Genomic DNA, 57,671 nt, shown 5'->3' on the forward strand with positions numbered 1-57,671 from the left:
ATGCGCGCTCCACCCAAGGCTTTGCGGTGGAAGAAGTGGACGAGATCGTGCGCCTGGAGTGGAGCCAGATCTTCCCGGCCGAGGCGAGCGTGGGCAGCAGCAATATCACCAGCCTGGCGCGCCTTGACGGCAACGCCGACAACTCGCGTCTGGCACAGGTGATCGACGTCGAACAGATCCTGGTGGATGTGTTCCCGACCCGCCGTACCGATCTGGCGCCCGACAATGACGAGCGTCCGATCAAGCTGCCGCCGGGTGCCAAGCTGCTGGTGGCGGATGACTCGGGCCTCGCGCGCTCGCTCATCGCCAACGGTCTGGAAGCGATGGGCACACCGTACGTGATGACCAAGAGCGGCCAGGAAGCGTGGGACACGCTGCAGAACATCGCACGCGATGCGGCCCGCGAAGGCAAAACTGTGCGCGACAAGATCGCGCTGGTGCTGACCGATCTGGAAATGCCCGAGATGGACGGATTCACGCTCACACGCAAGATCAAAACCGAGCCGGCATTCCAGTCGATTCCGGTGGTGATTCACTCGTCGCTGTCGGGCTCGGCCAACGAAGACCACGTGCGCCGCGTCGGCGCCAACGGCTACGTCGCCAAGTTTGAAGCGAACGAACTCGCGCAGGCCATTGCTTCTGCGCTCGGCTAGTCACTGAGCTAAGCGCTGAGGCCCGGCTGGCGTGCAATGCGCCGGCCGGGCTTTTTATCACTTGCGGCTATGGTGGTCGCCGCCAAGCGGGTCCACGACGATCATGGTGCGATCAAGCACGCCGTTGTCGTCGAAGAGGGCGTTGAAGTGCGCCTGCTGATACCCGAGGACGTACATCCGGTATGACCACGCCTCCCGCTTCATCAGCGGGTAGTACTGCGTTGGCTCGCGCGGCATGCCAAAGCGCTCCGCCACATCACGCTTGGTCCAGACGCCGGGCCGGGCTTCGTAGATTTCCTTTTCAGTCAGCATCTGCCGGAAGTTGGTGAGCTTGCCGCTCGCGTCAAAGTCTGCGGCATAGACTTCATGCCCCATCGGCTGCTTGGAATAGATCCAGCGGTGCGTGCCGCCTGCCAACTGGTACGTCTCGGTGGGGACGCCGAAGGTCTCGCGTACGGCACTTTCGGGCTGGCCGATCATCTTTTGCGCCGTCTGGATCGGCGAGAGCGACGCGCATGCGCTCAGCACGAGCGCGGCGGCGCCGATCCATCTGCCTGGTCGCATCTGCATGGTGGTTCTCCGGTGTGTGGCCTGTGCTGATGGTAAACACTTCGGGTGCGAGCAATATTCCATCGACCCGCGGTCCAGCAGTCTCTACAGCCCGTTTTCCACCATTTCCACTACACGCAACGCAATGGCGCCGGTCTGCTCGGGCGGGCGCCCGCGCAACGGCCCATCGATGATGAGCAGGGCCAGCCCATGCACCGCCGACCATGCGAGGTATTCGGCACCCGGGCGGCGTTCGGCCGGCAGTACGCCGGCAGCGGTCATCCGGTCCAGCGCCAGGCTCAGCAACTGGAACGGGTTCAGGCCGCTATTGCCCGCCTTGGCGGGGTCCGCATCGTTTTCCACTTCATCAGGCACCGCAAAGGCCGTGCGGAAGAGGCCGGTCTCCGTCTGCGCAAACCGCAGATAACCCACGCCGATGGCGCGTAGCGACGCACGTGCGCGCGCATCCTCGGGCCACGTCGGGTCGATGGCATCCAACTCCGCTTCCATGGCCCGCGCCAACGCGGCCAATGCCTCTGCCCGGACGGCCTGCAGTAAGTCCTGTCGCCCCGCGAAGTGCCGGTAGGCGGCATTCGGCACCACGCCCGCGCGGCGCGTGGCTTCGCGCAGCACGATGGCGTCAGGCCCGCCGGCGCGCGCCAGTTCAATGCCGGCGTCGAGCAGCGCGCGTCGCAAGTCGCCATGGCGATACGTGGTGCGCACGGGTGGTCGAGGCGGTTCCTGGGTCATGCAATGCAACTCCGCAAGTTCTATGTGGACACCGTCCATTATGTCTGCTATCGTTTGTGGACAGTGTTCACAATTCAACCCTAGGCGCTGTGACGCAAATTTCCAAGCCTTTAGTGCGACAGATTCTTGGGAGGTCAACATGACGATTGCCACCACCGCAGCGAATGACGAGGTCCAACTGCGCATGTTGATTGACACATGGGCTGCCGCCGTTCGCGCCAAGGATATCGACGCCGTTATGCGCCATTACGCACCCGATGTTGTGGTGTTCGATGTGATGCCGCCGCTGTTTGTAAAGGGCGTCGATGCATACCGTCGCAACTGGCAAAGCTGGTTCGATGCGCTTGAGGGCCAGGCTGATTTCCAATTCACCGAGCTGCACCTTGAGGTGAGCGGCGATCTGGCCTATTGCTTCAGCGTGAATCGCCTGCGTGCGCGCTATCGCGACGGAGCGAAGCACGATGCGCAGACGCGCGCCACCGTGTGTTTCCGCAAGCGCGATGGCCATTGGCAAGTCGTACACGAGCATGCCTCAGTGCCGATGCCGGTGCCTGAACCGGCGTGCGGCTGAGCGACGTTTTCCCCGACCGCGTGGCGCAATGCGCGGCTTTGCAGTCCCCCAAGTCCACCCCAAGGAGTTGTGATGCAAGTTCAACCGTATCTGTTCTTCGAAGGTCGTTGTGAAGAAGCGCTGGAGTTCTACAAGAAGACGCTCAGCGCCAAGGTCGATGTGGTGATGCACTACAAAGATGCGCCCAAGGACGCGCAGCCCACCGCCGAGCAATGCGGCGGCATGGCACCGCCGCTCGACAAGGTGATGCACGCCGCCTTCCGCGTGGGCGAAACCCAGATTCTTGCCTCTGATGGCATGGCCGGCGGCAAGACAGATTTCAAGGGTTTCGGGTTGTCAGTCAGCGTGCCCGACAACGCCGCGGCCGAGCGCACATTCAAGGCACTCGGCGACGGCGGCCAAGTCACGATGCCGATGTCCGAAACGTTTTTCGCCAACGCGTTCGGCATGGTGACCGACCGCTTTGGCATCACGTGGATGGTGATTGCGCCCAAGCCGATGTAATGGCTGCAATGCATGTGCAAACGGCCACCGGGCGGTGGCCGTTCTACGCAAAATCGTAGGACGCCCGCTTTGGTGCAGGGCGATGGTCCGGTGCTAGACTGCGCGATCACCGGGGCCTTACCAATATCAACGAAATCACCCCCTGGGTGGCGACCGGCTGTTCTGGCCGCGACCCTTTGCATGGCGTGCGCAAAGGCGTCCTTTCACCTGCTGCCCCCATCTGTTGGAGCGCTCTTCATGCTGAAGATCATTGCGATCGTCATAGCCGTCGCGATTGCTGCTGTGCTGGGTTTTGCCGCCACCCGCCCGAATACCTTCCGCGTGCAGCGCGAGATCGACATCAAGGCGGCGCCTGAAAAGGTGTTCGCCCTGATCAACGATTTCCACCGCTGGACGGCCTGGTCTCCGTGGGAAAAGCGTGACCCCGCGATGAAGCGCACCTATGGCGGTCCCGCCAATGGCAAGGGCGCGAACTATGCGTGGGATGGCTCGCGGGAAGTTGGGGCGGGGCGCATGGAGATCGTCGATGCAGCGTCGCCCAGCCGCATCCAGATTCAGCTGGATTTCCTGAAGCCGTTCGAAGCGCGCAACACTGCGGAATTCACGCTGAAGCCTGCTGGCGACGTCACCCACGTGACCTGGGCCATGTACGGCCCGAGCCCGTTCATCTCCAAGGTGATGGGCCTGTTTTTCAGTATGGACGCGATGATCGGCAAGGACTTTGAAGCCGGTCTCGCCAACCTCAAATCGGCTGCGCAATCCTGAGCAACATTCAGGCGCGGCGGCCAATCATAGGAGTGACTCCATGACGCATGGCATCGACGAACGCAAGCGCTGGCTTGCCCTCATCGTGCTCTGCCTGGGCGTGCTGATGATCGTGCTGGATACGACCATCGTGAACGTTGCGCTGCCGTCCATCCAGGCAGACCTGGGCTTTACTGAAACCTCGCTCGTGTGGGTCGTCAACGCCTACATGCTGACCTTTGGCGGCTGCCTGTTGCTGGGTGGCCGGCTGGGTGACCTGTTCGGACATCGCAAGCTGTTCCTGCTGGGGCTGACGCTGTTCACGCTGGCTTCGGCTGCGTGCGGGCTGGCGAATTCGCAAGGGCTGCTGATCACGGCGCGCGCCGTGCAGGGGCTGGGCGGTGCGGTGGTGTCGGCGGTGTCGCTGTCGCTGATCATGAACCTGTTCACCTCGCCGGCAGATCGCGCCAAGGCGATGGGCATCTACGGCTTTGTGTGTGCGGGCGGTGGCAGCATCGGCGTGTTGCTCGGTGGCTTGCTGACGAGCACGCTGAGCTGGCACTGGATCTTCCTGGTCAACCTGCCAATTGGCGTGGCCGTGTATGCCGCCTGCGTGGCGTTGTTGCCTGCGGGCAAGCCGTTGGCCGATCGCACGAAGCTGGACGTGGCAGGCGCGATTGCCGTGACCGCGTCGCTGATGCTGGCGGTGTACGCCGTCGTGCATGGCAATGAAGCCGGTTGGACCTCCACGCAAACGCTAACGCAGCTGGGCATGGCCATTGCGCTGATGATCGCGTTCCTGATCATTGAATCTCGCGTGTCGCATCCGTTGATGCCGCTGCACATGTTTGCTCTGCGCAACGTGGCTACGGCCAACGTGGTGGGCGTGTTGTGGGCGGCGGCGATGTTCGCGTGGTTCTTCATCTCGGCGCTGTACATGCAGCGCGTGCTCGACTACAGCGCCATGCAGGTGGGGCTGGCCTTCCTGCCGGCCAACATCATCATGGCGGTGTTCTCGCTGGGTTTGTCGGCCAAGCTGGTGATGCGCTTTGGCATTCGCGCGCCGCTCTCGGTGGGTTTGCTGGTGGCAGGCATTGGGCTGGTGCTGTTTGCGCGCGCGCCTGCGGGCGGCAGCTTTGTGCTGGACGTGCTGCCCGGCATGCTATTGCTGGGCTTGGGCGCCGGTGTGGCATTCAACCCGGTGCTGCTGGCCGCCATGAGCGATGTGGCGCCGGATGAATCGGGCTTGGCGTCGGGCGTGGTCAACACCTCGTTCATGATGGGTGGCGCATTGGGCCTCGCCATCCTGGCAAGTCTGGCTGCCGGGCGCACCGAAGGTCTGGCTGCGGCAGGGGCCGATGTCACGACCGCGCTGAATGGCGGCTATCACCTCGCGTTCCTGCTGGGGGCGGTTGCAGCATTGCTCGGCTCGGTGCTGGCGGGCGTGTTCGTGCGCACGCGCGCGCACGGAGCGGCGCAGGGCGACGCATCGTCGGCAGCGCCAATCTGAGCCACCGAGAAAGGACCCGAGGAAGGGAGCGCACCGCATGTCTCACACGAGGCATGCGGTGAAATCCTTTATTGACCGACCGGTCGGACGGTTTATAATCGATCCATCCAAAACACGGCGCGCATGATGCACCGTGCACATGCCCAGAAAGCGGCCGGAGGATCGCATGTACACCCAAAGCCTCGACCAGCCTGGCGGTCTGCCCACGGAGCAGGAGCTGGCGGCCGCCTCTCAAGGCGAAGCCGATTTGCAGGCGCGGTTTGACGCCCGAATTGGCGCAGACCAAAAAATCGAGCCGCAAGACTGGATGCCTGCGCCGTACCGCAAGACGCTGCTGCGGCAGATTTCCCAGCACGCGCATTCCGAGGTGGTGGGCATGCTGCCCGAGGGCAACTGGATCAGCCGGGCGCCGTCGCTCAAGCGCAAGGCCATCCTTCTGGCCAAGGTGCAGGACGAAGCGGGCCACGGCCTCTATCTCTATTCCGCCGCGGAAACGCTCGGCAGCTCGCGCGACGAGATGATCGACGCGCTGCACGAAGGTCGCGCGAAGTATTCGTCGATCTTCAATTACCCGACGCTCTCCTGGGCAGACGTGGGCGTGATCGGCTGGCTGGTCGACGGCGCGGCCATCATGAACCAGGTGCCGCTGTGCCGTTGCTCATACGGCCCGTATGCGCGCGCCATGATCCGCATCTGCAAGGAAGAATCGTTTCACCAGCGTCAGGGCTATGAATCGTTGCTGACGATGATGGGCGGCACGCAGGCGCAACGCGACATGGTGCAGGAATCCGTCAACCGCTGGTGGTTTCCGGTGCTGATGATGTTCGGGCCGCCCGATACTGCATCGCCCAACAGCGCGCAGACCATGGCCTGGGGCATCAAGCGCATCTCGAACGACGATCTGCGGCAACGCTTTGTCGATGCCACCGTTGAACAGGCGCGCGTGCTCGGCGTGACGCTGCCCGACCCGGGCCTTACATGGAACGAAGCGCGCGGCCGTTACGATTTCTCGCCGCTCGATTGGTCCGAGTTCAAGCGCGTGCTGGACGGCCACGGCCCGTGCAACCGCGAGCGCCTCGCCACGCGCAAGCGCGCACACGAGGAAGGCGAATGGGTGCGCGAAGCAGCGCTCGCCTATGCGCGCAAGCAGGCCGAACGCGCCGCCGCCAACCAACAAGCTGCCTGAACCGGAAGGAGCCCACCATGCATCAACACGAATGGCCGCTGTGGGAAGTGTTCATCCGCAGCAAGCAGGGCCTGGAGCACAAGCACTGCGGCAGCCTGCACGCAGTGGACGCCAAGCAGGCGCTGCAGATGGCGCGCGATGTCTACACGCGCCGGCAGGAAGGCGTCTCGATCTGGGTTGTGCCGTCGGCAGCCATCACCGCCAGCGAACCTGACGACAAGCCGATGCTCTTCGACCCGATGGCCGACAAGATCTATCGGCACCCGACGTTCTATCGGCTGCCCGATGAAGTCAACCACATGTGAGCCGCGGTCATGACTTCCGACGCGCATCTGCAATACATCCTTCGTCTGGCCGACAACGCGCTCATCCTCGGCCAGCGCAACGCCGAATGGACTGGCCATGGCCCCGTGCTGGAAGAAGACATCGCGCTGTCCAACCTGAGTCTTGACCTGATCGGCCAGGCGCGGCTGCTCTACACGCACGCAGGGCAGATCGAAGGCACGCTCACCGGTACGCCGCGCACCGAGGACGACTACGCCTACTGGCGTGCGGAGCCCGCTTTCCGCAACTACACGCTGCTGGAGTTGCCGCATGCGGGGCCGATGGTGGCGACCTCCGCAGTCGCGCGCGACTATGCCGTCACCGTCGTCCGCCATTTCCTGTACGCCGCATTGATGGTGCCGCTATGGGAAGCGTTGACGCGTTCGACCGATACCGAACTGGCTGCCATTGCCGCCAAATCGGTGAAGGAGATGCGTTACCACCTGGCCCATACGCGCGACTGGCTTGTGCGCTTCGGTGATGGCACCGAGGAATCGCATGCACGTGCGCAGGCCGCGCTCGATTGGCTGATGCCGTACACGAACGAATTTTTCGCCGCGGACGACGTTGAAACGGCCGCGGCCGAAGCCGGCATCGGCGTGCGTCCGGCTGACCTGCGCGACGCGTGGGAAGCCACCGTGCGTGACGCGCTGGACGAGGCCACGCTGCGCTGGCCTGAGCCCGGTCCCTACGTCAGCACCGGCAAGCACGGCGTGCATTCCGAGCATATGGGCTACCTGCTGGCCGAGATGCAGGGATTGGCGCGACAGTTCCCGGGGGCATCGTGGTAAGCGAGCGATTGCAGCGCGCGCGCATCGCGCTGGAGGCCGTCACCGACCCGGAAATTCCCGTGGTCACGCTCGCCGAGCTTGGCATCCTGCGCGATGTGCAGCTCGATGAGGCCGGCACACTGGTGGCAACGATCACGCCCACGTATTCCGGCTGCCCGGCCATGGAGCAGATTGCCGATGATGTGAGCCGCGCATTGCAGGCGGCAGACGTAGGTGCGTATCGCGTGCACTCGGTGCTGTCGCCGGCATGGACGACGGATTGGATCACTGCCGAAGGGCGCCGCAAGCTGCACGCCTTTGGTATCGCGCCGCCGGCACATGTGGCCGAAGTGGATGGTACACGCCCGATTCGTCTCACGCGCCCCACGCAGGCCGAGCACATTGCCTGCCCGCAATGCGGGTCGCACGATACGGCGCTCATTTCCGCCTTCGGCTCAACTGCCTGCAAAGCGCTGTACCGCTGCCGCGCGTGCCGCGAGCCGTTCGACTACTTCAAGCCTTACTGAGCCCACAGGGCACGACCGCCATGACCCCGCAATTCCACCCCTTGCGTGTTGCCGAAGTGCGCGGCGAGACGGCCGATACGATTTCCGTGCGCTTTGACGTGCCGAATGACTTGCGCGATGCGTACCGTTTTACGCAGGGCCAGTTCCTGACGCTGCGCGTGCCGCCGAGCCAATTGCCCGGACATGAAGAACTGCGGCGTTCGTATTCGATCTGCTGCGCAGTGCAGGACTACGACGCGCACGGCGAGTTGCGTGTGGCAGTCAAGCGTGTCGATGCGGGGGTCTTCTCCAACCACTTGCACGACCGAATCCGCGTGGGCCAGACGCTCGATGTGCTGCCACCGGATGGCCGCTTCTACGTGCCGCTCGCGGCCGAAAGCGCGCGCCACTACGTCGCCTTTGCGGCCGGCAGCGGCATCACGCCGATCCTGTCGCTCATCAAGACGACGCTGGCTGCGGAGCCGCAGAGCCGCTTCACCCTGGTCTACGGCAACCGCAGCGTCGACAGCATCATCTTTGGCGAGGCGCTCGAAGACCTGAAAGACCGCTACCTCGATCGCTTCGCGCTGTATCACGTGTTGTCGCGCCAGGCGCAGGAGATCGCGCTGTTCAATGGGCGGCTCGACGGCGCGAAGGTGCACGCTTTTCTGGACACGCTGATCCCGCCCGACGATATTGATGCCGCCTTTATCTGTGGCCCGTCGACGATGATCGATGCGGTGGAAGCGGCGCTGCTGGAGCGCGGGGTGCCGCGCGAGCGTGTGCATGCCGAGCGCTTTGGCGTGCCGGTGGGCGATGCGTCGTCGGCGCCCAAGCCGCGCAGGCATGCCGCAGTGGCGGGTGATGTCGCGCTCAAGGTTGTGCTCGATGGCAAATCGCACGAAGTGCCCATGGCGGGCGACGCCAAGGTGCTCGACAGCGCGTTGAACGCGGGGCTCGATCTGCCCTATGCGTGCAAGGGCGGTGTGTGCTGTACGTGCCGTGCCAAGGTGCTGGAAGGTCGTGTAGAGATGGACAAGAACTTCACGCTGGAAGACTGGGAAATCCAGCAGGGGTTTGTGCTGACCTGCCAGGCGCGGCCGATTACGCAGCGCGTGGTGGTCAGCTATGACGAGCGGTGAACGTCAACCTTTTCTGGCGCCTGAGCCGCTCAGCCCGTTTTCCAGCATGTCGATCACCATTTCCGCATAGCCCTCATACGAGAGTGGCCCGTCAGGTTTGAGCCAGGTGAATGTCCAGTTCATCATGCCGAACAGCATCATCGTGATGGGCGTGCGGTTGGCTTCATCCACCTTGTCCGGGTAAGCCGCGCCAAGTTGCCGGCCCACGGCCGCCACCACGTCCCGCTCGCGCGCGAGCACGATGTCGCGCTGCTCCGGCGCCAGGTATTTCACGTCATTGAGCAAAGCCACATGCCGGGTGCGCGACGTGGCGTATTCGGCCAGGAAGGTACGGACCAGCAGATGCAGCGTGGCACGCGCCGAAAGCTTGGCGTGCCGCGCGTCGCTCTCGGCGCGTTCAACCAGATCGGCCAGCCGGCGCGTGTAGCGGTCGAGCAGGTCGAACAGGATGGCTTCCTTGCCTTCGTAGTAGTGATACAGGCGCGATTTGGAGCCGCCGCATGCAGCGGCAAGCTGGTTCATCGACACGCTCGGGTAGCTGTCGGCCGCAAAAGCTTCGGCGGCGGTGTCGAGCACGCTTTCGCGGCGCAGCTCGAATTCGTCTTCGTTCTTGACGCGGGACATGGCTGGCGGCACATCGGTTGGATGGCCGCCATGTTAACCGGCTGGGTTGCCGCGTGTCGATGCCGCGTTGATGTATCAAGCCGTTTCGTGCACGGCCAGGAAGTCCAGCACAGCGTCCATAAATGCGTCAGGCAGCTCCACGTTGGCCAGGTGCACGGTGTCCAGCATGTGCAATTGCGCTCCTGGAATGGCGGCGGCAATTTCCTCGCCGTGACGGGCGGACGTCACGGTGTCGTGCTGGCCGGCAATGACGAGCGTCGGATGCGTGATCAGCGTGATCGTGCGACGCAGGTCGGAATCGCGCACCGCCGCCCAGCCGCCGATGATGCCCTCGCGCGGCGTTGCCAGCAGCGTGCGGCGGAACGGCTCAACGGCGGGGTCGCGTGCCTCCAGCATGCGTGCTGGAAACCAGTTGCGCAGGAATGTTTCGGTCGTTGTCTGCATGTCGGCCGCCTGCTGAAGCTCGGCGATGGCCTGATCGAAATACTGCGTCGGGCCGATATGCGCGGCAGTGTTGGACAGGATCAGCCGGTCAATGCGTTCCGGAACATGGATCGCCAGCCACTGCGCCACGATGCCGCCCAACGACAGCCCCAGCATATGCACCCGCTCGATGCCCAGCGCATCAAGCAGTTCCACCACGTCACGTCCGAGCCGATCGATCGAATATGCGCCGGCCGGTGCATCTGAAGCGCCATGGCCGCGCGCGTCGTAGCGCAGCACATGAAAGTGTTCGGCCAGGCGCGGCACGCTCACGTCCCACATGCGCAGGTCGGTGCCGATGGAGTTGGACAGCAGCAGGACGGGCTTGTCCGCCGCGCCGTCGAAGCGGTAGGCGATGCGCGTGCCGTCACCGGTGGTGATGAAGGAAAGGTCGTTGCGGTTGGTCATGATGGGCTCCTGAAAAAGACGGTTGAAACGGTTGGGATGTCGTCATCCTAGAAGCCGATGAGATTCGTGGATACTATGAAGTTCTGACGAACTTTGTAGGTTTTGCCGACAATGCAGAACTTCACGCTCCACGAGCTGCAGTGCTTCGATGCGGTGGTGACTGGCGGTAGTTTTCAAGCGGCCGCTGACCGGCTGCATCGCTCGCATCCCTCGGTGTTTGCGGCGGTCGCCAAGCTGGAGGGGCAAGTGGGTTTGAGTCTGCTGGACCGCAGCGGCTATCGTGTGCGCTTGACGGAAGCGGGGCGATCGTTTCATCGCAAGGTGCAGTCCGTGCTGCGCGAAAGCGATGAACTGCGAACCCACGCAAAGCAGCTGGCGATGGGCGAGGAAGCTGAGCTACGCGTGGTGCTGGGTGACCTGTGCCCGCTGCAGCCCGTGCTGGCATTGCTCAGCCAGTTCTTCAGCCAGTGCCCGCAGACGCGCCTGCAATTGCAGTTTGAAACCGTCACCGGACCGTGGGAGCGCTTACTGGAAGACGATACCGACCTGATTGTCCATCGCGTGCCAAAGGGCGACGTGCGCATGGAGTGGATCGATCTGGGCAAGATCGCCATGGTGCCGGTGGTGGCGCCGGGTTTTCTGCCGTTTCCCATAACGTCATCCATTACGCCGCAGCAGATGCAGCGCTTCATGCAATGCGTCATCAATGATTCCGCGCGGAACCCACCGGAGCAATCCCACTACGTTATCGAAGGGGCGCCGCAATGCGCCGTGCCGGATCAATTGATGAAGAAAGAGTTGATCCTCCACGGTATGGCGTGGGGGCATCTGCCGCGTTTCCTGGTCGATGCGGAATTGCGCGAAGGGACATTGCTGTCGATTGCGGGGCGGCATTTTCCTGGCATGGTGCAGGAGCTGGCGGTTGCGCGGCGGCGGGATCAGCCGCACGGGCCCGTCGCCAATCGGCTATGGGACTTCCTCGGCGACCACGCACCGGTGCTCAAGCCGGCGCTGGGGCGCATGCCGCGTCAGGCAGCCGCGGCCATCAGAAAGCGGGGATAATCCGGCGCCTTGCCGATCCCTTCATGCCCCGGCAGGCATGTCATCTAGTCGACTTGGCGGAGTGCCCGCCGCGCGGTTCCGCACTATAACCATTCATGCCCAACCCTCTATTCGGGCAAAGGTGGTGAACGATGGCTGCGCATGGCACCGATCAGGTCTTCTCCGGCTCCATTCCCGAGCTGTATGACACGCTGCTGGTCCCGTTGATCTTCGAGCCGTATGCGCTGGACATGGCCGCACGGGCGGCGTCATGTCAGCCGCAACGCGTGCTGGAAGTTGCCGCAGGTACCGGAGCCGTGACGCGCGCACTGGCGCGTGCGCTGCCTGCAACCACGGAGATTGTCGCGACCGACCTGAACCCGCCGATGCTCGATCGCGCGGCCGCCGTGGGCACAGACCGGCCCGTGACATGGCAGCAGGCCGACGCCCAACAACTGCCGTTTGCCGATGGCTCTTTCGATTTGGTGATCTGCCAGTTTGGTGCGATGTTCTTCCCCGACCGGCCCAGGGCCTTTGCTGAGGCACGGCGGGTGCTGACTCCGGGCGGCAAGCTGCTCCTGAGCGTGTGGGGCCGGATTGAAGACAACGACTTTGCAAATGTGGTGACGAAAGCGCTGGCGAAACGCTTTCACGAGAATCCGCCGATGTTTCTGGCGCGTACGCCGCATGGTCATTACGATCCGGTGCCGATTCAAGCCGACGCGCGCGCGGGCGGCTTTACCGCAGAGGTCATGTACGACGTTGTCCCAGCGCGCAGCCGGGCAGACACGGCGCGCGCGGTCGCTATTGCGTACTGCCAGGGCACGCCGGTGCGCGGCGAACTGGAGGCATTCGGCCCCGATGCTCTGGCCGACGCCACCGACGTATGTACCGATGCATTGACGGCGCAGTTCGGCGCGGGCCCAGTCGACGGCAAGATCCAGGCGTTGATGTTCAGCGTGACAGCTTGAGGAGAGCAGGTAGCGGCATCGGTATCGCGTTACGTGGTGCAGGTGGTGCAGAGGCGTCGCTGCTCAAGATTCTTGTTGACCCAGGTGAGTACGCGAGCTGTGTCGACGGTTGCGCATCCAGTCGACGGCGCGGCGGCCCAGAGCGATGGACGGCAATTCGACATAACGATGCAGGAGCATTGCCAATACCAGCGTCAACGCAAGGTTGACGGCAAACAGCATCAGTTGCGTGCCGATCCACTCTGGCGCCAGCCTGCCCACCAGGCGGTGCGTGGCTTCGATCACGCTGGGATGTACGAGGTAGAGCGCGTACGACAGCTCACCCAGCCAGACTGCGACGCGCGGCACGCGAAGCTCGCCGCATTGCTCCATGGCCACCATGCCGATCAACAACGCGCCGGCCGGGAGCCCGCGGGCCAGCAGATCGAACTTGGGAACGGGGCCAACGACCGACATCACGAACGTTGCCACGCCTACCGCCATCAGCATCCGCGCGAAGACCGGCGTTAGGCGATGCCGATGCGCCGCATACAGCCACGCCAGCCCCGCGCCCAGCAGGAACTCCAGCACGAGCGGATTGGCTGCCATGGCCTGCAGCGGTGTTGCCCAGTCGTACAGTGCTTCCGGGTTGCGCTGCACGACGCCGCTATGCCAGAACGGCACGATGATCGTCGTCGTGAACAGCGCCAGTGCCACCAGCCCAAGCGCCCGCCGCCCGAACAGCGCCAGCCCGATCGCACACAACGCATAGAAGAACACTTCGTAGTTGAGCGACCAGCCCACATATAGCGCCGGATATCCGAAGTACGGCGCATCCACATTGGCCTGCGGCGCAAACGCGAGCGAGGTGAGCAGCACGCCCGCAGACACCGGGTTGAGCCACGTGGAGTGCAGCACCGACATCAACCAATAAGGCGGCACAAGCCGGAACGCACGCTTGATGAGAAATTCGCCGGCCGGCTCAGGCCCCTTCGGGCCAAGAACGGCGACCCACGCAATGATGAAGCCGCTGATGACGAAGAACATATCCACACCCACATGCCCGCGCTTGATCACATGCGTGGTCAGCCACGCCAGGGCAGGGATGTCGGCATGGGCCAGGGCGAGCCCGGAGTGGTACACCACCACATACAGCGCGGCAAAGCCGCGCAGCGCCTGAATGCTGAGAAGGGAAGACGAAGATCGGTTCACGCAGGATGGACGACCGTGGCGCAATCAAGGTTCCGCCGCTGTCGCGTTATCGACAAGCTAATCTGAGTAGCAAGCGGCGTGCCGCGCGGGGACTACTCCGGTGCGGCGCAGTTGGCTGCGCGTTCCAGCAAAAGCGCGCGTTCTTGCCGATTGTGTGCAAGCGCTGCTGCGCGTTCGTACTCCGCGCGGGCCTCCTCCGGGCGGTTGAGGCGCGCGAGAAAATCGGCGCGCACGCTGGGCAACAGGTGATAGCTACGCAGCGCGGGTTCGGCCAGCAGCGTATCGACAATCTCAAGCCCTGCCTGCGGGCCATACGCCATGGCCACCGCCACGGCGCGGTTCAGTTCGACGATGGGCGACGGCGTGAGTTGCGCCAGTGCGTCGTACAGCGCGGCAATGCGCGTCCAGTCGGTTTGTTCGGCGGCGCGTGCGCTTGCATGGCATGCCGCAATGGCCGCCTGCAGCCCATAAGAGCCAAGCCCGCGCCCGCACGCTTCAGCTTGTGCCAGCGCCGCAAAGCCGCGCTGGATAAGCAGGTAGTCCCAACGGCTGCGGTCCTGCTCCATGAGCAGGATGGGCCGGCCGCCGGGGCCCACGCGTGCACGCAGGCGCGAGGCCTGCAACTCCATCAGCGCGAGCAGGCCAAGCACTTCCGGCTCGCCCGGCATGAGCCCGGCCAGGATGCGGCCTAGGCGCTGCGCTTCTTCACATAGCGTGGGGCGCGTCCAGTCGTCACCGGTGGTGGCGGCATAGCCTTCGTTGAAGACGAGATAGATCACCTGCAGCACGGCTGAAAGCCGCTCGGGCAACGCATCCGGCTCGGGAAGTTCGAACGGCACACGCGCGGCGGCGAGCGTCTTTTTCGCACGCACGATGCGCTGCGCCACCGTCGGTTCGGGCACCAGAAAGGCGCGGGCGATTTCGTCCGTGGTCAGCCCGCCAAGCAGTCGCAGCGTTAGCGCCACGCGACCTTCGTGCGGCAGCACTGGATGGCAGGAAATGAAGACCAGGCGCAGCAGATCGTCGCCGATGGCCTCTTCGCGCGCGGCTTCGGCATCGGCCTGGGCCAGCTCGTGTTCGATCTCCAGCTCGATGGCAAGCCGCGCATGTTTTTGCTCCGCCAGCGTGTGATGGCGCAGCCGGTCAATGGCCCGGTGTTTGGCGGTGGCCGTGAGCCACGCGGCCGGGTTGTCGGGGATACCCGATGCGGGCCATTGCTCCAGCGCCGCGACCAGCGCATCCTGCGCCAGCTCTTCGGCCAGTCCCACGTCGCGCAGCAGGCGGGCAAGCCCGGCAATGATCCTGGCCGATTCGATGCGCCACACCGCATCGATGGTGCGGTGGATGGCGAGCGCATCGGGCGTCGAACCGGCCATGACGGTGCCGTTTATTGCTGCTTGGCCGCCAGTTCTGCGCGCAGGCGTTCTTCACGTTCGCGGGCTTCGGGTGTGAACTCCGCACCAAAATCTTCCGCTTCAAACACGCGCCGGATTTCCAGGCGCACGTTGCCGCCGGCATCCAGTGCCGGCCAGCGCTTGACCCACTCCAGTGCTTCTTCTTCCGACTTGACCTGCAGCATGGTGTAGCCGGCGATCAGCTCCTTGGCTTCGGCAAACGGGCCGTCGATCACTGTTGGCTTGCCGCCCTTGAATTCCACGCGTGCGCCGCGCGAGCTGGGGTGCAGCCCTTCGCCGCCCAGCAGCACGCCCGCCTTGGCCAAGTCTTCCATGTACTTACCCATGGCGGTGAGCAGTTCTTCGCTCGGCATGACGGAGGCTTCGGTGTCTTTGTCGGCCAGTCGCAGAATCATGAATCGCATGGTGTTTCTCCTTGGGTGCGTTGGGTTGGAGGCGACGCATGATGTGCGCGCCTCTACTTGCACGTCGAATGAAGAGTGGGCGCAATCGACAGACCCGGCAACCAAAAATGTAACAACATGTAACGGAGTGACGCCTGAAGATACCTTTCAGCCAATCAACGGCATTTGACCTCGTAATCGACAACGTGCGGCGGGTCGTCCTCCCCGGCGGTGGTGACGGTCAGCTTGCCGGCGGGGCCAGTGTAGCTGAAGTCGCAGTAGGCGAGGCCCGTGCCTGCACAGTTCTCGGTTTCTACAAGGCCACGCTTGACGAGGGCGCTCTGGCGGGGCTCTCCGTTGGGGCCGCCTCGTACAGGCTTCCAGCCCTTGGCGGCGAGTGCCTTGCGGGCCTTGTCGATTGCCATGCCGTAGATGGTCGGTACTTTGGCGCGGCCGTGGCAGACGGCATCTTCCTCGGCAATTTTGCTCAGGCGCACCGTGCCATCAGCGTCGACACGCAAGTCACCGACCGGCGACACAACCATGTCGCCGTCCCACACGCGCACGGCGCCGCCTTCGAGCGCGGTGAGGGTGCCGATGGCGGTGTCTTCTGCGGATTTACCGTAGGCCAGCGCGACGAGCTTGTCGTTGTCGAACACGGCCACGTTGCCTTGCGTGATGCTGCAGGTCGCGCTGGTACCAGCCTCCAGACGGCCCGCAAAACTGATGGCGCGATACGTGCCGGAAGATGCCGAGCCAAGCGGCACATCGGCCATGACCGCCCAGCCTTGTGCCGCCACTTGCTTAGCGGCGGCCGACGCCGGCTTCATGACGGCCTGTGGGCAGTCAGCTCGGTCGCTCGTGCTGCCATTGGCCTTGGGCAGCACGTTCAGCGCCTTGATGCGGATGTCCTTCACATCGGAGGCCACGCGCAGGGCGTTCGTTTGCGCCAACGCTGGCAACGTAAGTGCGAGGCTTAGCACCAAGACGGCACCATGCACGGTGCTCGGCAAAGGTTTCACAGAGGTGGAATTTGGCATGGAGTGGCGTTGCACGGGAGAGAGCAAGTCGGCCCGACATGATCCACTGCGCATGTGAATGGAGGATTAACACCGGGATCAGAGGCGAACAAACGACGCATGCCGAAGTTGTTGCTTCAACACGGCTGAGATCAAGAGACCGCCCCGAGCGGAAGCCGTCCCTCGCCCGAATCTGCTTAGACGGTGAAGTATTCGGGGCGCAGTCGCCGCGTAATTTCCAGCACTGGCAGCACGTGATCCAGGTGCTCACGCATGGCGCGCACGGCGCGTTTCGGATTGTTGGACGCGAGGGCGTCGATCACCGCGCGGTGCTCGGCCAGGACCTCGGTCATGCGGCCTTCCAGCGGGAGGGTCAGCAGCCGGTAGCGGTCGATCTGCGTTTTGACTTCCAGGATGATCTGCCAGACGCCGGGGTAGCCCGACAGCTCGGCCAGCGTGGCGTGAAAGGCTTCGTCGGTGCGGAAGAAGCCGCGCCGGTTGCTCTCGCGCACGCATTGCGCCTGCCGCTCCAGCACGACGTTCAGCTTCTGGATGCCTTCGGGCGTCATGCGCTCGGCTGCCTTCTCGATGATGGCGACTTCCAGCGCGCCGCGCACGAGCATGGCTTCTTCCAGCGTGTTGAGCGGAATGCGCGACACGAACGTCCCGACGCGGGCCTGGACGTCGATCAGTCCTTCCTCTGCCAACCGCTGAACGGCCTCGTGAACGGGGGTGCGGCTGGTACCGAATTCTTCTGCGAGATCCTTCTCGACGATGCGCGTTCCGGGTAGCAGTTCCATCTCGACAATCCGCTCACGCAGTTTCAGATACACGCGTCGGGCGGCGGTCATGGTGGCCTCGTCCTCAGCGGGCGAGGGGAAAGGGCGCGAAGTCATACAGCTCGCAACGAGTTCGGGGGGAAGTGGAAGGGATCGCAACGGCGCAGCCTGAGGTGTCGATGCGGTCAGAGACCAAGGGCAGCGCGGGCACCATGATAGCGGCAAACTCCGCGCACTTGAACTGAGGTGAACCCCGGGGCACAGCGCCTAAACGGCACGCCGTGTCCGGTGATCAACCCGGTCAGAACCGGTGAATCATGCCGACGGCCACGGTCAGCTGCGACCCGGTTGCCGACGGCGCACCGTTCTGGCCATCGCCGATGGACGCCGTGGCATCGATGATGCTGCCCGTGGGCGAGATCGTCTTACCCTTTGCTTTCTGATACGCCTCCAGAACGTACAGGCCCGTGCGTTTCGAGAGGCTGTAGTACTGCGACAGGTTGAACTGGTGATACGTAGCCGCGTCCGCAATGCCGTTGGCCTTGGTGGCGCGCGTGTACGAATAGCCGGCTGCCAGGTCGAGCGTCGGGGTGGCCTTGTAGTGCAGCACGGCGCCGCCGGTATTGAAGATCGCCTCGCTGGCGAACTTGGAGTTCACGCCCGGGATGTACTGCACGTTGGAGTACGACACCGATACGTCCCATGCGGGCGAGAAGGTGTACGAACCCAGCACGGCAAAGCGCTGTTGCGCCGCCGCCAGTTGATAGCCGGCGTTGATGGCCGATACGGCCGGTTCGCTGCCGCCGTTGGACAGCGACGAATTCGCGCCCCAGGCACCGCCGCCCACTGCCGAGTTGTTCACGCGCATGAAGCCCGCCCCCACGCCGACCGGGCCATTGGCATAACGTGCGGCAAAGCTCCAGGTGGAACCGTTGCCCACGCTGCCCGGCGTTTCGCCCATGCCGTACGAGCCGCTGAAGGTCACGCCGCCCAGCGTGGGCGACATGTAGACCACGGAGTTGTTGACGCGGTAGTTGGTGTCGAGCGAGTCGATATCGCCCGGGTGTGCACCGTAGAAGCCGGTCAGCCAGTTGATCGGGCTGTATGGGGCCAGGATCGAGAAGTACGCCGTGTACTGACGGCCCAGCGTGACGGTGCCCAGGTCGCGGTTGGCCAGGCCCACGAAGGCCTGGCGATTGAACATCAACCCCGAGACCGATTGCGAGCCCGTGTCGCCGTTAAAGCCTTCTTCGAGCACGAACTGCGCGCTGTTGCCGCCGCCCAGGTCTTCGTTGCCCTTGAAGCCAAAGCGGCTGCCCGACCAGATGCCGCTGTTTTGCTTGACGACCGAATGGCCGTTCGACGTGGAGCCAACCGAGGTCTGGTTACTCTGATACCCGACCGACACGTCGATGTTGCCGTACAGCGTGACGCTGCTCTGTGCATACGCCGATCCGGCGATGCCCCCCGTGAGCGCGATCGCTGCCGCGATTGCTACTTGGCTCTTCATGATGACTCCTTCCTTGATGTCGCAGCCGTGGCTGCATGTTGGTTATTCGCTTGGGGGCTCAATACACCGGGTGCCCGTTGATCACGCTCGGCAGCCAGGTCGAGAAGAACGGCATGTAAGTCACCACGTTGATGGCAGTGAAGATGGCGAGGTAATAAGGCCAGGCGATCTTGGTGGTCTCGCCGATGGAGACCTCGCCGATGGCGCAGCCGACAAACTGCACCGAGCCGATGGGCGGATGCACCAGGCCCAGCGAGCAGTTGAGCAGCAGCATGATCCCGAACTGCACCGGGCCGACGCCGCAATGCATGGCCATGGGCAGGAACAACGGCGTGGTGATCAGGATGTGCGCCGCCATGTCGACGAACGTGCCAAGGAACACCTGCAGGATGTTGATGTAGAGCAGCATCAGCCACGGTGCGGCGCTGGTCTGCGTGAGCATCTGCTCGATGGCGTCCGGAATCTCCAGGTAGGCCATCTGGAAGCGCAGCATGTTCGACACGGCAATCAGCAGCAGCACCACGCCGGTGGTCTTGGCGGCGTGGGCCAGCGCGCGGCGAAACTTGGTCCACGTCATGGAGCGATAGACGAGCACCGTCAGGCACAGCGAATAGGCGACTGCGATGGCGGCGGCTTCGGTGGCGGTGGCAATGCCCATGGCCACGCACACCAGAATCAGTGCGATCACCATCAGGCCCGGTACTGCGCCCACAAAGGCACGTGCGACGGCAAACCAGCCAGGGAAGGGCGGCAGCTCGGTTGAGCCATCGGCGCGGCGCGGGAAACCGTAGCGCTTGGCTTGCCAGTAGGCGGCGATCAGCACGAAGCCCATGACCCACAGCACCGGCAGCAGCCCCGAGAACAGCAGGTCGCCAATCGACACGCCGCTCACCTGTTGGCCGTTGAGCGAGCCCACGATGCCTTGCGCCGCAAAGGCGTAGATGATCATGTTGGTGGAAGTCGGCATGAGCGCGCCGGCCAGTGAGGCATGTGTGGTCACGTTCACGGCGTAGGCCGCGCTGTAGCCTTCGCGCTTCATCAGCGGAATCACCACACCGCCCATGGCTGACGTGTCGGCAGTGGGCGAGCCCGAGACACCGCCGAACAGCGTGCAGGCGACCACGTTGGCCATGCCCAGGCCACCGCGAAAGTGCCCCACCAGTGTTTGCGCGAAGCGCAGGATGCGGTCTGCAATGCCGCCGTGCAGCATCAGCTCGCCTGACAGGATGAAGAACGGTACGGCCAGGAACGAGAACGCGTTCATGCCCGAGATCATCGACTGCATGGCGGTGGCCGCCGGCAGGCCTTCGTGCAGATACGTCAGCACGCATGACAGGCCGAGCGCGAACGAAACCGGTACGCCCAGCAGAAGAAACGCCAGAAAACTGACGGAGAGAATGGCGAGATCCATAGTGACTTAACTTGCGTCTTGCGCGAACAGCCCGATCAGGCGTTCGAGAGCGAACAGGGCGATGGCGACACTGGCCACGATAGGAATCCAGTAGCGGACGGCTTCAGGCAGGCCGAGGATGGGAATGCGGTCACCGAACGTGGTTTCGGCCATGTCGAAGCAGCCGATGAAGATCACCACGGCAAAGGCGATCAGGCACAGCTTCTGCAGCACGTGTGCGGCGCGCTTGCCGCCCGTGGGCAGGCGTTCAACAAAGGAATCCAGGCCGATATGGCCGCCTTCGCGCACCTTCAGCGCAGCCCCGAACATGGCAATGGCCACCACCATGAGTAGCGCGATGGGTTCCACAAAATCCGGCGCGTTGTTGAAGACGTAGCGCATGATCACGCCGTAGAAGACAAGCACGGTCAGCGTGGCCAGGCATGACGCCGCCACAAGCGTGAGCACGAGCGCAAACGCATCGTTGATGCGTTTGAGTAAAGACATCGATTGCATGCTGAACCTGGAGGGGAACGCGGTATCGGAGGTGGGCAGGCGGGGCCGGTGTATCAACGGCGTACATCGGTAGCCTGCCCGGTGCACGGGCCTGCGGGAAAGGCGCCGGCCCAGCGCTTGAGCGGTGATGCAGGCTTACTTGGTGGCCACGATCGCGTTGACGATGTCCTTCATCTGCGGCGTCGTTTCGTACTTCGTCCAGAGCGGCTGCATGGCCTTGACGAAGGCGGCGCGATCAACCTGTGAGGCCGGCACGATGGTGGCGTTGCCTTTGGTCACGGTTGCCGTGGCGGCTTGCTCACGCGCGGTCCAGAGCTTGACGTAGTACGGCACGGAGTCGGCAGCAGCCTTGCGGATGGCGGCTTGCTCCTGCGGCGTGAGCGTGTCCCAGATCTTCTTGGAGAACACCAGCACTTCCGGCGTCATCGCATGCTGCGTTTCGGAGTAGATCTGCGCGACTTCAAAGTGCTTGGTTTCTTCATACGACGGGATGTTGTTTTCCGCCGCATCCACCAGGCCCGTCTTCAGGCCGGTGTAGACCTCGCTGAAAGGCATCGGCGTGGGCGTGCCGCCCATGGCCTTGATCTCGTCGACCATCAGGTCCGACGGCTGCACGCGGATCTTCACGCCCTTCATGTCGGCCGGCGTGTGGATGGCCTTCTTGGCGTAGATCGACCGCGCGCCGCTCTCGTAGAACGTCAGGGCGACGAAGCCCTTGGCGGCAAACGAATCGAGAATCTTCTGGCCGACCGGACCGTACATCACCTTGCGGAAGTGGTCGATGTCGCGGAACAGGAAGGGCAGCGAGGGGATGACCGATTCCGGAACGATCTCGTTGAAGGCTGCGCCATTGGCACGCACCATGTCGATGGCACCGATGCGCACCTGGTCGATGGTGTCCTTCTCCGAGCCGAGTGCGCTGTTGCCGAACACCTTGACGGAGTCTTTCCCGTCGGTCGCCTTTTTGATTTCTTCCCCCATGAACTTGACGGCCATGTTGGTGGGGTAGGTGTCGCCGTGGACATCGGCAACACGGAAAGTGCGCGCTTGCGCGGCGCCGCTTGCGAAGGCGGCCAGCAATGCGGCGAACAGCAGGGACGATCGAGCGATGGCGGTAGGGCGGTTCATGATGGATGTGTGGGCAGCAGGGTCGGAATAAAAAGGGCGCCGGCCAGCCGAACCAGCCGAGCGCGAAGGAGGCGGGTTGCTCAGCGGGCGTCGGTTACGGTGGTGTTGAAAGTCTGTCCTCCGATCACCACGTTCTGCAGCGTGATGTCGTGCACGTTGTAGGCGTAGATCGGCCCCGGCGTGGTGGCGTTTGCCGGGCCTGCCGCCGTGGGCGTTCCGAAGTTGCAGTTCGAGATCGTCACGCCAGTGATGGGCGGAACGGTGGGCACAGGCAGCGCGCCGTTGTAGTCGAACGCCACGGGGCCCTGCGCAACGATGGCCTGGAAGCACGAGCCCGTCAGGCTGCCAATGGTGACGTTGCCGGCGGTTACGTTGGAGATGTTCACGTTCTGCACGAGGGCCGGCCGCGTGCGGATGGCATCGGCTGCAGGCTGGTAGTCGCAGTCGAACGTGATGAGGCCGCCTTGCGAAGCGGACGGGTTTGCCGCGACCGCCGTCACCACGCCCAGCGGCACCGTGCTGTTGATTGGGCTGCCCGCCAGCATCTTGCTGCCGTAGCCCGCACCCGTGAGGTTCACCCCGTTGGGCAGGCTGACGTTGGTGACATAGAAATTCTTCACGAACCCGCCACGGTTCATGTTCGTCTTGATGCGGATGGCGATGTTCAGCGAGTTCGTTGCCCAGAATTGATTGAGCATCGCCAGGTTGCGCGCATAGATGTTCTGCACGCCACCACCCATCTCGCTGCCCAGCGTGATGCCGCCGTGGCCGCTGTTCATCGTGCAGTTCTGGATGACGTGGTCTTGCGCCGGGCCGTAGCCGGTGTCGAGGTTCTTGCCCGATTTGATGGCGATGCAGTCGTCGCCCGTGTTGAACGTGACGTTTTCGCACAGCACATTGCTGCAGGCATCGGGATCGAAGCCGTCGTTGTTGGGGCCGATGCTGTCGACGGTTACGCCACGGATGACCACGTTCGTGCAGTGCACCGGATGGTGCTGCCAGAACGGCGTGTTGACCGTACGGTAGTTCTCCATCAGCACGTTGGTGCAGCCGATGAACTCCACCATGCTGGGGCGCAGGTAGTGACCGAGCCCGAAAATGCGCTTCTCCACCGGCACGCCGGCTTCGGACAGCGCTGGCAGGTAATTCTGGTCTTGCTGCCAGGGTGTCGCCGGATTGGTGAGCAGCGTGTACAGCGCGCTCGGAATGCCCGGTACCACGGTCTGCAGGTCGACGTTGTTCGGGTTGCTGTAAGCCTGCGACGGCGTGCTCGAGCTGGCGCAGCCATAGGCGCCGTTGCTGCCCTTGAAGGTCCACCAGCACGTGCTGGTGTTGCCCGTGCCGGCAAACGGTGTCATGGCCTGCCCGTTGAGGACCGAAGTCGCCCCTTCGCCCGTCAGCGCGATGTTGCTGGCGTTGCGTGCGTAGATGGGCGAGCCGAAATTCAGGCAATCGTCGGCCTGCCAGCGGCTGTAGTAGAGCTTGCCGTTGGTGCCGCAATCGATGGGGCCATCCTTGGCGTAGTCCGCCGGATTGGCGCTGAAGTAGATCGTGCAGTTGGCGCTCAGGTGAAAGTTGACGTTGCTCTGGAGCACGATCGGCCCGGCGCAATACCACGTGCCCGACGGCACCACCACGCGCCCGCCACCTGCCGCGTTGCATGCCGCAATGGCTGCCAGGAAAGCGGGGCGCGAGTCGAATGCGCCAGGCGCCTGCGTTGCTCCGGCGCCTGAGCTGATCGGCGATTTGGTCGGATCGGTGTAGGGGCTGATTTGTGCGACAACGCTGCACGGCTGTGCGCCATACGCCTCGACCTGAAAATCGACAGCCGGGAATGCACTCTGCGCCACGCCCTTCAACGACGAAATGATGCTGGTGGCCAGGCCGTTCGTGCCCCAGATCGGGTCTGCCTGCACGGGTGCCGTGGGCGTGGTGGCGACCGGTGCTGGGGCGTCGTCGGAACCGCCGCCACAGGCGCTCACCAGCGCTCCGCCGACGACGGCACCCCCATAACTCAGAAAGGCACGTCGCGACGGATTGCGCGGGGCGTGGGCATCAGATGCCTGCCGCCGCCGGTTACGGAAGGGCGCTGTCATTGGGTCTCCTCGTCTGTTTTTTGTCTGACGTGTCGACCCGGCAGGAGGCTGCCGAATCCGGGCACGTCTTTTGATATATCAGAATTTATTGATTGATATATTAGAGATCAAGGGCGGGTTTTCCCGATCCCCTCCAGCGGGGGTACGCAGGCCGGCGGCAGCTATGTACCCGGCTCGGCGCGGTGTCGCATTGGGCTCGATGGCCCCCTGCAGGCATGCCTGGGGCGACCACGGATCGTCCATCTGTCACCCGCTGCGGGTGCAGCTGTGAGCCGGCGCCGCGCATGGCAGCGCGGTATTGGGCCTTCCCACACAGTATCAAACAGGTGCTCTGTTTCTGGATATCGAACTGCGATTCGATCCAACCGCGATTGAATATGCATGGCTTAAAGAAATGCCCCTGTCACACAGCATTCCTACCATGCGGATGCCAATCGATGTGACCGATTCATTTCATGAATCGCTGGCAATAAAAACAGCATCGAACGCATTCGCTATTTGAGTGTTTTTGAGAATGTTCCGTCTCGGGATGCTCAGTGAGGTTGATCTGTGTCGATGAGAATTGCGGCTTTTCAAGCATCACTTTCATTTCCCTTCGAGCGTTGGACCAACCCTGCGAGTTGCGACGGCAATCGCTTTGCCTTCTGGGTAGCCTAAAACGTAACGGAGAGAACCATGTCAATGAAAAGTCGGGTGGGTCAACAGCAGTTGACGCTGGATGATTTGGCCGCTGTTCCTGAGTTGAAGCGCAGGCAATTGCTGCGCATGATGCTGGCTTCGACGGCGGTCGGCCTGTCGGGTGTGCTGAGCGGGTGCGGTGGCGGGGATTCGTCGGATACCTCAGCGGGTTCCACGCCGCCGGGCGCGGGCGCGTCGCCAGGGGCAGGGGATCCGGGCGCCGGTACGATTACGCCAAAGCTGGTGTCGTCATTTACGCTGGCAGCCTTGCCGGATACGCAATTTTATCCGCGCTATGCATCCGCAAAAATGGGCGAGTTGTATCAAAAGAATTACCCGACCATCAATCCGCAATTCGATAATCCATTCAAGGCGCAGACGCAATGGATTGCCCAAAATGCAAAGGCGCTGAAACTGGCATTTACCACACACCTTGGCGATATTGTCGACCAGTCCTGGTATTACACCTCTGAAGGTTCGGCGCCGTGGAGCACGAGTACCGATCTGCTCAGCAACAGCCAACTCAGCAACGGCACGGTGACTAAAGAGTGGGAATTGGCCAGCCAGGCAATGCAGGTGCTGGAAAAGGCCAACTGCAACTATTCGATTTGCGCGGGCAACCACGATGTCGGCGCTATCGGCTCGTCGATGCAATGGGGGCCGGACTGGGGCGTTGGCGTCTCCGGCTTCGATAACACCGACGGATACCAGGACGGCGGCAGCCACCGGCAAGGCTTGGTGGAGCCTTTCCTGAAGGTGTTCCCGACCGCGCGCGCCCAACAGCAGTCCACCTTCGGCGGGCGCCACGGGTCCGGCTTTCACGAGTACCACGTGTTCAAAGCGGAAGGGAATCAGTTCCTGGTGCTGTCGATGTCGTGGCGCGCTTCGGACTATGCGATTGCGTGGGCGAATTCGGTCATTGCAAAGAACCCAGGCATTCCGGTCATCCTGATTTGCCACCAGCTTGCGGGCATTGGCCCTGACGCTGTTACGGCGGCCGATACGGCGTATTCGAATTACCTGTGGGACAAGCTGATCAAGAACAACGACCAGATTTTCATGGCCGTGTCGGGTCACTATCACGGCTCATGCAAGATGACGAAGAAGAACGCCGCTGGCAACGACGTCATCTTCATGGTCGTCGATTATCAGATGGCGTATATGGGCGGCAATGGCCTGATGCGCTTGTACGAATTCGATCTGACGAACAACAAGATCATCGCCAGTTCATTCTCGCCATGGGTGCCGGTCAAGCCCGAAGCGAGCCTGAATCAGTTCGATACGGCATGGCTGACGGCGGATAACCAGAACTTCTCGATCGACATCGATTTTGCCAAGCGCTTTGCTGGTTTCAATCCCACCTTCAAGGCGGCGGCAGGCTCCGTGTCGAGCAGCCTGACCGACGTCGCCAAGGGTCTGATCCTCGCGAACTATCACAACCCGCCGCAGGATGCGGGCAAGCCGGCGTCCGGGCCGAACGACTACCCGGTGGTGCCAAACACGCTGGCGCACTGGCGCTTCTACAACACGGCCGCTGCCGAAGGCGAGGCGCTGTCTCCGTATCAGCCGGGCTTCCAGATTAAGGACGCATCCGTGCCGGGCGATGCCACGGCGGGCGCGAACCCCATCTCGCTCAACACGTGGATGGGCGGCCAGCCAGGCGATCTGGTCTGGTCGAAAGATCATCATCCGCTGTCTTCCGCGCCGGGCAGCCTGCAGTTCAAGAACGCCAGCCAGACGAGGTCTTCGTATTTCACAACCGACTCCACTTCGCCGCTGAACGTACAAACGTTTGCCAACGGCTACACCATCGAGGCGTTCGTCAAAATCGATTCGGCCTGGACCGCGCAGAACAATGCCTGGATGGGCATTCTTTACCGGCTTGGCGCACGCAGCGCAGCCACGGGCGTGTCGTGGCCAGGCGATGTCGACCAGGGCGACACGATGGCGATGTTTGCGTTTTCCAACCTGATGGAGTTCCAGTGGGAGGTCATCCCGACCGACAACACCGAGAACCTGGCGTGCTGGTCGGGCGGTGTCTCGGCGGGGCAGTGGCTGCACGTTGCCATCGTCAATGACGGGAAGGGCAGCACGACGATGTATGTGGAAGGCGCTCCCATCCTGCGCAACAACAGCGGGATGGACGGCATCCGCTACGTGGCGAGCACGCAGCAGATGGCGATCGGCTGTGCGCAGTACGGCGGCAGCATGGGCAATGGGTTCTTCGGCAGCCTTGGAGAGATGCGGATTGTCGGCGCCCCGCTGCAACCGAACCAGTGGCTGACGGCACGCGCTTCGTAATAGCAGCCGTGAGGACGGCTCCCGCCGCAACGGTTCGGCGGGAGCGCAGTTTTGGTGTGCCGATGTGGTGGCCTAGCAACTTGGCGGCGTTTCTGGGAATAGCGACTCAATTCCGACTCATGGAGGTGCGGAGAGCGCGTTTTGCGCTTCATTTCATTGACGATGTTGGCGGCACAGCGTTTCATGTCAGCAAAGCAGCTCTTGTATGGAGACGCACGTGCCACACGAAGACAACGCAGCCCCGATGTACCGAAGCGGAACGGCCGCCCGCATGGCGAAGATGCCTGTATCCACGCTCCGTGTTTGGGAGCAGCGCTATGGCGTGATTTCGCCCACCAAGTCGGAGTCCGGCCAGCGGTTGTATTCGAGCGAGGACGTCAAGCGCCTCGCGTTGCTGCGCTCGCTTGTCAACCAGGGGCATGCGATTGGCGCCATTGCGCATGCCGACAGCACAGAACTCCAGCAGTTGCTGGAAACCTCTCAGGCTTCCGAAACGCCGGCGCCAGTGCCATCCACCGAGGCAATTTCGCTTGCGGTCTGTGGTGCGTTGCTGGCGGAGCGCGTCCGGCGCAGAAAGACCACGCTTGCATCGCTGGGGATCGAGCCTGTCATCGCGCTGCCTGCACTCGACGGTGAGACCCCCCTTGAGCAGCTTCCGCACGCAGACGCACTGATCGTGGAGGCCGCATCCCTGCATCCGGAGACGGCGGAAGCCCTATTGGCGGCAACGCGCCGTTCCGGTGCCAGCGCCGTGGGCGTGATTTACAGCTTTGGCACGGTTCGCGCCACCGACATGCTGCGCGCGGCCGGCGTGCGGCTGTATCGGGAGCCCAACGCGCAAGGTGAACTCGACCAGGTCCTGCAAGAACTCGCCCAGCTCGTGCGCGTCGACGCGGTCTACGGAAAGCTCGAACCGTTGCGGCGCAATGCGCGTCGGTTTTCGGATCGCCAGCTGGAAATCTTCGCCAACGCATCGCAGACGATTGCCTGCGAGTGCCCACGGCATCTTGTCGGGCTGATCCGCCAGCTCGACGCGTTCGAGCGTTTCAGCGACGGCTGCGCGGTGCGGTCGGCGCTCGATGAACAACTGCACCGCCATCTTGGGGACGTCGCCAACCGCGCGCGGTTGATGCTCGAAGACGCGATGGAATTCGCCATTCGGGCCGAGACGCTGAATCCACCTGCGAGTTAGCTGCGTATAGGTAGCGAACGCGCCCATCCATCTCGCTGTCAGCTCGCCTAAGGCGGCATGGGCGGTGGGAGCACCGCCGACTTTTCGGAGGCAACTTCAATGAAACTGACTTTGGATCCGCCCGGGTTTGCCGGGGCGGCTGGCAGCGTGCCGCTTTCTGTCCGGATTCGGGAGCGGTTGATGAGCGCCGGCCACCGCTTTCACGCCAATGACAACATCGCCGCCTACCTGCGCGACGGCGAACTCGATCTGCTCCAGGCCGAGGTGGAGGAGCGCCTGCAGGCCGTGCTGCGCGCGCTGGTCATCGATGTCGAGCAAGACCACAACAGCCGGGAAACTGCGCGCCGCGTGGCCAAGATGTTCGTGCGCGAGGTGTTTGCCGGGCGCTATGTCCAAGCGCCCGAAGTGACGGCGTTTCCGAATGCGGAGCGGCTCAACGAACTCATGGTGGTGGGGCCGCTGCGTGTGCGCAGCGCCTGCTCGCACCACCTGTGTCCCGTCATGGGCCGTGTGTGGGTGGGTGTCATGCCGCGCCAGGACTCCCAATTGATTGGGCTATCCAAGTACGCCCGGCTGATCGACTGGGTCATGAGCCGTCCGCAGATCCAGGAAGAAGCCATCAAGCAGATCGCCGATCTGCTGGAAGACCGCATGGCGCCCGACGGGCTGGCCGTCGTGCTGGAAGCGGAGCACTACTGCATGCACTGGCGCGGCACGAAAGACGACGGGTCGCGCATGGTGAGCAGCGTGATGCGCGGCGCGTTCCTGACCGATCCGAGCTTGCGGCGCGAATTTCTTGCGCTGCTGCCCGGCCGCCACGGCGGATGAGTGTCCAGTCACCCAAAGAGACATCGCCTTGAACATTCTTCAGTTTCCTGCAAAGCGCATCGCCGTGGTCGGCTCGGGCATCTCGGGGCTGGCGGCCGCGCATTTCCTTGCGAAGCGGCACGACGTGACGCTGTTCGAGGCTGCGCCACGGCTTGGCGGACATACCAATACGGTCGACATCGAGGAGGGCGGTCAGGTCTTCGGCGTCGACACCGGCTTTCTCGTATTCAACGCGCGCACGTATCCGAACCTGATCGCGCTGTTCGACGAGCTTGACGTCGCACATTGCGAGAGCGACATGTCGTTCAGCGTATCGGTGGACGGCGGCGCGCTGGAATGGGCCGGCACCAGCCTGAGCACCGTCTTTGCGCAGCCGCGCAACCTGGTGTCGGCACGGTTCCTGTCGATGTTGGGCGACATCCTGCGCTTCAACCGGCAAGCGCACGCCAACCTGGCGGTAGCGCGCGATGAGCGCCACAGCCTGGGCGCGCTGCTCGCCGCCGGCCGCTATGGCGAGCCGTTCTGTGCGCACTATCTGTTGCCAATGGCGGCGGCAATCTGGTCCACGCCCAGCCGGGACATTCTGGCGTTCCCCGCGGAAACCTTCCTGCGGTTTTGTCTGAACCACGGCTTGCTGCAGGTCTTCAACCGGCCGCGTTGGCGCACCGTCAAAGGCGGGGCACGCAGCTATGTCCACGCGATTGCGCGCGGGCTGGCAGACGTACGCGTCGGCACGCCCGTGCGAGGCATCCGCCGCGCAGCAGACCATGTCGACGTGCGGACCGATTCAGGCAGCGAGCGCTTTGACGCCGTGGTGCTCGCCACGCACGCGCCCCAGACGCTGCGTCTGCTCGACGATGCCACGGACGACGAGCGCGCCGTGCTGGGCGCATTCCGCTATCAGCCAAACACGGCCTTCCTGCACCGCGATACGCGTCTGCTGCCGCGTCGGCGGCGCGTGTGGTCGGCGTGGAATTATCTCGATGCCTCGCGGGCGGGCACAACGGGCGCGGCGCCGTGCGTCAGCTATCTGCTGAACCAGTTGCAACCGTTGCCGGTGTCGACGCCGGTGGTCGTGACCTTGAATCCGTCCGATCCGCCCGCGCCCGAGCTGGAGTATCAGCGCTTCGAATATGAGCATCCGGTATTCGATCAACCCGCCATCGACGCGCAGGCTCGTTTGCCGGCGCTGCAAGGCCGCGGCCACACCTGGTTTGCGGGCGCCTGGACGGGATACGGGTTCCACGAAGACGGGTTGAAATCCGCCCTGCGCGTGGTGGCGGATTTTGGTTGCGCTCCCGCCTGGGCACAGGTGGCGCCATGAATGGCGACGCGCAGCTTCTCGTCGGCCAGGTCGTGCACCGCCGCCTGCGGCCGGTGGCTCATCGCTTTGTCTACCCGGTGTTTGCCGTGCGCGTGAAGCTCTCGGCGCTGGGGCGCCTGACGGGCGCGTGGTTTGGCGTGGACTGCTTGCGGCCGCTGTCGTTGCGCATGCGTGACTATGGCCCGCGAGACGGCACGGACCTGCTCACCTGGATACATGGCGTGCTGGGCAGCGCGGGTTTGCCTGCCGATGGCGAGGTCTGGTTGCAGACTTTTCCGCGCATTGCCGGCTGGATGTTCAACCCCGTCTCGTTCTGGTATTGCCACGATGCGGGCGGCACGCTGCGCGCGGTATTGGCCGAGGTGAACAACACCTTCGGGCAGCACCATAGCTACCTGCTGTGCGCGCAGGACGGCGGGGCCATCGGCGCACAGACCGTGCTGACGTGCCGCAAGCAGTTGCATGTCTCGCCCTTCTGCAGGGTCGAGGGCGGTTATCGGTTCCGCTTTACCGAGACGGCGGCAACGGCGCTGGTGCGCATCGACTATCACGACCAAGACGGCCTGTTGCTGCATACCGCCATCGGCGGACGACTGCAGCCGTTTGATGCCGCTCACTTGCGCCGCGCGCTGCTGCGGCAGCCGTTGCTTGCGATGCAGGTCATCGGCCGCATCCATTGGCAAGCCCTGCGCTTGTGGCTCAAGGGCGTGCCGTTCTTTGGCCGTCATGCCCACAACAGAACTTCTCCGGAGAATTCCCGATGACAGCCTTGCGCTCCCTGGCCTGGGTGCCGCCTCATGTTCCCGCGGCCGGCCGGCTGTTCGTGGCGCTGGCCGGGCGGCTGCGACACGGCCGCCTTCACCTTGTCACGCCCGATGGCGATATGCAGATCGGCGATGCCGCGTCGCCGCTGGTGGCCGATCTGCGCATCGCCGACTGGCGCGCCTGCGGGCGCATCCTGCGCAGCGGCGATGTGGGTTTTGCCGAGGCGTATCGCGACGGATGGATCGACACGGGCAACCTGCCAAATCTGCTGCGACTGGCCATTGTCAATGCTGCCACGCTGGACCAGGCGATCTTCGGACATGCGCTGGCGCGTTCCGTCCTTCGTTTGCGCCACCTGCTGCGCCGGAACAGCCGCCGCGGCAGCCGCCGAAACATCCACTTGCATTACGACCTCGGTAACGATTTCTATCGGCTGTGGCTGGACGAAGGCATGGCGTATTCGTCTGCCTGGTTCAACGGCAACCTGCGGCAAGGCCTGGCAGACGCGCAGGCCGCCAAGTACCGGCGCGTGTGCGATCTGCTCAGGGTGGGGCCCGGCATGGATGTGCTGGAGATCGGTTGCGGGTGGGGCGGCCTGATGGAGATGGCTTGCGCTCGCGGTGCGCATGTGCACGGCATCACGCTCTCGGAAGAACAGCGCCGCTACGCGGCCGACCGCTTGGCTGGCGAAGCCCGGGCCCGCGTTGAACTGCGCGACTACCGGGATCTGGACGGGGCATACGACGCCATCGCTTCCATCGAGATGTTCGAGGCGGTGGGCGAGGCTTACTGGTCGACCTACTTTCAGATGCTAGTGCGATGCCTGCGCCATGGGGGGCGCGCCCTGGTGCAGAGCATCACCATCGACGAGGCGCATTTCGAGCGCTACCGCGCCGGCACCGATTTCATCCAGCAGTTCATCTTCCCGGGCGGCATGCTGCCCAGCCGCGAGCGCTTTATCAAACTCGCTGAGCAGCACGGCTTGCGTGTGCTCGAGCGCCTTGACTTCGGGCGCGACTACGCAGAGACACTGCGCCGCTGGAGCCAGCGTTTCGAAGCCCGGCTCGATGCTGTGCGCGCACTCGGATTCGACGAGCCGTTCATCCGCATCTGGCGCCTGTACTTCGCCTATTGCGAGGCCGGCTTTGACGAGGGCCGGATCGGTGTGTCGCAGTTTCTGCTGGAGCGGGGGTGACCATGCCCGCGGTTGGCGTCGCACTCATTGTGCTGGTGTTTCTGGTGGCGGTGTTCAGCGCCGTATGGGCGTGGCAGTTGCGCAGTGGGAACGCCGGCATGGTCGACCCGGTCTGGGCGTTATCGCTGGGCATGGTGGCATTGCTTTACGCGTGGTTGGGTGCGGGGTCGTTGCTCGCGCGTGTGTTGGTCGGCGTAGGAGGCGCAGTGTGGGGCGCGCGCCTTGGCGGGCACTTGTGGCGGCGCAATGCCGGCAAGCCCGAAGACGCGCGCTATCGCAAGTTGCGCGAGGAGTGGGGCGCCTCTGCAGCGCGAAACATGTTTGGCTTCTTCCAGTTGCAGGCGGCCGTATCGATGTTTCTGTCGATCGCGTTTGCCGTGCCGAGCTATCGGGCGGATTCACCGAGTGCCCTTGCCATGGCGGCCGCTGTGGCCCTGTGGCTGATGGCGGTGACGGGCGAGGCTCTGGCCGACAGGCAACTGCGCAGCTTTGCGGCAGACTCGGTCAACCGGGGCAAGACCTGTCGGGTGGGGCTGTGGCGTTATTCGCGGCACCCGAACTATTTCTTTGAATGCGTGCACTGGCTGGCCTACGTGCCGCTGGCGATAGGCTCGCCGTGGGCATGGCTCACGCTGCTGCCGCCGGTGGCCATGGCGTGGCTGCTCGTGAAGGTCTCGGGCGTTCCCATGCTCGAAGCCCATATGCATGCCACGCGCGACGACTATGCCGAATACACCCGCACAACGAGCGTGCTGATCCCCTGGCCGCCGCGCCACTGATGTACAGACATACAGATCCAAGGAGCCCCGACATGACTGCGCTGTCCACGCCGACCCTACCGCCGCAGGCCGCGGCCGATGCCAGTGATGGCTGGCTCATCCAATGCTGCGAGCGCGGATGGCTACCGGATGCGCTGGTGCGTGCCGGCATGCGTGCCCTCATGCGCCAGCGGCTGCAAGACGAAGGCCTTGATGACGGCGAGCTGCGTTCACGGCGCTTCAATGCGTTGCTCGATGAGTTGCACGCCAGTCCCATTGCGATTGAGACCGACGCGGCCAATACGCAGCACTATGAATTGCCGCCCGCATTCTTCGAGGCCCATCTCGGGCCGCAGTTGAAGTATTCCTGCGCGCTATACCCAAGCGGCAATGAAACGCTGGCCGAGGCAGAAGAAGCCATGTTTGCCTGCTATGCCGAACGCGCCGGCCTGGCCGACGGCCAGTGCATTCTGGACCTGGGCTGCGGCTGGGGATCGCTGTCGCTATGGATGGCCAAGCGCTATCCAAACGCACGCATTGTGGCGTTGTCGAATTCGCGCGGTCAGCGTAGCTGGATCGAGGCCCGGGCGGCCGAGCGCGGGCTGACGAACCTCAGCGTGCACACGGGAAACATCGTCGATTTCGAATTTGCAGAGATGCCCGAGGGCGGCCGCTTTGACCGCGTGGTATCGATCGAAATGTTCGAACACATGAAAAACTACGGCCTGTTGCTGAGCAAGATCGCGCGCTGGATGCGCCCGGATGCGGTGCTGTTCGTGCACATCTTTGCGCATCGCACGCTGGCGTATCACTTTCAGGTGCAGGACGGCACCGACTGGATGTCGAAGTACTTCTTCACCGGCGGCACCATGCCATCAGAGGCGTTGCTGCTGGAGTTCCAAGACGACCTGCGTGTGGCGCGTCACTGGTGGGTCGGCGGCATGCACTACGCGCGCACGGCGGACCATTGGCTGGCCAACCTTGACGCTGCCCGTGGAAGGTTGATGCCGGTGTTCGTGCAGACGTATGGCGAGCGCCAGGGCGCCGTGTGGTTTCAGCGGTGGCGCATGTTCTATCTGGCGGTGTCGAGCTTGTTCGGCTATGCCGGCGGCAACGAGTGGGGCGTGGCGCATTACCGGTTCGTCAAGCGCTAGGAAGGGCGGCAGCAGTCAGCGCGGGATGCCTGTTCCGTCGCTGCGCTCGCCCATCCATACCAATAGCGGCATCCATATCGCCCAACCGACGGCCAGCACGCCCAGCGTGGCGGCCATACCGGGAATGTGCGCCGCCCCAAGCGCTGCCCCCGCGCGAAACGACAGCGGGCCGGCAATGGCCCCCAGCACCATCGCCAGCCACCACCTGCCGCGCAGCCAACGAAAGAGGACATTCACTTGGATCGCGAACAGTACCCACAGCGCCAGCAGCCAGGGCGGTACGAACCCGGCCAACGCGGCCCCGTGCGGATAGACGATGAGCCCGGTGCGTATCAGCAGGGTTTCCCACGGCGCGGCGAGCACCACGACCCACACCACCAGCCGCCATTCCTGGTACGGCTGGCGGGCCTGCCGCAGGTGAAGCGCGAGCAATACGGCGACAAAAACGATGCCGACCCACGCGGCATCGCGCGCGGCACTGAGCACGCAGACAAACCAGCCGGCTTGTCCGGCTACCGTATAGAGGAGAGCACGATGAGAACGCATCGAAAAGGCCACCGTTGGCTCACCCTGTCAGGTTGGGCACGTCGTTTGGCGGTGGTCACGCTTGCCATCGCCAGCGCTGCCTGCTCCAGCCCACCCCCGAATCCCAACCCGCGGGCTGCCGTGCCGCTGAAGACCGTACCGGTTGATCTGCCGCGCTACATGGGGCGCTGGTATGTCATCGCCAACATTCCGTACTTTGGTGAGCGCGGCAATGTCGGCAGCTATGCCGAATGGTCCCTGCGGCCCGATGGCCGTATTGACGATGCCTACGTTTACCGGCCAGGCAGTTTCGAAGCGCCGTTCAAACGCATGCAGTTCGTCGATTCGGTGGTGGACGGCAGCGGTGGCGGCGAGTGGCGCGTGCGGTTGTTCTGGCCCATCTACGTCTCGCAGCTGACGCTGTATGTCGACCCGGAATACCGGGTGACCCTGCTCGGCTATCCAGACAAGAGCCTCGGCTGGGTATTCTCGCGCGACCCCAACATGAGTGATGCCGACTATCGCGCAGCATTGAGCCGTTTCGACGAGATGGGTTATGACATTTCGCGTTTCCGGCGTGTGCCGCAAGTGCCGAGCCAGATCGGGCAACCGGGCTTCCAGTCGCCGGGAGATGCCAACTAGCCGTACGCGCATCAACGTGACTTGCCCAGGAGATGACGACGCAGAGACGGGGCGCGCGTGCCGGGTGCCAGCCAGATATCGAAGAAGGCACGCGCAAAGGCGGGATCGTCCACCTCGGTCGTCAGTTGCCCATTGGCATAGAAGCGTGCACCGCGTCCGGGCAGATACACGCCGCACAAGGTGTCGCCCGGCTTGACGTCAGGGAAAGCGGGGGTCATTGCGCGCTGCCATTGCGCGAGGGTGCCGTCGGATGGAACGGGCGCCTGGAGCCTGCGAATTTCATCGATGGCGGTCTCGATGAGGCGGCTGCGTTCGATCGCACGCCGATACGTCACCTCCAAGGCAAAGGGCGCGTCATAGCTGGGTGGGAGTTCTGCGCTCCATAGCTGCGCATCGTAGAGGCAGAACCCGAAAAGGCACAGCGCACCCTTGCCGGAGAGTTGCGGGGCGGGCACCGTGTCGCGGCAGTCCGCCCACGCTCCAACGCTCATAAGCGTGCAAAGCGTGAGGATCAGGGCTCGGACGGCGTGAATGCGTTGAGCAGGCATATCGCGAGTGCGTGCGTACGTGTAGGTCAAGCGGTGAAGTGTCCGCTTCCAAAGTCTACTGACGGAGCGCGTGACGCGGAAACGCTGGCACAAAGTTTTCTTGATGCAAAACCTGCTCACGATTGACACCGCTGAGCAACACTTGGGTTGAGGCGACGGAAGCGGATATGCCAACTCAAACCATGTTCATTGGCGGAAATGAGCCGCTTATTCTGCTGCATTCCGTTGACGCGCTGCGTTGTGCAGCGTTTCATGTCGCAAGGAGCGGCATTCACTCTAAGGGGACTTGGATGGCAGATGTGTTCACAACTGCATTTCAATTCGCGAAGCGCGTAAGGCTGCACGGTGAAGGCGTGTTCAAGCGGAGCGGCGTTGTTCTGCGGGTCGCTGCATTGCGCGCGGTGCGTGCGCGCCTGCACTGGCTGACACCGTTGCTCGCAGGGGCATTCCTGGCGGGCTGTGCGCCGACGAGCCCGCCCGAAGGCATCACGGCCGTCACGCCGTTTGATCTTCAACGCTATCAGGGGCGCTGGTACGAGCAGGCCAGGCTCGATCATTCGTTCGAGCGAGGCTTGACCGATGTCTCGGCCACGTACCAGCCGCAACCCGATGGCAGCGTTCGCGTGGTCAATCGTGGCTTTGATCCTGCCAAGGGCGAATGGCGCGAGGCCGTGGGCAAAGCGCTGTTCGTGGGCGAGCACGATACCGGTTCGCTGAAGGTGTCATTCTTCGGCCCGTTCTACGGCGGCTATCACGTGGCGGCGCTTGATCCAGCTTATCGCTGGGCCCTGGTTGTCGGGCCTGACCGCAGCTACTGCTGGGTGCTGGCACGAGACAAGCATCTCGACCCCGCACAGCGTGAGGCGATCTTCGCGCGTGCGCGTGCGCTCGGCATTGATACGTCCGCGCTGATCTCCGTGCCCCATGAGCGGCAGGACCCGTCTCAGTAGCAGCGAGGGCGCATGCACCACACCAAGGGCGAGTACGAGGCGCAAGACCGTGGCGCCATGTTCCCGAGAACAGTGACATGAACCAGCGTGCGAAGACGCTCCGGCTGGTGCTGGGCGATCAGCTCAATCCGCGGCATTCGTGGTTTGCGCAGGTGGACGATGACGTGGTTTACGTGCTGATGGAGGTGCGGCAGGAAACCGACTACGTGCTGCATCACGCGCAAAAGATTCTCGCCATCTTTGCAGCCATGCGCGACTTTGCACGCTGTCTGCGAGCAGGTGGCCACCGCGTGCGCTATGTGGCGATCGACGATGAAAGCAACCGCCAGTCCCTGACCGAGAATCTCGCCGCGCTGGCCGGACACTACGGCGCCGAGCGGGTGGAGTGGCAATCCCCGGACGAGTGGCGCGTGGATGCACAGTTGCGCGAATGGGCGCAAGCGCAGTCGCTATCCACGTGCGAAGTCGACACCGAACACTTCCTCACGAGCCGGCATGATCTGGCCGCCATGTTTGCAGGCCGCAAACAGTGGCTGATGGAGCGGTTCTATCGGGAGATGCGTCGCCGCTTCAACGTGCTGCTCGACGACACAGGTGGACCGGAAAGCGGGCAATGGAATTTCGATCATGACAATCGGAAGCCGTGGCGCGGCACGCCCCCCGAACCTGCCGACGCGCGCCCCGTGCATGACCACCAAGCGTTGTGGCGCACGGTGGAACGCAGCGGCGTGAAATCGTTCGGCGACCCGCAGGCCAGTGAGTTTCGGTGGCCTGTGAACCGCACGGAAGCGCTGGTTTGCCTTGACGCATTTATCGAACAGACGCTGCCGCACTTTGGCGATTTTGAAGACGCCATGAGTAGCAGCCACCAGCGGCTATTCCACTCGCTGCTGTCTTTCTCACTCAACGTGAAGATGCTGAATCCGCGCGAGGTGATCGACCGGGCAGAGGCAGCGTATCGGCATGGCAAGGCCCCGTTGCCTGCAGTGGAGGGGTTCATCCGTCAGATTCTGGGCTGGAGGGAATATGTACGCGGCATCTATTGGGCGCAGATGCCCGGATACGCGTCGTGCAACGTGCTGAACCATGATGCGCCGCTGCCATCATGGTTCTGGAGCGGAAAGACCCAGATGCGCTGCCTGCAATTGGCGATTGGCCAGTCGCTGCAAACCGCCCACGCCCATCACATTCAACGTCTCATGGTGATCGGCAACTTTGCCCTGCTGGCAGGACTCTCACCTGGCGAGGTGCACCGCTGGTATCTCGGTGTGTATATCGATGCGTTCGAATGGGTGGAGCTGCCGAATACGGTCGGCATGAGCCAGTGGGCAGACGGCGGGCGTATTGCCACCAAGCCGTATGTCAGCAGTGCTGCTTACCTGTCGCGCATGAGCGATTACTGCAAGGGCTGCCACTACGACAGCAAGCAGCGTGTCGGAGAGCGCGCTTGCCCTTACAACGCGTTGTACTGGGATTTTTTCGCGCGCCACATCGAGGTGTTCGGCCGCAACCCGCGCTTAGCGATGGTGTATCGGCAGCTCGCCAAGATGGACACCGACGAGCGCGATGCCTTACGCGCGCGGGCGACCGAGCTGCGCGCGCGGCTGGAGGCGTTATGACGGATGCGACGGCGCGCAGCGCTCAGCCACAATCAGGAACTCAACCTGGCTTGCGCATCTTGTTGACTGGCGGCACCGGATTGATCGGGCGAGCGCTTTGCCACCAGTGGCACGCGCAGGGGCACGATCTGGTGGTCTGGAGCCGCACGCCTGAGCGCGTATCTCGGCTGTGCGCCGGTGCGCACGGTGTCGCAACGCTGCGAGAGCTGGATGCTGCGGCGCCCTTTGATGCGGTGATCAATCTGGCGGGCGCGCCGATTGCCGATCGCCCATGGACGGCTCAGCGGCGGAAGGTGCTATGGCGCAGCCGGGTCGACCTGACGCGGGAACTCGTGGATTGGCTGGGCCGCAGCGTGCAGCGTCCTCGCGTGCTTGTTTCCGGATCTGCCGCCGGCTGGTACGGAGACCGAGGGCAGGAGCCGCTGGATGAAGCCAGCCCCCCTGGCGAGCGCGACTTCGGCAGTCAGCTGTGCGTCGCATGGGAGGAGGAAGCCCGCTGTGCGGAAGGGCTGGGCATGCGCGTCGTCTTGCTGCGCACGGCGCCCGTGCTGGCGAGTGATGGCGGCATGTTGCCCAGGCTGCGTCTGCCGTTCAGCATGGGACTTGGCGGACGACTCGGCAGCGGCCAGCAGTGGATGCCGTGGATCCATCTTGACGACGTAGTGGGCCTGATCGATTTCCTCTTGCACCGCACCGATTGCAAGGGCGCCTTCAATGCATGTGCGCCGCATCTCGTCAGAAATGCGGACTTTGCCCGCACGCTGGCGGCTACGCTGCGCCGGCCGATGTTCTTGTCTGTTCCCGCGTGGACATTGCTGATAGCGCTGGGCGAAATGTCAGTGTTGCTGCTGGGCAGCCAACACCTGCAGCCCAGGCGAGCCATGGAGGCCGGCTATCCGTTTCGCTTTCCGCATCTTGAAGCGGCATTGGGTTGCCTGTTGGGGCGCGAGAGACATCCCGCTACCCGACGCCCCGCAGAATGACTCCAGCGGCGGGCATCGCGCCCGCAGCGCATAGCCGGGTAGCGACCGGTGCCCGAAGGCTCCCGGCCATTTTCGTCAGGCCTGCCGCAGGTTGCGCGACGTGACCGCTACCGTGGTGGGGGATTCAGCCAGCGCCACAAAGCGGCGCGTTGCGCCATCCAGCGCATCGATGCTGCCCGTTTCGATGTCATACACCCAGCCGTGCAGATTCATGCGGCCCTGCTCCAGCGCCAGTGCTACCGACGGGTGCGTGCGCAGGTTAGCCAGCTGTGCGATCACGTTTTCGCGAACCAGGCCGTCCAGCTTGGCGCGAGGCGAGTCGAACGTATGCGCGGCGTTGATGACCTTGGCGGAGTCGGAGTGGCGCAGCCAGTTGGCCACGGCGGGCAGATGGTCAAGGCAGGTGCAACGGGAGATCGCGCCCATTGCGCCGCAGTCGGAGTGGCCGCAGATCACGATGTCCTGCACGCCCAGCACAGCCACCGCATATTCAACCGTTGCAGACACGCCGCCCGGTTCAGGACCGTACGACGGCACGATGTTGCCCGCGTTGCGGATGACAAACAGTTCACCGGGTTCACGTTGTGTGAGCAGCTCCGGAACGACGCGGCTGTCCGAGCAGGTCACGAACAGGGCCTTGGGGTTCTGTGATGTCGCAAGTTGTTTGAAAAGCTCTACCCGTTGCGGATAGATGTCGCGCTGAAAGCGCAGGAAACCGTCAATGATGTCGCGCATGGCGTTCTCCACGTTCAATGGTCGGATGCCGGGGCGGTCGTAGGGGGCGCGCGTCCCGGCACGTTCGCCATTTTCGTCGATATCGCACGGAATAAGAATGTCTCCGTACGGATCACAGGGCCATGGCGCGGATACGTCCGTGGGGCAAGCGAAGTCGACCGCCGCGCAGGGCACATCGATCGGAGCCCCGATGGGTCGTCTCTTTGCGAATCCATGCTGGACAGTGCATCCAGCGCGAGCATGCCCGCGTATATGGTCGAGCCCATTGTCTTCACCTTGAACGTGTATGCGCCTTCAATTGTTCCGTATCCCACCACGCATGTGCGGCGTTGGCCGCTATCCGTGTGTTCGCTCGGCTTCGGTGTCGCATGGAGGTCGTCGATGCCTGGTGTGACGCGCCGAGCATGGATGGCAGCCGCCTTGGCGAACCTTGCCGGCTGTTCTGCCCTGGATGTCCTGAATGCGGTGTCCAAGTCCGACGCAAGCTTGCCAGCGCTGGGTCTGGCCTACGGCCCACACTCACGCCAAAGGCTGGACGTTTATCGACCTGTCCGCCCGATGGAAGGGCCGCCTCGTGCGGTTGTGTTCTTCTATGGCGGGTCGTGGCGCGACGGCGACCGCAAGGATTATGCATTCGTAGGTGAAGCGTTGGCTGCCGCTGGGGCGCTTGCGATGGTTGCCGACTACCGGCTGTATCCGGAGGTGCGCTACCCAGACTTCCTGCTGGACTGCGCAGCCGCCACGGCTTTCGCGCGGCGGTGGCTGGATCGGCAGGGCCATGCCGGCGCGCGCCTGTTCGTCGCGGGGCACAGCGCGGGCGCCTACAACGCAGCAATGTTGGCAACCGATAGCCGCTGGCTGGCGGCGCAGGGTCTGCGCATCGAAACGCTGTCGGGCTGGATCGGCATGGCTGGCCCCTACAACTTCCTTCCGATTCAGGCGGCTGATGTGAAACCGGTGTTCAACCATCCGAACGAAACAGCCGATAGCCAGCCGCTGTTCCACGTCAGCCAGGGATGGTTGCCTCCTGCATTGCTGCTCACCGGGGAGCACGATGCCTACGTGGATGTCCGGCGAAATACGCTGTCACTCGCCGAACGTCTGATGGAGTATCGCCACCCGGTGGAGCTCAAGGTTTATCCACGGCTGGACCATAAAACGCTTGTGGCCGCGCTGGCTTCGCCGCTTCAGTTTCTGGGGCCTGTGCTTTCCGATGTGGCTCGCTTCGTGGCCAGCACCTGAACGCGCCACGCAGCATTGCGGCGGGCAGGCGCGCATGCCGTCGATGCTCTCGGCTCGACGGCATAGGGCGGCCGCGTCGCCCCCGCGGCCGGTGGGAACCCGACTCGGCCACGCGGCTCACGGCACGATCACGATAGGCTCGTCCGGGTGGATCAGTCCGACATTGCGATGTGCGAACTGTGGGTTGATCTGCAGCAACTGCGCCAAGGCTGCCTCGACCTGCTGCTCATCCGACATGGACTGGCGCTGCGCATCGGAGACGTGCGCCTCGTGCAACAGCGGCGTGCGATACCGGTCGGCAATGCCGTTGAGCGTATCGCCCTGCTGCACCACGTACTCGGAATGCGTGGGTTGCGGGGTGGCCGGTGTGCTCGGAGGCTGACTGGTTGACGGCGCAGTCGGGCTGGCCGACGACGAAGGCGAGCTTGACGGTGAGAGCGACGCGGACGGCGAGACCGATGGCGACGGTGACACCGAAGGCGATGCCGATGCACTCGGTGATGCACTGGGCGACGGCGTGACAGCCGATGTGCCGGGCGGGCGCTTGTTCTTGTCGTCCTGCATGAACAGCGGCTTGATCAGGTTGAATGCATACGCCGACAGCGGCAGCAGTGCTATGGCGATCTTGTGCTTGCTGACAAACTCCGACGCATTCGGAAAGTGCGAGCTGAAGCGTGAGAGGCCGAGCGCGCCCGACGACAGCAGCATCGGCACGCCCTTGATGTAGTCGCCACCCGCCATCTGCGCGGCGGCCAGCAGCATGCCGCCGGTGGCGGCGAGCGTATCTGCCGAGATATCGAGCCCGCGCACCGTGCGGCTGCGCTGCTCGATGTCGATGTTGCGCCCGCGCCCGAGCAGCACGCCGGTGGTGTACGCAATCGACGCTACTGTGCCGCCCGTGGGCAGCACGTACCAAATGGCCGAATCGTGCCCCAGTGTCCACGCCTTGGCCCACATCGCATGCGCATACGAGGCGAGGCCCATACTGTAACCGCCGATGGCGATCTGCCTGCCCCAATAGCCGAGCTTGGTGCGCGGGTGGCCCAGGTGCACCTGCTGCAGCCCGGTGCCGCTGAAGATGGCCTGGATCTGTTTGACCAGATCGGCCGACACGGCTTGCGTGGCCTCACTGGACTGTGTGCGCGTGATTTCCCGATTGCCCAGGCGCTGGTAGATGTTGTGCACGCTCCAGTTGGCTTCGGCAACGAAGGTGCGCAGGCGGTCCTCAATCTTTGCCAGGTCGTCCGGCTCCGTCTTTTCCTTGTGGTTTGGCAAGGCCTTGACCAGCCGGTCGACCATCGTCTGCGTGGCCTCGCTGAAGACGCGTGGGTCCGCCCGCTCGATCGTCGCCATCGTCGCCTGATGCAGCACCTGCGCCGAGCGGCCGACCCGCAGCAGCAGCATGGAGGGGTTGCTGGCGAGCGAAATCGTAGTGGCGCCGGTGCCCGGTATGCCGATCAGTACCGCACCCATGCCCCCTACCACGGAGGCCCCAACGGTCACCGTTTCTCGCACGCTCGCGCCACCCTTGGGCTTGGCGCCCGCCACGCCAAGCGCATTGAGCTCCGCCGAGGCCTGTCTGGGTGCGGCCAGCCCCTTTTGCGCGGTCTGCGTGGTTTCCACACGCCCCGCGCTCTGCAGTTCGCCTGATGCGTCCACCGACAGCGCTTTCGCTTTCACCATGTCCTTCCAGGGAGGCAGGGGCGTGGCCGGGTTGCGAGCCGATGCCGGCAGCGCCTTGACGCCCGCGGGGCGCGCAGCTACGCCCATCTCGGTCTTCCATTGGTCGGCAAACTGGTTGGCGCGTTTTTCTGTCGGACCCAGGCGCCGCTTGGCTTCCCACAGCGGTTTGGCAAAGTCGATCTCGGTGGCGCGGGCGCGATTGACGAGCGCGCTCGTGTTGCCATTGAAAACGCGGTCGATGATCGCGTTGACGTCGCTGTCCGACAGGTTGTACTTCTGCTTGCCCAGCCGCGCGATCTCGGCCAGCAGTACCTGGTTCTGGGCGTCGTACTGGCTCTTGGAGGGGCGCTCGAACACACGCGTGAGGGCGTCGTCGCCATGCAGCCGGCCCTGGGTGGGCGCGCCGTCTTGCTCAAAGCGCAGCACCATGTCGGCCACGGCGGTGTTCAGCCGTTCGTTGGCGATGGCGTCGGCGCCATTGGTGGCGTACGACAGGCCCATATGCACCCAGGGCAGCGTGGGGCGCTCCAGCACCTGTTCGACGAGCTTGGCGTTGCCGCCGCCCGGCACGGGCTCGAGCACGGTATCCCAGCCGTGGAAGCTCACCATGACGTGCGGCGCCGATACATCGGGGTGGGTGGCGCCCCACTTCTCGAGCATCGAGAACAGCCGTACGTGGTTGTCGTACGCGTCATTGGTGCGCGCGGTGAAGTGGTCGTTGGGGCCGATGTGTGGCCGCGACGGCGCAAATTCCAGGCGGATGACCACGCCAGTCTTCGCCGACAGGTCGAGCCATTTGTCGAGATGCGACTGGTGCAGATCGTCGAGGAACAGCTTCTTCGTATCGGTGCCCTTGCCGGATTTGATCTGCGCATTCCTATGGTCGATGGTGGCGTTGCTCTCATCGATCTGCTTGGCGGCCCGCACAAAGCTCGGGTCCTGGCGCTTGCCGACAGCGGCGCGCAGCGAATACGGGTCGACCACGAGGGAGATCACCGGTATGGCGCCGCCCGTTTTTTTGATGAATGCGAGAGCCTTGGCGGGGTCGTCGCGCAGGCGATATGCCCGGCCCATCGGCGCTAGCCGTGCCTGGAGCGGAAATTCCGAACGCAGGAACGTGTTGACCATGTGCCGGTCACCTGTGGCTGCTGCCGAGTACCGCTGTGCGATGCGTTTGCCCGCGAACGGCACGCGGCGCGACACGGTGTTGGCGGCCACGTCGCGTGCCACGCGCAGCTTGAGCTTGATCTTGCGCCAGAGCTGCGCATCGGCCATCACGACCTCGGGCGCGTGGTCCTTGACCGATTTGAATTCGACATTGCTGGCATAGGGATCGTCCTTCTTTCCGGCCAGCAGCTCGACCTCGTCCAGCGGGCGGGTGAGGTTGCCCAGCTTGGGTGCATCGGGCGGCAGCGCCACCGTGGTGGTGCTGGAGAGCACCGGCTGGTACACGCCAATATCCAGGCCGGTGCCGCTGCGCTGCCATGCCTCGAATTGATCGGGCGGCAGACGCGTGAGCAGGAAGTGGGTATCCGCGCCAAAGCTGTCGTGACCGACGGCCAGTTCCTTGGCCGGGGTGCCGTTCTGCTGCGCGGCTGCCTTGTTCCAGGCGCCATACCACGTGAGGGCGTTGCCATCAGGCTCCAGCCGGCCGGTGGGCGTATGGGCGCCCAGCTCGCCCGCGTTGTCGCCTGTCTTGTAGACGTAGATGTAGTGCGTGCCGGCTTCGAGCCAGCCTTGCTTCACCAGGTCGCGCAGGTGGACGATGTTCGGTCCGCTGTAGTCGAGCGCATGGGCGTCGGTGTCGGGCAACATGCGCGCGTTGGCGTAGCCCAGAGCGGAGGCTTCCAGCGGTGTGCCGGTGGTGACGGGCTCCTCCAGCGTGCGCTGCCGCCATTGCAGAAGCTGCGCAGCGCGCCCGCGCAGGAAGCCGCCGTTGGCCTGTCGGTTCAGTGTGGTGGTCGCCTGTGCAATTTCGCCCGGCTTGAAGGCCGGCATGCCGTATTCGGCCCGCTTCCATAGCGTGCGCGGCTCCAGGAAGCCGCCCAGTTCCTTGACCGTCTCGGGCTGCACCGAGCTGACCACGAACCGTACGCCGCGCGGCGCGCTGCGCAGTGTGCGTGCGCCGTGCGTCTGCTGCTTGGCAAAGGCGGCTTCGAGGCTGCGTTCGGGCACGGTGGCGCCGTCCATCGGTGCATCCACGTGGTATGTCCACGTGCCGTCGGTACCGCGCTTGGCATGGCCCTTCGGGGCACCGCCTTTCTTGTCGATGACGTAGATGATGTTGTCGTCCTTCGCGGCGCTGGTCGCCTCTTGCACGCTCTTGTAGCGCTTGGCCCCACCAAGCTGCTGGATATGGTCGACCACCTCGGTGTCGATCTTGTCGGCCGCAGGCGAGAGCACATGAGAACCCTCATCGCCATTGATGCGCGATGGGCCGCCAAAGGCCTGCAACCGCTCGTACGACACGGGGCTGATGTAGAAGTCGACGCCCTTGCGTGCGGTGTGCATGGCTGAGTTGTCGCCACGCACGGCGCGCTTGACGATCTTGGGGACGTTGCTGCCACGTACGGCCTGGGGCGGCGCGAAGGTGCCGTCGTCGCGCAGTTGCGTGGTCGCGATGATGACGGGCGTGCCGTCCGGCTGGCTGGTGCCCTTGAGCGCGATCAGGACGGTGTTGCTGCCCGCCTTGTTGGCCAGATCGCTCAGCCTGGGCACCTCGGCGCCGGGCACGTGCCGCAATGTCCGCAAGTCTTTCACATCGAGCCATTCGGCAGCCTGCGCCGCTTTTTGGGCGCCCGACGCTGTCGCCGGCGCTGGCATGTGCGGTGTGCCGGGCGCGTCGCCGTTCCAGTGCGAGGCGTAGTACTGCACGTAGGTCTGGTCTGGCGCGACGGACGTGCGCATGCTCGCCATGGTCTGCGCCAGGCGCAGGTAGGCCTCGGGGTTGTTCGCATCCCACTGCGCGTAGGCCTGTTCCAGGGGCTGCGGCATCTGCGCGCGGGCGCCGATGTCTACACCGGTTGCGGCCAGCACCTCGTCGCGGACGTTGAACGCGTTGCCCTGCGCGCTGGCCTCGCCGGCGAGCAAGGTCTGCACGAAGCTGCCCTCGCTGTGGTGTTGCAGGCCCTGCAGATCGAGTTCGGCCTTCACAGCGTGGTCGGCCTCATGGCTCAGCGTGTAGACCAGCGCGCCGGCGTCGGGCGCGTTGGCGTCAAGCGTGATGGTCTTGCGCTCGGTATCCACCGCAGAGCCGCGGTTGCTGTGTCCGAGGCGCACCGTCCAGCCCGCGTCGTGCAGCAGGCGCAATTGGCGCGTGAGCGTGTCGGAGGCGCCAATCAATGCGTGGGCGCTGGGCGGCAGCGGTGCGCCACCAAACGACATCGTCACGCGGTCGGCCGGCGTGGTCTGGTATGTGCCGTCGTGGGGGCGGTATTGCGTGCCGGTGCCGCTGTAATCGGGCGAGCCGGCCGGGCGTGACACGGGGCCGCCGAGGTTGCGCGCGGGGTTGGCGGGGTCGATGCCGATTTCGGCAAAGCGCCGGCTGGTGGCTTTCTGCAGCGCGGCGCTGTAATCGAACGGTACGCCGTATTGCGCCGCGGCCTGCTGGGCCAGCACGGTGTCGTGCTGGGCCAAGGAGATTGCGTAGGCGCGGATGCCGCCAAAGCTCTGTTCCGGGCTGGGTGTGCGGCCGATGTCGGAGGTGCCAAATTGTGTGTTGCCGGCGGCAAATCTGTCGATGGCGCTGAGCAACCGGTCGACCATCGCAGGGGTCGGTTCCGCTGCGGTGGACACGCCGCGCAGCTGCGCCTCGGTCATCGACGGCACCGTGTCGTGGAAGTAGTCCGGATGCTGCTGTTGGTAATGCCGCAACGCCTCCACCACGCGGTCCACGGCCGCGCGGTCGGTGGCATACACGACGATGTTGTCGGCGCGCGGGCCGGCGGCGTCAGGGCCGGCCGCCTTGGCCGCGTAGATGCCGGGGAAGCGCCCGGGCTGGTCCACCACGCCGCGCACCAGGAAGTCGAGCACGTCGAGTACATGCGGCGTCTTTGCATTGACATAGACGCGCTCGGTGACGGCGTCCGGGTCGACCCGGCCGTCTTCGCGCATGAAGTGATAGAACGTGGTGCGCGCGCGGCCTTCCGTCGGCATCGTGCTGTCAACGAAGGCGCCGTCGGCTTGCGACACGGTGTAGGCCCCTTCGGGACGCTGCTCTGCCAGTGCGATCAGGCGGGGAAAATAGAATTCGCCCGGCATGGTGTCTTCCGGGCCGGTGACGCCGCCCGTGCGGGAGTACAGGCGGTACACCTGGTTATTGTTCAACGCACCCTGTGCACCGTCTGTCTGCACCCTGGCAAGCAGCGCCTGCTGCGATTCGAGTGCCGATTCGGCGCCACGCGGCCCAAGCTCGGGCACCACGCGTTGTACCGGCGTGCTGCCCGGGTCGGGCGCCACGCCCGGCATGCGCATGCCGGAAGCAGCCAGGTTGGCCGCCGCCGCCTCGTAGGCCTGCCGCTGCGATGCGCCATGCTGGCGCGCCACGCCCATGCCGGCACCCATGAGCCCCGCCGAGGTGAAGAACTGCACCCAGTCTTCGCCCGTGGCCTGGCCGTTGGATGTCGCCAGCGACTGCCCCTGGTGCAGCATCGCCGCGAGGTTGGTGTTGAGCGCGCCGGTACCCATCAGTCGATAGGCGAGGGCGCCGCCGCCCAGGAACCGCAGCCCGGCCAGCCGACGCAGGCGTGCGGGCAACCTGGCGAGCACGTCCGCCCGGTTGAGTAGCGGGATGGCCTCATTCAGCCGCTGCAAGCGTAGCGTGCCCTGCGTGAGGTCTGCGACGACGCCCGGGTTGCGCGTGACGCCGAACACGGCATTCAGCCGTTGCGCCGCGTTGGCGGTTGCCGCGGGCGACCCATACAGCGCGTGGCTGAGCACGGCGTTGGTGAGGTTGTTCTGGAACGGGCGCAAGGCCCAGCGATTGTCATTGAGCAGGCTGATGCGCGCGGCATCTTCCGCGCTGGCGCCGCGCGTGATGCGCACAGCGTTGATCGCCTCCATGAAGTCGGCGTTGTAGGCGCCCACGCGCGCTGCGGCCACGGCCGTGCGATTCACGAGCCCGCCTACGCCGGCCGCACCGCCCAGCACGTTGGCACCCAGGCCCACCCAGTTCCACGGGTCTTCACGACCCTTGGCGGTGGAGAGCGCATTGATCGAGTGTGCCGCCCCTGCCACGGCCGTCACCGCAAAGTACGCATCGGCCAAGTTCGACAGCACCACGGCCCACAGCGCAGCGGTCTCCGGTTGCACGACGGTGGTGATGATGCCTGCCGCCACCGTCAGGCCGATCTCCAGATCGGTCTTCAGGTGTTCCCAGTTGTACCAGTGGTCGTCGGGCTTGTAGGTCTTCCAGTAACCGTCGTCGGTCATCAGATTGCCGTTGGCGTCGACCACCCAGTGCGGCTGGGCGATCAGCAGGCCGCGATCCAGCCCGCTGTGCGATTGCCAGTCGCCATAGCCGTTGCGCACGGTGGTATCGGCCGGGCCCACGTCGATATAGCGCCCGTCGGTGCCGATGCCCTCCATGATGGCCAGGCGCTTGGCGTCGCCCTTGCCCTCGCGGTTGTCCCACCATTGCATCGACAGCGAGGTGAGTGCCACGGGCGTGGCGCCGCTGGGCGTGTTCACGCCTTCGCCGTGCATGAGCTGGCTGGCCACCTGTGCCAGTGTGGTCTTGTGGCCCTTGTGGTCGTAGACGACTTCGTTGCCGCTGTATTCCGCAAACTGGCCGTCGGCCATGGCTTGCTGCTCGTCCAGTGAGCGTGCCGTGTATGTCGGGTCCAGCCCATATGCCTGACCGACGGCGTTGTACACCTGGGCCTGGCTGGTGACGGTGTGCATGCCGTCTTGCCAAGGCAGCCCGACGGTGTTGCCGCTGGCCGTGACACCAGCGGTGGTGCCCGAGCTCACGCCTGCGGTGTCGGGCGCCCAGTGCAGGTCGTTCTTCAGCGGTGGGCTCGCGTTCGGCTCGGCGTTGGCCGGCGTCGGCGGCTTGGGGGAATCTTTGAAGCCGGTCTCGCGCCGGATCTCCTTGCTGACGTCGTCGCCGATGTTGTCGCCGATGATGTCCTGCGTGAGCTGCATCGGGACGTTGTCGTCCTTCACATCCTTCAGTCCGAAATCCTGTCCGGTGACCACGGCCATGCCATCGCCGCCAACAAAGTACGTGGTGTTCAGCCGCGAATCCACCGATTCTGTGCCCAGCCCGCCGTTGTCGAGGGGCTTGAGCATCAGGCCCTCGATCTGCTTGCGCAGGTCGGTCATGTCCTGGTTGCGTGCGCCGCCCGCGGCCGCGTAAATGCGCGACATGGCTTTCAGGTCAGTCACGTCCAGCTTGCCTTGGAACTGGCTGTGGTACAGCGCAGCGGCTAGGTCTGGCGCGACGCCGTTCATCTGATCGGCCGCGGCGTTGGCCTGGTCTTTCTTGTCCTTGCCGAATACCTGGGCGCCGCTCTGCTGAAACAGCGACTGCGTTTGCGGCGCCTGGATCGTGTCGTCCAGCAGTTGCGCGTAGAAGATCGTGCCCTTGTAGACATCCAGCGACGTGCCCATGGCGCTGAGCCGGCCCTGGGGTGAATCCTTGCCGTCGTTGGCGGCGGTGCACATCATGGGCGCATGGTCGAGGATGGATTGCAGCGCGCGCTGCTGCAAGCCCGAGATGCTCGCGTCCCCCATGACCTGGTCGAACAGCGGGTCACCGGACTGCATGCCGGCGAGCAGGCCCGTGAGCCGTTTGGCCGCCGCCGCGTCGCCCTTGCCCGGGCCACCGTTGGTTTGCAGGGCATGCGCGGCGATGTGCAGTACCTGTTGCGCGCCCAGCCCCGTCTGCCATTGCTGGAAGCTCGTCAGCAGTTGCTTGAACTCGGGCGAGTCCTTGCCGGTGCCGCGCGCCGCCTCCATCTCGGGCGCGATGCCGGCCATGGTGACGGCGTTCTGCGCTTTCCACAGAGTATCGACGTTGTCGGGGTTGAGCTGCCAATCGCCATCTTCGGGTTTGTGGCCGGCGGCTACGTTCAGTGCCTGGTCGAGGTCGTTGTGATACGACTGCAGGGCGCGCGCGGCAGCGGCTTTGAGGTCTGCGTTGTCGGGCGCTTTGTCAGATTTGGCCTTGGCGTCCTGCCATGCCGCGTAGTCGGTGCGGGCCTGCGTAACCGCGCCGTCCAGTGCCTTCTGGTCGGGCTGAATGTCCTGCTTCATGATGCCGGCCGTCACGCGCAGCACGTCCGGGTCGAGCACCTTCAGGTTGGCCAGGTCCTGGGCCCCGGCATCGACGGGGTCCTTTGTCGGGTCTTGGTAGTAGTCCTCCAGATGTTGCTGCGCAGCCACCGTCAGTGCGGATTGCGTCAGCATCGCTTCGTTCTGTTCGTTGCCGCCGAGCCAGGCTCGCGTGGCGGCAATGGCCTCGGGCATCGTCATGCCGCTGGCCACCAGTTGGCCCAGATGGGCGGTGGTGTCGGGCTGGGCGCCGTCGCGCTGCGTGTCGGGCGTTTTGGCATCCGGCGTTGCCGCCACGTTGCCCGTGCGCAGGGCGTTCACGCCGTCCTGCAGGTCCTGTTCGGTAAAAAGCTGGTCTCCGTCGACGTCCTTGGTGGCCTGGTCGATGGGGTCGCTGGGGGTTTGGGGCTGCCCGGCCTTGTCCCCTGTCTTGTCGCCGGTGTTGTCCTGTTGCCGTGCAACGGTCACCGCCTGGGCACGTGCCAGTACCGCGGCCTGGGCCCACGTCTGGTTGCTGATGTCGGCGTTTGCCTTGTCGTTGCGAGCGGCATCGAGCGCCTTCTGCAGACCGGCCGCATCGGCTGTGCCGCCGCCCAGCGCCTTGTCCAACGCCGCCTGGGCCTTGGACAGGTGAGCCGCATCGTCCGGCCCGACTGGCACCGTGGGCGGCGATGGCTTCAGGCCGGTGTGCTTCTGCAGCGTTTTCGACAGCGCGCCGTTCGGGTCTTCATCGATGATGGTCTGGTACGGCGCCATCGATGCATTGTTGGCCTTGGCCAGGCCCAGCGTGTCGAACGGTGTGCTGGGCGGTGTGTAGCCGTTTTCCTTGTAGCGGTCCTGGTCGGCCTGCGCGTTGTAGAGGAAGGACCGCAGGCTGCCCATGACATGGGCTGCGCCGTCGCTCTTCGGGCCGCCCAGCGCGTTGACGATGCGGCTGATGGGGCCGTAGTAATCGTCGCGCTTGTCCAGCGTTTGCATGGAGGGCGCGTAGACCTCGGGGTCGCCCGCTTTGATCTTGCTGTCGATCTTGCCTTGCAGGTTTTGGGTGTAGAGCGCCTGCGCCAGTTCAGGCGAGGCACGCTGCACGTCTTCGAGCAGCGCCGCGATGTCGCGCAGCTCACCTGGCGTGCCCACCTTTGTAATGTTGTCGTGCGTGATGCCGGCGTTCAGCACCGAGTTGACAAGGTCCTTGTACAGCACCGTGTCCTTGTAGCGCGATAGGGCGTTGCCTTCTGCCACCAGCGTGTCGTGCGGGTTCTTGCCGCTGGCTTGGGTGATGTCCTGCAGCGCGCCAGACTGGATGTCTTGCGTGCGTGCGTCGTCCATCACGCTCGCGTAGAGCGGGTCGGTGTTGGCCACGCCGCGCAACTGCTGGGTGAGCGCCTGCGCTGCTTTGAGGTTGCCGTCGGCGCCGACCGACGCGCGCGCGGCCAGCGCGGCGTCGACGATCTCAGCGGCGTGCAGGTCGTTCAGCACGCTGGCGGCGGCAGGGGCTCCTTGCGTGCCACTTGCGGCGCTGTTGCGTTGCGCGACCAGGCGCTCGGCAAGCAGGCGCCGATCGGTCTGGAGTGGATCGGCACGCCACTGGCTGTCGGGCTGGCCGGCAGCGGCGTTCAGTTCATCGGAAAGGGCGGTGTGATAGGCCTGCTTGTCGCGCGCCAGCGTGGCCGCGTCGGCATTGGCGGCCTTATCTTTCTGCCAGGTCTCGAAGGCGGTCTGGGTGGCCTTGACGGTGTCGTCCAGGTTGGCGGCTGGCTTGAGCTCGACGTGCAGCGCCTTCACCACGTTGTCGATGGTGGGTTTGGAGAAAATGCCGAGCCAGACGTCCTGCTTGGCAGCATTCTGGATGGGGTCGGCATCGGCCGGGACCTTGCCGTCTGCCACGGCCTTTTCGGCTGCGATGGTCAGGGCGGCTTCGCTCAGGACCGTCTCGTTTTGTTCGCTGCCGCCAAGCTGGGCACGCGCCGCGTTGACGGCTTCGGCCTCTGTCATGCCGCCGTCCAGCCCCGCTTGAATGGCGGCCCGTGCGTCTTGCAGCGTCACGGCTTGCGTGGGCGGGGCCTGGTCGGTTGCCAGCGGTTTGTCGGACAGCGACTGCGTGGCGCTGTCCAGCGTCGTGTTGTCGAACACGTGCGTGAGGCCGACCTGGCTGGCGGCCTGCTTGAGCGAGTCGACCTTGGGTTGCGGCGTGGCCCGTGCCGGGCCGTTGTGCGCGGCCTGCAACAGGATGGCGGCCCGCGCAAGCGCATCTCTGCTGACTGAGGGCTGCGTCTGCTGAATTTTCTCAATGGCAGCCTTCAGCGCCGCCGTATCGTCGGGTGCCTTGCCCTGGAGCGCATTCTTCAGGGCCGTCTCGGCATCGGACACATCGCGCGCACTGGGGGGTGGCGGCGGTTGGATGGGCTGGGGCGGCGTCGGGACGCCACCACCGCCGTCGATGGCTCTGAGCATACGGTTCTCCTGGGCAGACTACGAGCACTCGCCCATGATTGCCGCGCTTGCCAAGCACGCCTATTCGGAAAACTCGTAGAAAAGTGCGCGAGACCGGCTACCTCCATACCGCGGACTACGCGTTCCAGTGGCGACTTTTCCGTGGCGCTCTCAGCAAGCCATCCCGGACCCCGCTACAATATCGTTGACACATCAATCGTTGATGTATCATTTGTATTCCCGCCCTCCGCCATGGCCGTCCACACTGCGCTCCCGCACTCCCATACTCAGGTTCTGCCGTTCAAGGAATCGCTCTTGGCGATGATCGGCATCTGCTTTGTCGTTGTTCTGGTCGCCTTCGACCAAACCGTGGTCGGCACGGCGCTGCCGACGGTGGTGGCGGAACTCAAAGGCTTTGAGCTGTACGCCTGGGTGGCAACGTCGTATTTGCTGACGTCAGTGGTGACGGTGCCGATTTTTGGCCGCCTGGGAGATTTCTACGGACGCAAGCCGTTTGTGATTGCCTCCATCGTGGTGTTCACGTTGGCGTCGGTCATGTGCGGTGTGGCGGGCAGCATGACGTTCTTGGTGTGGTCGCGGGCGCTGCAGGGCATTGGTGGCGGCATGCTGGTCGGCACGGCTTACGCGTGCATTCCCGATCTCTTTCCCGATGCGCGTGTACGTTTGCGCTGGCAGGTAATGCTGAGCGCGTCGTTTGGTATTGCCAACGCCATCGGCCCGACGCTGGGCGGCTGGATGACGCAGGCGTTCGGTTGGCGGTCGGTGTTTTACGTGAACATTCCGTTCGGTGTGCTGGGGCTGTGGTTTGCCTGGCGCTTTCTGCCGCATCTGCGCCAGAACGCGCATACCGGGCGTATCCGGCTGGACTGGCAGGGTGCGGTGCTGATCACGGTGGCGCTTGGCGCGCTGCAGTTGTTCGTGGAATGGCTGCCGCGGCATGGCCTGTCGCTGCCGCTGCTTGGTTGGCTGGTGCTGTCGGCCGCGGCATTTGTGGCGCTGTGGTGGTGGGAGCAGCGTGCAGAGCAGCCGCTATTGCCGTTCGACATGCTGCGCAATCCGGCGCTGGCCGCGCTGTTCATGTTGGCGTTGCTGTCGGGCTTCTCGATGTTTGCGGTGCTGTTCTACGCACCGCTGCTGTTCCAGGGCGGGTTTGGCATGTCGCCTCAGGAAGCCGGCCTGGTGATTACGCCGCTGGTGGTGTGCATCACGCTGGGCAGCATCATCAACGGGCGCATCGTCACGCGCATTCCCAAGCCCAATGCCATGCTGTATGCCGGCTTTGCGCTGCTGACCGTGGCGGTGGCAGGCATGTCGGTGTCGTCCAAGGGCATGCCGCACGCGGTGCTGACGTTGCTGATGCTGCTGGCAGGGCTCGGGCTCGGTTTCGTGCTGCCCAATCTGACCGTGTTTGCGCAGCAGACGGCCGGCCGCGCGCACCTGGGCATTGCCACCGCGTTGCTGCAATCGCTGCGCATGGTCGGTGGCATGGTGGGCACGGCGCTGGTCGGCACCCTGGTGAGCGAGCGCTATGCCGCGGGCGTTGCCAATGCGCTAAGCGCTGATAACGCGATGCAATGGCTGCGGCAGCTTGCCGATCCCGAAATTCTCATCGATCATGACTCGCAAGCCGCCTTGCTCTCGCAGTTGCATGTTGCCGGCCACGACGGTACGGCTCTGCTCGAAGCCGCGCGCCATGTGCTGGTCAGTGCCATCCATATCGGTCTGATCGTGGCGACGGTGGTGGCGTTGATCGGCCTTTGGTATGTGCGCCGGGTGCCGCCCGTGGTGCTGCACCATGTCGAGCCTGTACAACATACGAAATAGGCGCCGGATAGGCGAGAACAAGCCGGAGCGGTTAGGATGCGCGGTTCCCCAGCAATCTCAGCCCTGATCGATGACCTCTGAACGCGAACGCTTCGCCGTCATGCACCAGTTCGGCCGCACGTATCGTGCGTTCATGGCCGCCTTCGAGGCGCATGTCGGCCAGCCGATGCCGCGCTGGCGCATCCTGCTGGCGCTGCATGACAACACCGGAGGCGGCATGGCCCAGAAGCAGCTCGCCGAGCGCCTGCAGATGGACCCTGGCGCGCTCACCCGCCAACTCAAGGTGCTGGAGCAGCTCGGCTGGATCGAACGCGCAACCGATGCGCGTGACAACCGCCTGACTAACGTGTCGCTGTCAGATGCTGGCCTGGCCGTCGTGCTTGAATGCATGCCGCGCCGCATCGCCTTCATCAATGCCACGCTCGACGGATTGCCCGATGATCTCGTCCACGCGCTGTCCGAAGCGCTGGCGCAGATCGAAACACGCCTGGCCGAAGTGCCGGCGCTGGCCGCCCAGGCCTCTACCGCATCCGATACCAAGACAGCAGATCAGCCCGCAGACCGCTAATGCGCGCTGAATGCGTTCCGGAGACAACCATGTCCATGGTGATCAACAGCGCGCTGTACCGTAACGGCAAGCGCGAGCGTGACCTGTCCGTCGAAGCCATCAGCGACGTACTGCACACGCCGGGCTCGTTCGTCTGGCTGGGTTTGCATGAGCCGGACAACGCCATGCTCGACCGCGTGCAGGAGGAGTTCGGCCTGCACGATCTCGCCATTGAAGATGCGCGCAATGCGCACCAGCGCCCCAAGCTCGAACTGTACGGCGACGTGCTCTTCATCGTGCTGAACACCGCGCAAATGGAAAACGGCAACGTCGTCTTTGGTGAGACGCACCTGTTTGTCGGCAGGGATTTTCTCGTCTCTGTGCGGCACGGGCCGTCGGCGTCGTATTCGCCGGTGCGCGAGCGCTGCGAGCGCACGCCGCAACTGCTGGCCAAGGGCGCACCGTTTGCGTTGTACGCGGTGATGGACTTTGTGGTCGACAACTATCAGCCCGTGCTGGAGCGCCTGCAGGAAGAGTTCGAGCAGATCGAAAGCCAGATCTTTGGCGACACGTTCGATCGCGCGGCCATCGAGCGGCTCTATACGCTCAAGCGCCAGCTTCTGCGGCTGCGCAACGCTGCGCTGCCAGTGGAAGACATCGCCGGCCAGCTCGTGCGCCTGCATGAAGACGTGGTGCCCAAAGAGCTGCGCGCGTATTTCCGGGATATTGCCGACCATGCGCACCGCGCGGTGGGCGCACTCGACGTGATTCGTGAAATGCTGACCACGGCCATCTCGGTGAACGTGGCGCTGGTGTCGGTCACGCAGAACGACATCGTGAAGCGGCTGGCGGGTTGGGGCGCTATTCTGGCAATTCCGACCGTGGTGTTCAGCAACTACGGCATGAACTTCAAGGGCATGCCGGAGCTGGAGCATCCGGCGGGGTATCCCATCGTGCTCGCGTGCACGGCCACCGCTTGCGTGTGGCTGTATCGCAAGCTGCGCAAATCGGGCTGGATCTAGGAGGCAACATATGGCGCGCTGCTGCTGGGCGGGCGAAGACCCGCAGATGATCGCGTATCACGACACCGAGTGGGGCGTGCCCTCGCACGATGATCGTCACCTCTACGAGATGCTGATCCTGGAGGGGGCGCAGGCCGGTTTGTCGTGGCAGACCATCCTGCGCAAGCGTGCGCGCTATCAGGAAGTGTTCGAGGGGTTTGATGCGGCACGCGTGGCGCGCTTCACGCCGGCACGCATTGAAAAGCTGCTCGCTGATCCGGGCATCGTGCGCAATCGCGCCAAGGTGGAAGGCGCCGTCATCAACGCGCGGAAAGTGCTGGAGCTTCAGGAAGAAATGGGTTCGCTCGATGCGTTCCTGTGGTCGTTTGTCGGTGGCAAGACCATCGTCAACCGATGGGACAGCTACCGCGATGCACCCGCCGCGACCGATGCGTCGAAGGCGATGAGCAAGGCGCTGGTCAAGCGCGGTTTCAAGTTTGTCGGCCCGACCATCTGCTACGCCTTCATGCAGGCGACCGGCATGGTCGATGACCACGAGGCCGGGTGTTTTCGCGCTGGGAAGGTCTAGCTACCCACTACCTGGCGGCAACCGGCTTGAGCTGCATGATCCAACGCGCGAACCGGTCGGCCTCTTCCGGCGTGATCGCGTTCGGCGGCATGGTGCCGGCGCCCCATTTGCCGCTGCTGCCTTCCAGCATGCTGTTCTTCAGTTTGGCAACCGCGTCAGGATCGTCCTTGTAGCGCTCGGCAATCGAGCCGAAGGGCGGCCCGATCTTGGCCGTGTCCATCGTGTGGCACGCACGGCACGTCTCTTCGCTGGAAGAAGGCGCGGCATGCCCGGGCACAACCAGCATGCCGGACAACGCCGCAAACATGGAGAGCACTGCCGATTTCTTCAATGTCATGGATTCTGCTTGTTCTGGTGCTGGCGCCCGCTGCAAACCTGTGCAGGCGGGCGCCCGGTGCGAAAGGCTGACTAGCGATGCGGCCAGGGCTTGGCAGGTGCGCCCATCACAGGCTCGCCCAGCAGCGGCGTCGACAGGGCGTAGGCACCATCCTCCGTAAAGGCCCAGATGATGTTGCGGTCGTACTCGGTGTAGATCGCGAACACACCCTTGCCCAAGGTGTACGAAGGCAGTTGCGTCTCATCCGCCAGCGCGGGGATGAAGTAGCCCGCGATGGACGGATGTGCCGGGTCTTTCACGTCGTAGATCTGCACGCCCGCGTTGTAGAACGAGTACGGAACGATGCCTTGTTTCCAGCCGCC

General features: G+C 64.2%; 49 protein-coding genes (2 of these 49 cut by a window edge). 29 read left to right on the top strand and 20 right to left on the bottom strand.

Going from position 1 to position 57,671, the window contains the following annotated elements; translation table 11 throughout:
• Positions 1-653 carry the 3' portion of a chemotaxis protein gene (locus tag BM136_RS07265; protein WP_092971204.1) on the top strand. 292 nt of this gene lie to the left of the window's left edge, so 653 of the gene's 945 nt are visible here — the last part of the coding sequence; its start codon lies beyond the left edge, outside the window; its stop codon occupies positions 651-653.
• A 57-nt stretch (positions 654-710) separates the two neighbouring features.
• Here BM136_RS07265 and BM136_RS07270 read toward each other — a convergent pair whose 3' ends face one another.
• Positions 711-1,223, bottom strand: coding sequence for a hypothetical protein (locus tag BM136_RS07270; RefSeq protein ID WP_092971205.1), 513 nt, complete (start codon positions 1,221-1,223; stop codon positions 711-713).
• Positions 1,224-1,307: 84 nt separating this feature from the next.
• Entirely contained in the window at positions 1,308-1,952 is a 645-nt protein-coding gene (locus BM136_RS07275; RefSeq protein WP_092971206.1) for a TetR/AcrR family transcriptional regulator, read from the bottom strand.
• A 139-nt stretch (positions 1,953-2,091) separates the two neighbouring features.
• Between BM136_RS07275 and BM136_RS07280 the strand changes: the two genes are divergently transcribed.
• The 9 genes from BM136_RS07280 (at position 2,092) to paaE (ending at position 9,209) form a co-directional block, all read left to right on the top strand.
• On the top strand, positions 2,092-2,523 hold the full coding sequence (locus BM136_RS07280; protein ID WP_092971207.1) for a YybH family protein: 432 nt from the start codon (positions 2,092-2,094) through the stop codon (positions 2,521-2,523).
• 72 nt (positions 2,524-2,595) lie between these two features.
• Entirely contained in the window at positions 2,596-3,027 is a 432-nt protein-coding gene (locus BM136_RS07285) for a VOC family protein (protein ID WP_092971208.1), read from the top strand.
• 237 nt (positions 3,028-3,264) lie between these two features.
• Positions 3,265-3,792 carry an SRPBCC family protein gene (locus tag BM136_RS07290; protein WP_092971209.1) on the top strand — a complete coding sequence of 176 codons (528 nt, stop codon included), beginning with the start codon at positions 3,265-3,267 and terminating at the stop codon, positions 3,790-3,792.
• 40 nt (positions 3,793-3,832) lie between these two features.
• On the top strand, positions 3,833-5,281 hold the full coding sequence (locus tag BM136_RS07295; protein ID WP_092971210.1) for a DHA2 family efflux MFS transporter permease subunit: 1,449 nt from the start codon (positions 3,833-3,835) through the stop codon (positions 5,279-5,281).
• A gap of 166 nt (positions 5,282-5,447) precedes the next feature.
• Positions 5,448-6,467, top strand: a complete 1,020-nt coding sequence (gene paaA / locus BM136_RS07300; protein ID WP_092971211.1) for a 1,2-phenylacetyl-CoA epoxidase subunit PaaA — start codon at positions 5,448-5,450, stop codon at positions 6,465-6,467.
• Between the two features lie 17 nt (positions 6,468-6,484).
• Positions 6,485-6,772 (top strand): 1,2-phenylacetyl-CoA epoxidase subunit PaaB, encoded by a 288-nt coding sequence (gene paaB / locus BM136_RS07305; protein WP_004635034.1) that lies wholly within the window; start codon positions 6,485-6,487, stop codon positions 6,770-6,772.
• A 9-nt stretch (positions 6,773-6,781) separates the two neighbouring features.
• On the top strand, positions 6,782-7,582 hold the full coding sequence (gene paaC, locus BM136_RS07310; protein WP_092971212.1) for a 1,2-phenylacetyl-CoA epoxidase subunit PaaC: 801 nt from the start codon (positions 6,782-6,784) through the stop codon (positions 7,580-7,582).
• Positions 7,583-7,605: 23 nt separating this feature from the next.
• Positions 7,606-8,088, top strand: coding sequence for a 1,2-phenylacetyl-CoA epoxidase subunit PaaD (paaD, locus tag BM136_RS07315; protein WP_092971361.1), 483 nt, complete (start codon positions 7,606-7,608; stop codon positions 8,086-8,088).
• Positions 8,089-8,108: 20 nt separating this feature from the next.
• Positions 8,109-9,209, top strand: coding sequence for a 1,2-phenylacetyl-CoA epoxidase subunit PaaE (paaE, locus tag BM136_RS07320; RefSeq protein WP_092971213.1), 1,101 nt, complete (start codon positions 8,109-8,111; stop codon positions 9,207-9,209).
• A gap of 3 nt (positions 9,210-9,212) precedes the next feature.
• On the opposite strand, the gene BM136_RS07325 is transcribed toward paaE, so the two are convergent.
• Positions 9,213-9,833 (bottom strand): TetR/AcrR family transcriptional regulator, encoded by a 621-nt coding sequence (locus tag BM136_RS07325; RefSeq protein ID WP_092971214.1) that lies wholly within the window; start codon positions 9,831-9,833, stop codon positions 9,213-9,215.
• Positions 9,834-9,908: 75 nt separating this feature from the next.
• Entirely contained in the window at positions 9,909-10,724 is an 816-nt protein-coding gene (pcaD, locus tag BM136_RS07330; protein ID WP_092971215.1) for a 3-oxoadipate enol-lactonase, read from the bottom strand.
• A 111-nt stretch (positions 10,725-10,835) separates the two neighbouring features.
• Between pcaD and BM136_RS07335 the strand changes: the two genes are divergently transcribed.
• A complete protein-coding gene (locus BM136_RS07335) occupies positions 10,836-11,786 on the top strand; it encodes a LysR family transcriptional regulator (protein WP_092971216.1) in 951 nt (316 codons plus the stop codon).
• 131 nt (positions 11,787-11,917) lie between these two features.
• Entirely contained in the window at positions 11,918-12,736 is an 819-nt protein-coding gene (locus BM136_RS07340; RefSeq protein WP_092971217.1) for a class I SAM-dependent methyltransferase, read from the top strand.
• 63 nt (positions 12,737-12,799) lie between these two features.
• Here the strand turns inward: BM136_RS07340 and BM136_RS07345 are convergent, their stop codons facing one another.
• From BM136_RS07345 to BM136_RS07390, 10 genes are all read right to left on the bottom strand, one after another.
• Positions 12,800-13,927 (bottom strand): acyltransferase family protein, encoded by a 1,128-nt coding sequence (locus BM136_RS07345; RefSeq protein ID WP_092971218.1) that lies wholly within the window; start codon positions 13,925-13,927, stop codon positions 12,800-12,802.
• Positions 13,928-14,019: 92 nt separating this feature from the next.
• Positions 14,020-15,303, bottom strand: a complete 1,284-nt coding sequence (locus BM136_RS07350; RefSeq protein ID WP_092971219.1) for an RNA polymerase sigma factor — start codon at positions 15,301-15,303, stop codon at positions 14,020-14,022.
• A gap of 11 nt (positions 15,304-15,314) precedes the next feature.
• Positions 15,315-15,746 carry a YciI family protein gene (locus BM136_RS07355; protein ID WP_092971220.1) on the bottom strand — a complete coding sequence of 144 codons (432 nt, stop codon included), beginning with the start codon at positions 15,744-15,746 and terminating at the stop codon, positions 15,315-15,317.
• Between the two features lie 155 nt (positions 15,747-15,901).
• Positions 15,902-16,765 (bottom strand): hypothetical protein, encoded by an 864-nt coding sequence (locus BM136_RS07360; RefSeq protein ID WP_217649347.1) that lies wholly within the window; start codon positions 16,763-16,765, stop codon positions 15,902-15,904.
• A 176-nt stretch (positions 16,766-16,941) separates the two neighbouring features.
• Positions 16,942-17,595: a GntR family transcriptional regulator gene (locus tag BM136_RS07365; RefSeq protein ID WP_092971221.1), complete on the bottom strand. Its 654-nt coding sequence runs from the start codon at positions 17,593-17,595 to the stop codon at positions 16,942-16,944.
• A 229-nt stretch (positions 17,596-17,824) separates the two neighbouring features.
• Positions 17,825-19,033, bottom strand: a complete 1,209-nt coding sequence (locus tag BM136_RS07370) for a porin (protein ID WP_092971222.1) — start codon at positions 19,031-19,033, stop codon at positions 17,825-17,827.
• Positions 19,034-19,091: 58 nt separating this feature from the next.
• Positions 19,092-20,444: a TRAP transporter large permease gene (locus BM136_RS07375; RefSeq protein ID WP_045203352.1), complete on the bottom strand. Its 1,353-nt coding sequence runs from the start codon at positions 20,442-20,444 to the stop codon at positions 19,092-19,094.
• Positions 20,445-20,450: 6 nt separating this feature from the next.
• Positions 20,451-20,939 carry a TRAP transporter small permease gene (locus BM136_RS07380; RefSeq protein WP_092971223.1) on the bottom strand — a complete coding sequence of 163 codons (489 nt, stop codon included), beginning with the start codon at positions 20,937-20,939 and terminating at the stop codon, positions 20,451-20,453.
• A 135-nt stretch (positions 20,940-21,074) separates the two neighbouring features.
• Entirely contained in the window at positions 21,075-22,067 is a 993-nt protein-coding gene (locus tag BM136_RS07385; protein ID WP_092971224.1) for a TRAP transporter substrate-binding protein, read from the bottom strand.
• Between the two features lie 80 nt (positions 22,068-22,147).
• A complete protein-coding gene (locus BM136_RS07390) occupies positions 22,148-24,163 on the bottom strand; it encodes a glycoside hydrolase family 28 protein (RefSeq protein ID WP_092971225.1) in 2,016 nt (671 codons plus the stop codon).
• A gap of 675 nt (positions 24,164-24,838) precedes the next feature.
• Between BM136_RS07390 and BM136_RS07395 the strand changes: the two genes are divergently transcribed.
• From BM136_RS07395 to BM136_RS07430, 8 genes are all read left to right on the top strand, one after another.
• Positions 24,839-27,142 carry a LamG-like jellyroll fold domain-containing protein gene (locus BM136_RS07395; protein WP_254775631.1) on the top strand — a complete coding sequence of 768 codons (2,304 nt, stop codon included), beginning with the start codon at positions 24,839-24,841 and terminating at the stop codon, positions 27,140-27,142.
• 217 nt (positions 27,143-27,359) lie between these two features.
• Positions 27,360-28,334 (top strand): MerR family transcriptional regulator, encoded by a 975-nt coding sequence (locus BM136_RS07400; protein WP_254775632.1) that lies wholly within the window; start codon positions 27,360-27,362, stop codon positions 28,332-28,334.
• Between the two features lie 99 nt (positions 28,335-28,433).
• Positions 28,434-29,162, top strand: coding sequence for a GTP cyclohydrolase I (gene folE, locus BM136_RS07405; protein ID WP_092971227.1), 729 nt, complete (start codon positions 28,434-28,436; stop codon positions 29,160-29,162).
• A 28-nt stretch (positions 29,163-29,190) separates the two neighbouring features.
• The gene (locus BM136_RS07410) at positions 29,191-30,486 is read left to right on the top strand and encodes an NAD(P)/FAD-dependent oxidoreductase (protein WP_092971228.1); all 1,296 of its coding nucleotides are present in this window, start codon (positions 29,191-29,193) and stop codon (positions 30,484-30,486) included.
• Entirely contained in the window at positions 30,483-31,250 is a 768-nt protein-coding gene (locus BM136_RS07415) for a DUF1365 domain-containing protein (protein WP_092971229.1), read from the top strand. The genes BM136_RS07410 and BM136_RS07415 overlap by 4 nt, the downstream gene beginning before the upstream one ends.
• The gene (locus tag BM136_RS07420; protein ID WP_092971230.1) at positions 31,247-32,446 is read left to right on the top strand and encodes an SAM-dependent methyltransferase; all 1,200 of its coding nucleotides are present in this window, start codon (positions 31,247-31,249) and stop codon (positions 32,444-32,446) included. The genes BM136_RS07415 and BM136_RS07420 overlap by 4 nt, the downstream gene beginning before the upstream one ends.
• Before the next feature lie 2 nt (positions 32,447-32,448).
• A complete protein-coding gene (locus tag BM136_RS07425) occupies positions 32,449-33,225 on the top strand; it encodes a DUF1295 domain-containing protein (protein WP_092971231.1) in 777 nt (258 codons plus the stop codon).
• Positions 33,226-33,257: 32 nt separating this feature from the next.
• Positions 33,258-34,358 carry an SAM-dependent methyltransferase gene (locus tag BM136_RS07430; RefSeq protein WP_092971232.1) on the top strand — a complete coding sequence of 367 codons (1,101 nt, stop codon included), beginning with the start codon at positions 33,258-33,260 and terminating at the stop codon, positions 34,356-34,358.
• Between the two features lie 15 nt (positions 34,359-34,373).
• Here BM136_RS07430 and BM136_RS07435 read toward each other — a convergent pair whose 3' ends face one another.
• Positions 34,374-34,904: a DUF2878 domain-containing protein gene (locus BM136_RS07435; protein ID WP_092971365.1), complete on the bottom strand. Its 531-nt coding sequence runs from the start codon at positions 34,902-34,904 to the stop codon at positions 34,374-34,376.
• Here BM136_RS07435 and BM136_RS07440 point away from each other — a divergent pair.
• Positions 34,893-35,525, top strand: a complete 633-nt coding sequence (locus BM136_RS07440; RefSeq protein ID WP_175537099.1) for a lipocalin family protein — start codon at positions 34,893-34,895, stop codon at positions 35,523-35,525. The two genes, BM136_RS07435 and BM136_RS07440, sit on opposite strands and share 12 nt — an antisense overlap.
• Positions 35,526-35,536: 11 nt before the next feature.
• On the opposite strand, the gene BM136_RS07445 is transcribed toward BM136_RS07440, so the two are convergent.
• Positions 35,537-36,073, bottom strand: a complete 537-nt coding sequence (locus BM136_RS07445) for a chalcone isomerase family protein (protein ID WP_254775633.1) — start codon at positions 36,071-36,073, stop codon at positions 35,537-35,539.
• Between the two features lie 290 nt (positions 36,074-36,363).
• Between BM136_RS07445 and BM136_RS07450 the strand changes: the two genes are divergently transcribed.
• From BM136_RS07450 to BM136_RS07460, 3 genes are all read left to right on the top strand, one after another.
• Positions 36,364-37,023, top strand: coding sequence for a lipocalin family protein (locus BM136_RS07450; protein WP_092971234.1), 660 nt, complete (start codon positions 36,364-36,366; stop codon positions 37,021-37,023).
• 77 nt (positions 37,024-37,100) lie between these two features.
• Positions 37,101-38,642 (top strand): cryptochrome/photolyase family protein, encoded by a 1,542-nt coding sequence (locus tag BM136_RS07455; protein WP_092971235.1) that lies wholly within the window; start codon positions 37,101-37,103, stop codon positions 38,640-38,642.
• 50 nt (positions 38,643-38,692) lie between these two features.
• Positions 38,693-39,625, top strand: a complete 933-nt coding sequence (locus tag BM136_RS07460) for a TIGR01777 family oxidoreductase (protein ID WP_092971236.1) — start codon at positions 38,693-38,695, stop codon at positions 39,623-39,625.
• A 75-nt stretch (positions 39,626-39,700) separates the two neighbouring features.
• Here the strand turns inward: BM136_RS07460 and BM136_RS07465 are convergent, their stop codons facing one another.
• Positions 39,701-40,360, bottom strand: coding sequence for a carbonic anhydrase (locus BM136_RS07465; RefSeq protein WP_092971237.1), 660 nt, complete (start codon positions 40,358-40,360; stop codon positions 39,701-39,703).
• Between the two features lie 381 nt (positions 40,361-40,741).
• Between BM136_RS07465 and BM136_RS07470 the strand changes: the two genes are divergently transcribed.
• A complete protein-coding gene (locus BM136_RS07470) occupies positions 40,742-41,602 on the top strand; it encodes an alpha/beta hydrolase (protein ID WP_092971366.1) in 861 nt (286 codons plus the stop codon).
• A gap of 117 nt (positions 41,603-41,719) precedes the next feature.
• On the opposite strand, the gene BM136_RS07475 is transcribed toward BM136_RS07470, so the two are convergent.
• The gene (locus BM136_RS07475; RefSeq protein WP_092971238.1) at positions 41,720-53,011 is read right to left on the bottom strand and encodes an LWXIA domain-containing protein; all 11,292 of its coding nucleotides are present in this window, start codon (positions 53,009-53,011) and stop codon (positions 41,720-41,722) included.
• A 231-nt stretch (positions 53,012-53,242) separates the two neighbouring features.
• Here BM136_RS07475 and BM136_RS07480 point away from each other — a divergent pair, with 231 nt between their 5' ends.
• The 4 genes from BM136_RS07480 to BM136_RS07495 all read left to right on the top strand — a co-directional run bounded on the left by BM136_RS07480 (position 53,243) and on the right by BM136_RS07495 (position 56,972).
• Positions 53,243-54,835 carry an MFS transporter gene (locus tag BM136_RS07480; RefSeq protein ID WP_092971239.1) on the top strand — a complete coding sequence of 531 codons (1,593 nt, stop codon included), beginning with the start codon at positions 53,243-53,245 and terminating at the stop codon, positions 54,833-54,835.
• A gap of 70 nt (positions 54,836-54,905) precedes the next feature.
• A complete protein-coding gene (locus BM136_RS07485; RefSeq protein ID WP_092971240.1) occupies positions 54,906-55,403 on the top strand; it encodes a MarR family winged helix-turn-helix transcriptional regulator in 498 nt (165 codons plus the stop codon).
• A 29-nt stretch (positions 55,404-55,432) separates the two neighbouring features.
• The gene (locus BM136_RS07490) at positions 55,433-56,404 is read left to right on the top strand and encodes a magnesium and cobalt transport protein CorA (protein WP_092971241.1); all 972 of its coding nucleotides are present in this window, start codon (positions 55,433-55,435) and stop codon (positions 56,402-56,404) included.
• Positions 56,405-56,414: 10 nt separating this feature from the next.
• The gene (locus tag BM136_RS07495) at positions 56,415-56,972 is read left to right on the top strand and encodes a DNA-3-methyladenine glycosylase I (RefSeq protein ID WP_092971242.1); all 558 of its coding nucleotides are present in this window, start codon (positions 56,415-56,417) and stop codon (positions 56,970-56,972) included.
• 7 nt (positions 56,973-56,979) lie between these two features.
• On the opposite strand, the gene BM136_RS07500 is transcribed toward BM136_RS07495, so the two are convergent.
• Both BM136_RS07500 and BM136_RS07505 read right to left on the bottom strand, forming a co-directional pair.
• Positions 56,980-57,309, bottom strand: a complete 330-nt coding sequence (locus tag BM136_RS07500; RefSeq protein ID WP_092971243.1) for a c-type cytochrome — start codon at positions 57,307-57,309, stop codon at positions 56,980-56,982.
• A 71-nt stretch (positions 57,310-57,380) separates the two neighbouring features.
• A protein-coding gene (locus BM136_RS07505) for an LVIVD repeat-containing protein (RefSeq protein ID WP_092971244.1) crosses the window boundary here: on the bottom strand, positions 57,381-57,671 show its end. It continues 1,524 nt past the right edge of the window; 291 of the gene's 1,815 nt are visible here — the last part of the coding sequence; its start codon lies off the right edge, out of view — the gene reads right to left on this strand; it ends in the stop codon at positions 57,381-57,383.

The sequence above is a fragment of the Ralstonia sp. NFACC01 genome (genome assembly GCF_900115545.1).
GTDB lineage: Bacteria > Pseudomonadota > Gammaproteobacteria > Burkholderiales > Burkholderiaceae > Ralstonia > Ralstonia mojiangensis.

Coding starts and splice junctions, on each gene's coding strand:
- BM136_RS07270 (WP_092971205.1), bottom strand. CDS start 1,223: ATGCAGATGCGACCAGGCAGATGGATCGGCGCCGCCGCGCTCGTGCTG.
- BM136_RS07275 (WP_092971206.1), bottom strand. CDS start 1,952: ATGACCCAGGAACCGCCTCGACCACCCGTGCGCACCACGTATCGCCAT.
- BM136_RS07280 (WP_092971207.1), top strand. CDS start 2,092: ATGACGATTGCCACCACCGCAGCGAATGACGAGGTCCAACTGCGCATG.
- BM136_RS07285 (WP_092971208.1), top strand. CDS start 2,596: ATGCAAGTTCAACCGTATCTGTTCTTCGAAGGTCGTTGTGAAGAAGCG.
- BM136_RS07290 (WP_092971209.1), top strand. CDS start 3,265: ATGCTGAAGATCATTGCGATCGTCATAGCCGTCGCGATTGCTGCTGTG.
- BM136_RS07295 (WP_092971210.1), top strand. CDS start 3,833: ATGACGCATGGCATCGACGAACGCAAGCGCTGGCTTGCCCTCATCGTG.
- paaA (WP_092971211.1), top strand. CDS start 5,448: ATGTACACCCAAAGCCTCGACCAGCCTGGCGGTCTGCCCACGGAGCAG.
- paaB (WP_004635034.1), top strand. CDS start 6,485: ATGCATCAACACGAATGGCCGCTGTGGGAAGTGTTCATCCGCAGCAAG.
- paaC (WP_092971212.1), top strand. CDS start 6,782: ATGACTTCCGACGCGCATCTGCAATACATCCTTCGTCTGGCCGACAAC.
- paaE (WP_092971213.1), top strand. CDS start 8,109: ATGACCCCGCAATTCCACCCCTTGCGTGTTGCCGAAGTGCGCGGCGAG.
- BM136_RS07325 (WP_092971214.1), bottom strand. CDS start 9,833: ATGTCCCGCGTCAAGAACGAAGACGAATTCGAGCTGCGCCGCGAAAGC.
- pcaD (WP_092971215.1), bottom strand. CDS start 10,724: ATGACCAACCGCAACGACCTTTCCTTCATCACCACCGGTGACGGCACG.
- BM136_RS07335 (WP_092971216.1), top strand. CDS start 10,836: ATGCAGAACTTCACGCTCCACGAGCTGCAGTGCTTCGATGCGGTGGTG.
- BM136_RS07340 (WP_092971217.1), top strand. CDS start 11,918: ATGGCTGCGCATGGCACCGATCAGGTCTTCTCCGGCTCCATTCCCGAG.
- BM136_RS07350 (WP_092971219.1), bottom strand. CDS start 15,303: ATGGCCGGTTCGACGCCCGATGCGCTCGCCATCCACCGCACCATCGAT.
- BM136_RS07355 (WP_092971220.1), bottom strand. CDS start 15,746: ATGCGATTCATGATTCTGCGACTGGCCGACAAAGACACCGAAGCCTCC.
- BM136_RS07360 (WP_217649347.1), bottom strand. CDS start 16,765: ATGCCAAATTCCACCTCTGTGAAACCTTTGCCGAGCACCGTGCATGGT.
- BM136_RS07365 (WP_092971221.1), bottom strand. CDS start 17,595: ATGACCGCCGCCCGACGCGTGTATCTGAAACTGCGTGAGCGGATTGTC.
- BM136_RS07370 (WP_092971222.1), bottom strand. CDS start 19,033: ATGAAGAGCCAAGTAGCAATCGCGGCAGCGATCGCGCTCACGGGGGGC.
- BM136_RS07375 (WP_045203352.1), bottom strand. CDS start 20,444: ATGGATCTCGCCATTCTCTCCGTCAGTTTTCTGGCGTTTCTTCTGCTG.
- BM136_RS07380 (WP_092971223.1), bottom strand. CDS start 20,939: ATGCAATCGATGTCTTTACTCAAACGCATCAACGATGCGTTTGCGCTC.
- BM136_RS07385 (WP_092971224.1), bottom strand. CDS start 22,067: ATGAACCGCCCTACCGCCATCGCTCGATCGTCCCTGCTGTTCGCCGCA.
- BM136_RS07390 (WP_092971225.1), bottom strand. CDS start 24,163: ATGACAGCGCCCTTCCGTAACCGGCGGCGGCAGGCATCTGATGCCCAC.
- BM136_RS07395 (WP_254775631.1), top strand. CDS start 24,839: ATGTCAATGAAAAGTCGGGTGGGTCAACAGCAGTTGACGCTGGATGAT.
- folE (WP_092971227.1), top strand. CDS start 28,434: ATGAAACTGACTTTGGATCCGCCCGGGTTTGCCGGGGCGGCTGGCAGC.
- BM136_RS07415 (WP_092971229.1), top strand. CDS start 30,483: ATGAATGGCGACGCGCAGCTTCTCGTCGGCCAGGTCGTGCACCGCCGC.
- BM136_RS07420 (WP_092971230.1), top strand. CDS start 31,247: ATGACAGCCTTGCGCTCCCTGGCCTGGGTGCCGCCTCATGTTCCCGCG.
- BM136_RS07425 (WP_092971231.1), top strand. CDS start 32,449: ATGCCCGCGGTTGGCGTCGCACTCATTGTGCTGGTGTTTCTGGTGGCG.
- BM136_RS07430 (WP_092971232.1), top strand. CDS start 33,258: ATGACTGCGCTGTCCACGCCGACCCTACCGCCGCAGGCCGCGGCCGAT.
- BM136_RS07440 (WP_175537099.1), top strand. CDS start 34,893: ATGAGAACGCATCGAAAAGGCCACCGTTGGCTCACCCTGTCAGGTTGG.
- BM136_RS07435 (WP_092971365.1), bottom strand. CDS start 34,904: ATGCGTTCTCATCGTGCTCTCCTCTATACGGTAGCCGGACAAGCCGGC.
- BM136_RS07445 (WP_254775633.1), bottom strand. CDS start 36,073: ATGCCTGCTCAACGCATTCACGCCGTCCGAGCCCTGATCCTCACGCTT.
- BM136_RS07450 (WP_092971234.1), top strand. CDS start 36,364: ATGGCAGATGTGTTCACAACTGCATTTCAATTCGCGAAGCGCGTAAGG.
- BM136_RS07455 (WP_092971235.1), top strand. CDS start 37,101: ATGAACCAGCGTGCGAAGACGCTCCGGCTGGTGCTGGGCGATCAGCTC.
- BM136_RS07465 (WP_092971237.1), bottom strand. CDS start 40,360: ATGCGCGACATCATTGACGGTTTCCTGCGCTTTCAGCGCGACATCTAT.
- BM136_RS07470 (WP_092971366.1), top strand. CDS start 40,742: ATGCCTGGTGTGACGCGCCGAGCATGGATGGCAGCCGCCTTGGCGAAC.
- BM136_RS07475 (WP_092971238.1), bottom strand. CDS start 53,011: ATGCTCAGAGCCATCGACGGCGGTGGTGGCGTCCCGACGCCGCCCCAG.
- BM136_RS07480 (WP_092971239.1), top strand. CDS start 53,243: ATGGCCGTCCACACTGCGCTCCCGCACTCCCATACTCAGGTTCTGCCG.
- BM136_RS07485 (WP_092971240.1), top strand. CDS start 54,906: ATGACCTCTGAACGCGAACGCTTCGCCGTCATGCACCAGTTCGGCCGC.
- BM136_RS07490 (WP_092971241.1), top strand. CDS start 55,433: ATGTCCATGGTGATCAACAGCGCGCTGTACCGTAACGGCAAGCGCGAG.
- BM136_RS07495 (WP_092971242.1), top strand. CDS start 56,415: ATGGCGCGCTGCTGCTGGGCGGGCGAAGACCCGCAGATGATCGCGTAT.
- BM136_RS07500 (WP_092971243.1), bottom strand. CDS start 57,309: ATGACATTGAAGAAATCGGCAGTGCTCTCCATGTTTGCGGCGTTGTCC.